Annotated in this window: 50 protein-coding genes and 1 pseudogene (1 of these 51 cut by a window edge); 32 read left to right on the top strand and 19 right to left on the bottom strand. The window is 72.7% G+C overall.

All coding sequences use genetic code 11. The features are described from left to right. The 4 genes from ACRRSS_RS24555 to ACRRSS_RS24540 all read left to right on the top strand — a co-directional run. On the top strand, nt 1-608 hold the end of the coding sequence (locus ACRRSS_RS24555; RefSeq protein WP_435973279.1) for an aspartate aminotransferase family protein. 673 nt of this gene lie to the left of the window's left edge; the window shows 608 of its 1,281 coding nt (coding positions 674-1,281); its start codon lies off the left edge, out of view; it ends in the stop codon at nt 606-608. A gap of 37 nt (nt 609-645) precedes the next feature. Next, nucleotides 646-2,049 carry a dihydropyrimidinase gene (gene hydA, locus ACRRSS_RS24550; protein ID WP_435973278.1) on the top strand — a complete coding sequence of 468 codons (1,404 nt, stop codon included), beginning with the start codon at nt 646-648 and terminating at the stop codon, nt 2,047-2,049. Nucleotides 2,050-2,083: 34 nt separating this feature from the next. Further along, nucleotides 2,084-3,085: a TIGR03842 family LLM class F420-dependent oxidoreductase gene (locus ACRRSS_RS24545; protein WP_351906304.1), complete on the top strand. Its 1,002-nt coding sequence runs from the start codon at nt 2,084-2,086 to the stop codon at nt 3,083-3,085. Nucleotides 3,086-3,200: 115 nt separating this feature from the next. Further along, a complete protein-coding gene (locus ACRRSS_RS24540) occupies nt 3,201-4,730 on the top strand; it encodes an NCS1 family nucleobase:cation symporter-1 (protein WP_435973277.1) in 1,530 nt (509 codons plus the stop codon). Here the strand turns inward: ACRRSS_RS24540 and ACRRSS_RS24535 are convergent. Continuing rightward, the gene (locus ACRRSS_RS24535; protein ID WP_435973276.1) at nt 4,684-5,496 is read right to left on the bottom strand and encodes a serine protease; all 813 of its coding nucleotides are present in this window, start codon (nt 5,494-5,496) and stop codon (nt 4,684-4,686) included. The two genes, ACRRSS_RS24540 and ACRRSS_RS24535, sit on opposite strands and share 47 nt — an antisense overlap. 215 nt (nt 5,497-5,711) lie before the next feature. Further along, complete coding sequence (locus tag ACRRSS_RS24530) at nt 5,712-6,779, bottom strand: lipoate--protein ligase family protein (RefSeq protein ID WP_435973275.1); 1,068 nt, start codon at nt 6,777-6,779, stop codon at nt 5,712-5,714. 112 nt (nt 6,780-6,891) lie between these two features. Here ACRRSS_RS24530 and ACRRSS_RS24525 point away from each other — a divergent pair, with 112 nt between their 5' ends. From ACRRSS_RS24525 to ACRRSS_RS24490, 8 genes are all read left to right on the top strand, one after another. Further along, nucleotides 6,892-7,728, top strand: a complete 837-nt coding sequence (locus ACRRSS_RS24525) for an inositol monophosphatase family protein (RefSeq protein ID WP_435973274.1) — start codon at nt 6,892-6,894, stop codon at nt 7,726-7,728. An 83-nt stretch (nt 7,729-7,811) separates the two neighbouring features. Next, nucleotides 7,812-9,230 carry a phytoene desaturase family protein gene (locus ACRRSS_RS24520; RefSeq protein ID WP_435975416.1) on the top strand — a complete coding sequence of 473 codons (1,419 nt, stop codon included), beginning with the start codon at nt 7,812-7,814 and terminating at the stop codon, nt 9,228-9,230. Nucleotides 9,231-9,239: 9 nt separating this feature from the next. Further along, complete coding sequence (locus ACRRSS_RS24515) at nt 9,240-9,860, top strand: L-threonylcarbamoyladenylate synthase (RefSeq protein WP_435973273.1); 621 nt, start codon at nt 9,240-9,242, stop codon at nt 9,858-9,860. A 143-nt stretch (nt 9,861-10,003) separates the two neighbouring features. After that, nucleotides 10,004-10,765: a metallophosphoesterase gene (locus ACRRSS_RS24510; protein ID WP_435973272.1), complete on the top strand. Its 762-nt coding sequence runs from the start codon at nt 10,004-10,006 to the stop codon at nt 10,763-10,765. A 92-nt stretch (nt 10,766-10,857) separates the two neighbouring features. Then, nucleotides 10,858-12,342, top strand: a complete 1,485-nt coding sequence (locus tag ACRRSS_RS24505) for an AlkA N-terminal domain-containing protein (protein WP_435973271.1) — start codon at nt 10,858-10,860, stop codon at nt 12,340-12,342. A gap of 6 nt (nt 12,343-12,348) precedes the next feature. Then, on the top strand, nt 12,349-12,846 hold the full coding sequence (locus ACRRSS_RS24500; protein ID WP_435973270.1) for a methylated-DNA--[protein]-cysteine S-methyltransferase: 498 nt from the start codon (nt 12,349-12,351) through the stop codon (nt 12,844-12,846). A gap of 52 nt (nt 12,847-12,898) precedes the next feature. Next, nucleotides 12,899-13,102: a DUF2191 domain-containing protein gene (locus ACRRSS_RS24495; RefSeq protein WP_351906274.1), complete on the top strand. Its 204-nt coding sequence runs from the start codon at nt 12,899-12,901 to the stop codon at nt 13,100-13,102. Between the two features lie 220 nt (nt 13,103-13,322). Next, nucleotides 13,323-14,474 carry a glycerate kinase gene (locus tag ACRRSS_RS24490; RefSeq protein ID WP_435973269.1) on the top strand — a complete coding sequence of 384 codons (1,152 nt, stop codon included), beginning with the start codon at nt 13,323-13,325 and terminating at the stop codon, nt 14,472-14,474. Nucleotides 14,475-14,633: 159 nt separating this feature from the next. On the opposite strand, the gene ACRRSS_RS24485 is transcribed toward ACRRSS_RS24490, so the two are convergent. Beyond that, the gene (locus ACRRSS_RS24485) at nt 14,634-15,842 is read right to left on the bottom strand and encodes a PucR family transcriptional regulator (protein ID WP_435973268.1); all 1,209 of its coding nucleotides are present in this window, start codon (nt 15,840-15,842) and stop codon (nt 14,634-14,636) included. Nucleotides 15,843-16,038: 196 nt separating this feature from the next. Here ACRRSS_RS24485 and ACRRSS_RS24480 point away from each other — a divergent pair, with 196 nt between their 5' ends. The 7 genes and pseudogenes from ACRRSS_RS24480 to ACRRSS_RS24450 all read left to right on the top strand — a co-directional run bounded on the left by ACRRSS_RS24480 (nt 16,039) and on the right by ACRRSS_RS24450 (nt 22,114). Continuing rightward, a complete protein-coding gene (locus ACRRSS_RS24480) occupies nt 16,039-16,860 on the top strand; it encodes an ABC transporter ATP-binding protein (RefSeq protein WP_351906263.1) in 822 nt (273 codons plus the stop codon). After that, nucleotides 16,857-17,720 (top strand): ABC transporter ATP-binding protein, encoded by an 864-nt coding sequence (locus tag ACRRSS_RS24475; RefSeq protein ID WP_435973267.1) that lies wholly within the window; start codon nt 16,857-16,859, stop codon nt 17,718-17,720. Before ACRRSS_RS24480 ends, ACRRSS_RS24475 begins: the two co-directional genes overlap by 4 nt. Beyond that, nucleotides 17,717-18,607: a branched-chain amino acid ABC transporter permease gene (locus tag ACRRSS_RS24470; RefSeq protein ID WP_351906259.1), complete on the top strand. Its 891-nt coding sequence runs from the start codon at nt 17,717-17,719 to the stop codon at nt 18,605-18,607. Before ACRRSS_RS24475 ends, ACRRSS_RS24470 begins: the two co-directional genes overlap by 4 nt. Next, on the top strand, nt 18,600-19,772 hold the full coding sequence (locus ACRRSS_RS24465; protein ID WP_435973266.1) for a branched-chain amino acid ABC transporter permease: 1,173 nt from the start codon (nt 18,600-18,602) through the stop codon (nt 19,770-19,772). Before ACRRSS_RS24470 ends, ACRRSS_RS24465 begins: the two co-directional genes overlap by 8 nt. Next, entirely contained in the window at nt 19,769-21,034 is a 1,266-nt protein-coding gene (locus ACRRSS_RS24460) for an ABC transporter substrate-binding protein (protein ID WP_435973265.1), read from the top strand. Before ACRRSS_RS24465 ends, ACRRSS_RS24460 begins: the two co-directional genes overlap by 4 nt. 66 nt (nt 21,035-21,100) lie before the next feature. Continuing rightward, nucleotides 21,101-21,553: pseudogene (locus ACRRSS_RS24455) on the top strand (GNAT family N-acetyltransferase); the annotation flags it as partial. Nucleotides 21,554-21,565: 12 nt separating this feature from the next. Beyond that, nucleotides 21,566-22,114 carry a GNAT family N-acetyltransferase gene (locus tag ACRRSS_RS24450; protein ID WP_435975415.1) on the top strand — a complete coding sequence of 183 codons (549 nt, stop codon included), beginning with the start codon at nt 21,566-21,568 and terminating at the stop codon, nt 22,112-22,114. Nucleotides 22,115-22,202: 88 nt separating this feature from the next. On the opposite strand, the gene pssA is transcribed toward ACRRSS_RS24450, so the two are convergent. The 9 genes from pssA to ACRRSS_RS24405 all read right to left on the bottom strand — a co-directional run bounded on the left by pssA (nt 22,203) and on the right by ACRRSS_RS24405 (nt 33,128). Then, nucleotides 22,203-23,069, bottom strand: coding sequence for a CDP-diacylglycerol--serine O-phosphatidyltransferase (gene pssA, locus ACRRSS_RS24445; RefSeq protein WP_435975414.1), 867 nt, complete (start codon nt 23,067-23,069; stop codon nt 22,203-22,205). Then, entirely contained in the window at nt 23,062-23,718 is a 657-nt protein-coding gene (locus tag ACRRSS_RS24440) for a phosphatidylserine decarboxylase (protein ID WP_030320136.1), read from the bottom strand. Before ACRRSS_RS24440 ends, pssA begins: the two co-directional genes overlap by 8 nt. Before the next feature lie 168 nt (nt 23,719-23,886). Next, nucleotides 23,887-25,092, bottom strand: a complete 1,206-nt coding sequence (locus tag ACRRSS_RS24435; protein ID WP_435973264.1) for an acyl-CoA dehydrogenase family protein — start codon at nt 25,090-25,092, stop codon at nt 23,887-23,889. Between the two features lie 2 nt (nt 25,093-25,094). Further along, the gene (locus tag ACRRSS_RS24430) at nt 25,095-25,619 is read right to left on the bottom strand and encodes a MaoC family dehydratase (RefSeq protein WP_435973263.1); all 525 of its coding nucleotides are present in this window, start codon (nt 25,617-25,619) and stop codon (nt 25,095-25,097) included. A gap of 15 nt (nt 25,620-25,634) precedes the next feature. Continuing rightward, nucleotides 25,635-26,600 carry an HpcH/HpaI aldolase/citrate lyase family protein gene (locus ACRRSS_RS24425; protein ID WP_435973262.1) on the bottom strand — a complete coding sequence of 322 codons (966 nt, stop codon included), beginning with the start codon at nt 26,598-26,600 and terminating at the stop codon, nt 25,635-25,637. After that, entirely contained in the window at nt 26,597-28,618 is a 2,022-nt protein-coding gene (locus tag ACRRSS_RS24420; protein ID WP_435973261.1) for a protein meaA, read from the bottom strand. The genes ACRRSS_RS24425 and ACRRSS_RS24420 overlap by 4 nt, the downstream gene beginning before the upstream one ends. Nucleotides 28,619-28,632: 14 nt before the next feature. Next, on the bottom strand, nt 28,633-29,970 hold the full coding sequence (gene ccrA, locus ACRRSS_RS24415) for a crotonyl-CoA carboxylase/reductase (RefSeq protein WP_435973260.1): 1,338 nt from the start codon (nt 29,968-29,970) through the stop codon (nt 28,633-28,635). A gap of 430 nt (nt 29,971-30,400) precedes the next feature. Further along, the gene (locus ACRRSS_RS24410) at nt 30,401-31,231 is read right to left on the bottom strand and encodes a TetR family transcriptional regulator (RefSeq protein WP_435973259.1); all 831 of its coding nucleotides are present in this window, start codon (nt 31,229-31,231) and stop codon (nt 30,401-30,403) included. Nucleotides 31,232-31,346: 115 nt separating this feature from the next. Next, nucleotides 31,347-33,128, bottom strand: coding sequence for a 3-hydroxyacyl-CoA dehydrogenase family protein (locus ACRRSS_RS24405; protein ID WP_435973258.1), 1,782 nt, complete (start codon nt 33,126-33,128; stop codon nt 31,347-31,349). Between the two features lie 340 nt (nt 33,129-33,468). Between ACRRSS_RS24405 and ACRRSS_RS24400 the strand changes: the two genes are divergently transcribed. Then, nucleotides 33,469-34,071 (top strand): HEAT repeat domain-containing protein, encoded by a 603-nt coding sequence (locus tag ACRRSS_RS24400; RefSeq protein WP_435973257.1) that lies wholly within the window; start codon nt 33,469-33,471, stop codon nt 34,069-34,071. Here the strand turns inward: ACRRSS_RS24400 and ACRRSS_RS24395 are convergent. The 3 genes from ACRRSS_RS24395 to ACRRSS_RS24385 form a co-directional block, all read right to left on the bottom strand. Next, nucleotides 34,042-34,530 carry a RidA family protein gene (locus ACRRSS_RS24395; RefSeq protein ID WP_435973256.1) on the bottom strand — a complete coding sequence of 163 codons (489 nt, stop codon included), beginning with the start codon at nt 34,528-34,530 and terminating at the stop codon, nt 34,042-34,044. The genes ACRRSS_RS24400 and ACRRSS_RS24395 overlap by 30 nt on opposite strands. Before the next feature lie 136 nt (nt 34,531-34,666). Beyond that, nucleotides 34,667-36,271 (bottom strand): alpha/beta hydrolase, encoded by a 1,605-nt coding sequence (locus ACRRSS_RS24390; RefSeq protein WP_435973255.1) that lies wholly within the window; start codon nt 36,269-36,271, stop codon nt 34,667-34,669. A 203-nt stretch (nt 36,272-36,474) separates the two neighbouring features. After that, nucleotides 36,475-37,506 carry an Rv2578c family radical SAM protein gene (locus ACRRSS_RS24385; RefSeq protein WP_435973254.1) on the bottom strand — a complete coding sequence of 344 codons (1,032 nt, stop codon included), beginning with the start codon at nt 37,504-37,506 and terminating at the stop codon, nt 36,475-36,477. Nucleotides 37,507-37,654: 148 nt separating this feature from the next. Here ACRRSS_RS24385 and ACRRSS_RS24380 point away from each other — a divergent pair, with 148 nt between their 5' ends. Beyond that, entirely contained in the window at nt 37,655-38,098 is a 444-nt protein-coding gene (locus ACRRSS_RS24380; protein ID WP_351901340.1) for an SRPBCC family protein, read from the top strand. Between the two features lie 237 nt (nt 38,099-38,335). Continuing rightward, nucleotides 38,336-40,825 (top strand): MFS transporter, encoded by a 2,490-nt coding sequence (locus ACRRSS_RS24375; protein WP_435973253.1) that lies wholly within the window; start codon nt 38,336-38,338, stop codon nt 40,823-40,825. 64 nt (nt 40,826-40,889) lie between these two features. On the opposite strand, the gene ACRRSS_RS24370 is transcribed toward ACRRSS_RS24375, so the two are convergent. Further along, nucleotides 40,890-42,155, bottom strand: a complete 1,266-nt coding sequence (locus ACRRSS_RS24370; protein WP_435973252.1) for a hypothetical protein — start codon at nt 42,153-42,155, stop codon at nt 40,890-40,892. Between the two features lie 173 nt (nt 42,156-42,328). Here ACRRSS_RS24370 and ACRRSS_RS24365 point away from each other — a divergent pair, with 173 nt between their 5' ends. The 6 genes from ACRRSS_RS24365 (at nt 42,329) to ACRRSS_RS24340 (ending at nt 50,302) form a co-directional block, all read left to right on the top strand. Next, nucleotides 42,329-42,739, top strand: a complete 411-nt coding sequence (locus ACRRSS_RS24365) for a hypothetical protein (protein WP_435973251.1) — start codon at nt 42,329-42,331, stop codon at nt 42,737-42,739. A 75-nt stretch (nt 42,740-42,814) separates the two neighbouring features. Continuing rightward, nucleotides 42,815-43,648: a M55 family metallopeptidase gene (locus ACRRSS_RS24360; protein ID WP_351901334.1), complete on the top strand. Its 834-nt coding sequence runs from the start codon at nt 42,815-42,817 to the stop codon at nt 43,646-43,648. Beyond that, nucleotides 43,641-44,975, top strand: coding sequence for a M20/M25/M40 family metallo-hydrolase (locus ACRRSS_RS24355; protein ID WP_435973250.1), 1,335 nt, complete (start codon nt 43,641-43,643; stop codon nt 44,973-44,975). The genes ACRRSS_RS24360 and ACRRSS_RS24355 overlap by 8 nt, the downstream gene beginning before the upstream one ends. Nucleotides 44,976-45,034: 59 nt before the next feature. Beyond that, nucleotides 45,035-47,038, top strand: a complete 2,004-nt coding sequence (locus ACRRSS_RS24350) for a prolyl oligopeptidase family serine peptidase (protein WP_435973249.1) — start codon at nt 45,035-45,037, stop codon at nt 47,036-47,038. Then, nucleotides 47,035-48,114 (top strand): S66 peptidase family protein, encoded by a 1,080-nt coding sequence (locus ACRRSS_RS24345; RefSeq protein WP_435973248.1) that lies wholly within the window; start codon nt 47,035-47,037, stop codon nt 48,112-48,114. Before ACRRSS_RS24350 ends, ACRRSS_RS24345 begins: the two co-directional genes overlap by 4 nt. A gap of 358 nt (nt 48,115-48,472) precedes the next feature. Further along, a complete protein-coding gene (locus tag ACRRSS_RS24340) occupies nt 48,473-50,302 on the top strand; it encodes a CocE/NonD family hydrolase (RefSeq protein WP_435973247.1) in 1,830 nt (609 codons plus the stop codon). Between the two features lie 178 nt (nt 50,303-50,480). On the opposite strand, the gene ACRRSS_RS24335 is transcribed toward ACRRSS_RS24340, so the two are convergent. Further along, the gene (locus ACRRSS_RS24335; RefSeq protein ID WP_435973246.1) at nt 50,481-51,569 is read right to left on the bottom strand and encodes an adenosine deaminase; all 1,089 of its coding nucleotides are present in this window, start codon (nt 51,567-51,569) and stop codon (nt 50,481-50,483) included. 218 nt (nt 51,570-51,787) lie between these two features. Then, nucleotides 51,788-52,570 carry a GntR family transcriptional regulator gene (locus ACRRSS_RS24330; RefSeq protein ID WP_435973245.1) on the bottom strand — a complete coding sequence of 261 codons (783 nt, stop codon included), beginning with the start codon at nt 52,568-52,570 and terminating at the stop codon, nt 51,788-51,790. Nucleotides 52,571-52,747: 177 nt separating this feature from the next. Between ACRRSS_RS24330 and ACRRSS_RS24325 the strand changes: the two genes are divergently transcribed. The 4 genes from ACRRSS_RS24325 to ACRRSS_RS24310 all read left to right on the top strand — a co-directional run bounded on the left by ACRRSS_RS24325 (nt 52,748) and on the right by ACRRSS_RS24310 (nt 56,022). Further along, entirely contained in the window at nt 52,748-52,999 is a 252-nt protein-coding gene (locus tag ACRRSS_RS24325; RefSeq protein ID WP_435973244.1) for a DUF1049 domain-containing protein, read from the top strand. Next, entirely contained in the window at nt 52,996-53,346 is a 351-nt protein-coding gene (locus ACRRSS_RS24320) for a hypothetical protein (RefSeq protein WP_435973243.1), read from the top strand. Before ACRRSS_RS24325 ends, ACRRSS_RS24320 begins: the two co-directional genes overlap by 4 nt. A gap of 311 nt (nt 53,347-53,657) precedes the next feature. Continuing rightward, on the top strand, nt 53,658-55,697 hold the full coding sequence (locus tag ACRRSS_RS24315) for a DUF5107 domain-containing protein (RefSeq protein WP_435973242.1): 2,040 nt from the start codon (nt 53,658-53,660) through the stop codon (nt 55,695-55,697). An 82-nt stretch (nt 55,698-55,779) separates the two neighbouring features. Next, nucleotides 55,780-56,022, top strand: a complete 243-nt coding sequence (locus tag ACRRSS_RS24310) for a hypothetical protein (protein ID WP_435973241.1) — start codon at nt 55,780-55,782, stop codon at nt 56,020-56,022. A gap of 30 nt (nt 56,023-56,052) precedes the next feature. Here the strand turns inward: ACRRSS_RS24310 and ACRRSS_RS24305 are convergent, their stop codons facing one another. Next, entirely contained in the window at nt 56,053-56,898 is an 846-nt protein-coding gene (locus tag ACRRSS_RS24305; protein ID WP_435973240.1) for a methyltransferase domain-containing protein, read from the bottom strand. Between the last annotated feature and the right edge of the window lie 38 nt (nt 56,899-56,936).

The raw sequence follows: 56,936 nt of genomic DNA, 5'->3' as shown, positions 1-56,936 counted from the left end.
TCCGCCGCGTCCTCGACCGGCACGGCATCCTCTGGATCTCCGACGAGGTGCAGACCGGCTGGGGCCGTACCGGCGACAACTTCTGGGGCTGGCAGGCCCACGGGCAGGCCGGACCGCCCGACATCCTCACCTTCGCCAAGGGCATCGGCAACGGCATGTCCGTCGGCGGCGTCGTCGCCCGCGCCGAGATCATGAACACCATCGACGCCAACTCCATCTCCACCTTCGGCGGTTCGCCCGTCACGATGGCCGCCGGGCTCGCCAACCTGTCGTACCTCCTGGAGCACGACCTCCAGGGCAACGCGCGCCGCGTCGGCGGCCTCCTCATCGAGCGGATCAGGGCCGCCTGCGCCGGAGTCCCGGCGGTACGGGAGGTCCGCGGCCGCGGCCTCATGATCGGCATCGAACTCACCGAGCCGGGCACCGACCGGGCGAACCCGGACGCGGCCGCCACCGTCCTGGAAGCCGCCCGGGACAACGGTCTGCTGATCGGCAAGGGCGGCGGCCACAACACCAGCACCCTGCGCGTCGCCCCGCCGCTCTCGCTCACCGTCGCCGAGGCCGAAGAGGGCGCCGCCCTCCTCGAAGCGGCGCTCCGAGCCCTGTAGTCCCGGCAGTTCCCGCTTCCTCACGCAGGAGAGTTCCGTGAGCACCCGTACCGTCATCCGGGGCGGCCTCGTCGTCACCGCCGCCGACGAACTCCATGCCGACGTGCTGATCGAGGACGGCCGCGTGGTCGCGCTCGCGGCCCACGGCTCGGACGTGGCGGCCGGCTGGACCGCCCAGCGGACCATCGACGCCACCGACCGCTACGTGCTGCCCGGCGGCGTCGACGCCCACACCCACATGGAGCTGCCCTTCGGCGGCACCTTCGCCTCCGACACCTTCGAGACCGGCACCCGCGCCGCGGCCTGGGGCGGCACCACCACCATCGTCGACTTCGCCGTGCAGAGCGTCGGCCAGGCCCTGCGCGAAGGGCTCGACGCCTGGTACGCGAAGGCCGACGGCAACTGCTCGATCGACTACGCGTTCCACATGATCCTCTCCGACGTCAACGAGCACACGCTCAAGGAGATGGACAAGCTCGTCCAGGAGGGCATCACCTCCTTCAAGCTCTTCATGGCCTACCCCGGCGTCTTCTACAGCGACGACGGCCGGATCCTGCGCGCCATGCAGCGCTCCGCCGAGAACGGCGGGCTGATCATGATGCACGCCGAGAACGGCATCGCCATCGACGTCCTCGTCGAACAGGCCCTGGCCCGAGGCGAGACCGACCCCCGCTACCACGGCGAGGTCCGCAAGGCCCTCCTGGAGGCCGAGGCCACGCACCGGGCGATCCAGCTCGCCCGGGTCGCCGGGGCGCCGCTCTACGTCGTCCACGTCTCCGCGGAGGAGGCCGTCGCAGAGATCGCCACCGCCCGCGACAAGGGGCTGCCCGTCTTCGGCGAGACCTGCCCGCAGTACCTCTTCCTCTCCACCGACAACCTCGCGGAGCCGGGCTTCGAGGGCGCGAAGTACGTGTGCAGCACCCCGCTGCGGCCGAAGGAGCACCAGGCGGCGCTCTGGCGGGGCCTGCGCACCAACGACCTCCAGGTCGTCTCCACCGACCACTGCCCCTTCTGCTTCACGGGGCAGAAGGACCTCGGCCGTGACGACTTCTCCAAGATCCCCAACGGGCTCCCCGGGGTGGAGAACCGCATGGACCTCCTCCACCAGGCCGTCGTCGACGGGCACATCTCCCGTCGCCGCTGGATCGAGATCGCCTGCGCGACACCGGCCCGGATGTTCGGCCTCTACCCGCAGAAGGGCACGATCGCCCCGGGCTCGGACGCCGACGTCGTCGTCTACGACCCGCACGCCCGCCAGACCCTCTCCGCCGAGACCCACCACATGAACGTCGACTACTCGGCGTACGAGGGGCGGACGGTCACGGGCCAGGTCGAGACGGTCCTCTCGCGCGGCGAACTCGTCATCGACCGGCGGACGTACGTCGGGCACGCGGGGCACGGCACCTTCACCCCCAGGGCCACCTGTCAGTACCTGAACTGAACCGAGCCGTACCGAACGAACCAGGAGGTCCCGCGTGGACTTCGGACTTGTCCTGCAGACCGACCCGCCCGCCTCCCAGGTCGTCGGGCTGATGCGCCGGGCGGAGCGCAACGGCTTCCGCTACGGCTGGACCTTCGACTCCGCCGTGCTGTGGCAGGAACCCTTCGTCGTCTACAGCCAGATCCTGGAGCACACCACCAGGCTCCACGTCGGCCCGATGGTGACGAACCCGGGCACGCGGACGTGGGAGGTGACCGCCTCCACCTTCGCGACCCTGAACGACATGTTCGGCAACCGGACCGTCTGCGGCATCGGCCGCGGCGACTCCGCGATGCGCGTCGCGGGCCGCAGGCCCAACACGCTCGCCCGGCTCGGCGAGGCCATCGACGTCATCCGCGACCTGGCCGAGGGACGCGAGGCCCTCGTCGACGGCAGCCCGGTCCGCATCCCCTGGATCAAGAACGGGAAGCTCCCCGTCTGGATGGCCGCCTACGGCCCCAAGGCGCTCGCCCTCGCCGGGCAGAAGGCCGACGGTTTCATCCTCCAGCTCGCCGACCCCTTCCTCACCGAATGGATGGTCAAGGCCGTCCGGCAGGCCGCCACCGACGCCGGCCGCGACCCCGACGCCCTCACCATCTGCGTCGCCGCGCCCGCCTACGTCGGCGACGACCTGGCGCACGCCCGCGACCAGTGCCGCTGGTTCGGCGGCATGGTCGGCAACCACGTGGCCGACCTGGTGGAGAAGTACGGCGAGCACTCCGGGATGGTGCCGGAGGAGCTCACCGCGTACATCAAGGACCGGCACGGCTACGACTACAGCCACCACGGTCGCTCCGGGAACCCGTCCACCGACTTCGTCCCCGACGAGATCGTCGACCGCTTCTGCCTCCTCGGCCCGGCCGAGGCCCACGTCGAGAAGCTGCGGCGCCTCCGGGACATGGGCGTGGACCAGTTCGCGGTGTACGCGATGCACGACGCGAAGGAGTCCACGATCGACACCTACGGCTCCGAGATCATCCCGGCGCTCCAGGGCTAGTACCCGCAGCCCAGCCCTCGGCCTCCCCACGGCGCCGATACCGCGCGCCGCCTCCGCCGACCCCCTACGCCCCGCACGGCCTCGTTCCCGTCCCCGAACGAAGGGTTCCGCCGTCATGACCACCACCAGACCCGCCGGAAGACCCGTCATATCCGACAGCCGCGTCGAACTCCCGCCGGGCGCGGCCCCCGACGACCCCCGATTCGTCAACGAGGACCTGCTCCCCGTCCCCGTCGCCCGGCGCCGCTGGACCACCTACAACTTCGCCGCCCTCTGGGTCGGCATGGCCCACAACATCCCCTCCTGGCTGCTCGCCTCCGGTCTCGTCGCCCTCGGCATGGACTGGAAGCAGGCGGTCCTCACGATCGCCCTGGCCAACGTGATCGTCCTCCTCCCGATGCTGCTGACCGGCCACGCCGGACCGAAGTACGGCATCCCCTTCCCCGTCCTGGCCCGCGCCTCCTTCGGTCTGCGCGGAGCGAACCTGCCCGCCCTGATCAGGGCCGGCGTCGCCTGCGCCTGGTTCGGCATCCAGACCTGGATCGGCGGCCAGGGCGTCTTCATCCTGCTCGACAAGGTGTTCGGCGGCTGGGCGGAGGCGTCGAGGATCGGCGGCCAGCCCTGGACGCTCTGGCTCTGCTTCGTCCTCTTCTGGGCCCTCGAACTCGCCCTCATCTACCGGGGCATGGAAACCCTGCGCCGCTTCGAGAACTGGGCCGCGCCGTTCGTCATCGTCGGCGCGCTCGTCCTCCTCTGGTGGGTGGCGGCCAAGGCGGGCGGCCTCGGGCCGCTGCTCGACCAGCCGTCGAAGCTCGGCTGGGGCGCCGACTTCTGGCCCGTCTTCTTCCCCGCCCTCATGGGCATGATCGCCTTCTGGGCCACGCTCAGCCTCAACATTCCCGACTTCACCCGCTTCGGCGCCGGCCAGCGCGCCCAGGTCTGGGGCCAGGCCCTCGGCTTGCCCACCACCATGACCCTGTTCGCGCTGCTCTCGGTGCTCGTCACCTCCGGCTCGCAGGCCGTGTACGGGGCGCCCGTCTGGGACCCGGTGGCGCTCGCCGCCAAGACCGACAACGTCTTCGGACTGCTCTTCGCCCTGGTCACGGTGGTCGTGGCGACCCTCTCGGTGAACATCGCGGCCAACGTGGTCTCCCCGGCCTACGACCTCGCCAACCTCGCCCCGAAGCGGATCGACTTCCGTACGGGCGCGCTGATCACCGGCGTCGTCGGCGTGCTGATCATGCCGTGGAAGCTGACCGCCACCCCCGAGCTGTACATCTTCACCTGGCTCGGTCTCGTCGGCGGCCTCCTCGGTACGGTCGCCGGCATCCTGATCGCCGACTACTGGCTCGTCCGCCGCACCGTCCTCGACCTCGAAGGGCTCTACCGCGTCGACGGCCCCTACTGGTACCGGGGCGGCTGGAACCCGGCGGCCGTGCTCGCCTTCCTGGTCGGCGGCGTCCTCGCCGTCGGCGGCTCCCACTCGGCCCCGGGCGCCGGGCCGTTCCCCGAGGACGGTCTCATCCCCGTCCTGAAACCGCTGGCCGACTACGGCTGGGCCGTCGGCCTCGCCGCCTCACTGCTCCTCTACACGGCCCTCATGAGACGCGGGGGAGCCGTCCGGTCGTCCGCTCGATCCAGCTGAGGTAGGAGCGGACACGGGTGTTCACGGCGGGGGTGTCGGTGGCGCACTCCCTGCCGTAGGACACCAGGCCCACGACGTACGGCCGGCCCCCCACCGCCCGGACCAGGGGGCCGCCGGAGTCGTACTGGCAGGTGTCCCGGCCGGGGGCGTACGTGCAGATCTGGGTGGGCGCGACCTGTTCCATGCCCCGGCTCGCGCAGGCCGTGTTGCTCATGGTCCCGAGGGCCACGGTCCGCAGGACGTCCGAGGCGCGGCCGCCGAACGAGGTCGTGCCCCAGCCGGGGACCTCGACCTGTGTGCCGTCCAGGCCGGCGTGCGTGGACGAGGAGGGCAGACCGACCGGCCGGACATCGCGGTTGAGCGCGACCGGCTCGGCCAGTTCGACGAGGGCGATGTCGTTCAGCTGGGTGCCCGGGTCGTAGTCGGGGTGCGGGACGAAGCGGGCCGGTGTCAGCAGGACCGCGTGCGGGCTGTCGGCGCCGGTCGTCAGGTCGTGGTCGCCGAGCAGCACCCCCACCCGCGTGGGGTCGGCGTACGAGCCCGTCAGGCAGTGGGCGGCGGTGAGCACGTACCGGCCGCCGATCAGCGCTCCGCCGCACATCACCCGGCGCTCCACCACGTCCACGAGACCCGCCATGAAGGGGTACTGGTGGGGCCGTGCCTCCTGTCCGCCGACGACCGCCTGCGCGGGCGGCACGATCCCGAGGGGGCACACCGCCAGCACCGCGCCCGCGACCGCCGCCATGAGCTTCCTCGCCCGTCCCACCTGATCTCCGTACCGTCGGTGCCGTGTTCCGGGGGCCGACGGTGTGCGGAGACGTTTCCGCACGTCCGTACCGGCCCGCGTGGGCATCAACGAGACGGGTGGGATGTGGTCACCTGATCATGGGGCCGGACCGGTGACCGGCGCCGTGATCAGCTCTCGGCGTCCGGCGCCCAGCCGGGCACGCGCGCGGCAGCCGCCCCCTCCACGCGGCCGTACTAAGGCACCCGCGCCGTCCACTCCTCCGTGCCGAACTTCGTCTCCGCCAGCTCCTTCGCCCGCGTCAGCTCGTCCTCCGTGACGTGGCCCTCGGACAGTCCGTACCGGCCGCGGAAGGAGGCGATCATCCGCTCGATCACCGCCTCGCGCGGCAGGCCCGTCTGACGCCGCAGCGGGTCCACCCGCTTCTTCGCGCTCTTCGTGCCCTTGTCGGAGAGCTTCTCGCGGCCGATCCGGAGCACCTCCGTCATCTTGTCCGCGTCGATGTCGTACGCCATCGTCACGTGGTGCAGGACCGCCCCCCGGCCCGTCACGATCCGCTTCTGCGCCGCGCCCGCGATCTTGCCCGCGTCCGTGGCGATGTCGTTGAGCGGCTGGTACCAGGCCCGGACGCCCATGGCGCCGAGGGCACCGAGCACCCAGTCGTCGAGGTAGGCGTAGCTGTCGGTGAAGGACAGGCCCTGGACGAGGGCGTCGGGCACGGAGAGCGAGTACGTGATCGTGTTGCCGGGCTCGATGAACATGGCCCCGCCCCCGCTGATCCGGCGCACCACCTGGATGCCGTGCCGCCCGGCCGCCTCCGGGTCGACCTCGTTGCGCAGGGACTGGAAGCTGCCGATGACCACCGCGGGGGCGCCCCACTCCCAGACCCGCAGGGTCGGCGGGCGGCGGCCCGCGGCCACCTCCGCCGTCAGGACCTCGTCGAGCGCCATGTGCAGGGCCGGTGACTGGGGCGGCTCGTGGATCAGCTGCCAGTCGTAGTCGGTCCAGTCCGTGGCGTGGGCCAGGGCGCGTCGGACCGCGACGCCGACGCCCTCCGAGGTCAGCCCGAACATCCGCGTGTCCGGCGGCAGCGCCGCGTCGATCCGCGCCGCGAGCCCGGGGGTGTCCGTGTCGACCGGGGCGCCCTCCAACGCCCGGTCGATCGCCAGGATCGCCTCGTCCGGTTCCAGGAAGAAGTCGCCCGCCACCCGGACGTTCCGCAGGACCCCGTCCTCGGCGTCGAGGTCGACGACCACCAGTTTCCCGCCGGGGACCTTGTACTCACCGTGGTACGCGCCGTGCACGGAACCCTCCCTGCGTGTAAGGGGTGAACTGGGCCAAAGGGTACTCCCCGGGGAAACGGAGGGTGACGAATGCGACGGTCCGGTTGTCAGCGCCCCGTGCTTAGCTGGACACATGACCGATCAGTTCCTTGAGCACGTCCTCGACGGCCGTACGACCGAGGTCGAGGAGGCGGTCCGCAAGGCGGCCGCCGCCGAGATCATGCCGCGCTTCCGGCAGCTGGCCGCCGACGACATCGTCGAGAAGAACGGCCCGCACGACCTGGTCACCGTCGCCGACCGCGAGGCCGAGGCCCACCTCACCGCCTCCCTCACCGCCCTGCTGCCCGGCTCCGTCGTCGTCGGCGAGGAAGCCGTCCACGCCGACCCCGCCGTCTACGAGGCGCTGCGCGGCGACGCCCCCGTCTGGATCGTCGACCCCGTCGACGGCACCCGCCAGTTCGTCCACGGCGACCCCGGCTTCTGCACCCTCGTCGCCCTCGCCCTCCACGGCGAGCTGCTCGCCTCCTGGACCTTCGCGCCCGCCCTCGACGAGTTCGCCGTGGCCGTGCGCGGCCGGGGCGCCACCCTCAACGGGCAGTCGCTGAAGGCCGGTTCGCCCGCCCCGGGCGCGGTCCTCTCCGTCGCCACCTCGCACCCCGACTACACCACCCCGGACCAGAAGAGCGCCCTGCTCGGCCTGGTCACCGACGGCGTCGCCCCCCGGCCCTGCGGCTCCGCCGGACTCGAGTACCTCGCCGTGGCGCGCGGCACGCTCGACGCCACCGCCTTCTCCTGGGAGTACGCCTGGGACCACGCGGCCGGACTGCTCCTGGTCACCGAGGCGGGCGGCGCGCACACGACCCTCGCCGGAGAGCCCTTCCGGATCACCGGGGGGAACGCGCTGCCGTTCACCGCGGCCCGGGACGCGGCGACCGCCGAGCGGATCCGCGCCCTCCTCGGGGGGCAGTGAGGGCGGCCACCCCCACCGGCCTATCCTGAGAACCCTGGCCATCGGCTGACGTGAGGAGTCCGAAGGTGTCGAAGGATACGTCGATGCTCGATGTCGTCGTCGTGGGGGCGGGGCCCAACGGGCTGACCGCCGCCGTCGAACTGGCCCGCCGCGGCTTCTCCGTGGCCGTCTTCGAGGCCAGGTCCACGGTCGGCGGCGGCGCCAGGACCGAGGAACTCACCCTCCCCGGCTTCCGCCACGACCCCTGCTCCGCCGTGCACCCCCTCGGGGCCGGATCGCCCGTCTTCAGGACGATGCCGCTGGACCGGTACGGACTGGAGTGGCTCCACCCCGAACTGCCCATGGCCCACCCCTGGGACGACGGCACCGCGGCCGTCCTCGCCCGCTCCGTCGCCGAGACGGCCGCCTCCTTCGGACCGCGCGACGCCGGGGCGTACCGCAGACTCGTCGCCCCCTTCCTCGGCAAGTGGGACACCCTCGCGCGGGACTTCATGCAGCTGCCGCTCACCGCGCTGCCCAGCGACCCCGTCACCCTCGCCCGCTTCGGCCTCGCCGGACTGCCGCCCTCCACCTGGCTGATGCGCCGCTTCCAGGACGAGAAGGCCCGCGCGCTCTTCGCCGGGCTCGTCGGCCATGTCATCGCCCCGCTGGGCGGCTTCGCCACCGGCGCCGTCGGCCTCGTCTTCGCGCTCGCCGCCCACGCCGGCGGCTGGCCCGTGCCCCGGGGCGGCTCCCAGTCGATCTCCGACGCCCTCACCGCGTACCTCAAGGACCTCGGCGGCGCCGTCCACACCGACTTCGAGGTCAAGCGGCTCGACGACCTGCCGCCCGCCCGCGCCTACGTCTTCGACACCTCGCCCACGGCCCTCGCCCGGATCGCCGGCTTCGGCGGCCACTACGACCACTACCGGTACGGCGCGAGCGCCTTCAAGATCGACTACGCGCTGGACGGTCCCGTGCCCTGGACCGCCGAGGAAGCCCGCCGCGCCGGGACGGTCCAGGTCGGCCCCACCGCCCGGGACATCGACACCGCCCTGCGCCAGGCCTCCTCCGGCACCGCCCCCGACACGCCCTTCCTCATCACCGCCCAGCCCAGCCTCGTCGACCCGACCCGCGCCCCCGAGGGCAAGCACGTGTTCTGGGCGTACGGCCATGTGCCGAACGGCTGGCGGGGCGACCTCACCGAGGCGATCGAGCGTCAGATCGAGCGCTTCGCACCCGGCTTCCGCGACCGCGTCCTGGCCCGCGCCACGGCCGGACCGCCCGAACTCGCCGCCCGCAACGCCAACTACGTCGGCGGGGACATCGCCTGCGGCGCCGCCCGCGGCCTCCAGCTGGTGCTGCGCCCCACCCTCTCCCTCCGCCCCTACGCCACCCCGCACCCGGCGGTCTTCCTCTGCTCCTCCGCCACCCCGCCCGGCCCCGGCGTCCACGGCATGTCCGGGCACAACGCGGCGAAGGCCGTCTGGCGCCGGCTGCGCGCCTCCGCCCGCGAAAATTAGACTGACCCCATGGCGAAGTACTTCGACGTTCACCCCGACAACCCGCAGCCGCGCACCATCGGCGCTCTGGCCGACAGCATCCGGAACGGGGCGCTCGTCGCGTACCCGACCGATTCCTGCTACGCGCTCGGCTCCCGACTCGGCAGCCGGGACGGCATCAGCCGCATCCGGGCCATCCGCGACCTCGACGACCGGCACCACTTCACCCTCATGTGCTCGAACTTCGCCCAGCTGGGCCAGCTCGTGCACATCGACAACGACGTCTTCCGCGCGGTCAAGGCCGCCACCCCCGGCCCGTACACCTTCATCCTCCCGGCGACGAAGGAGGTGCCGCGCCAGCTGCTCCACCCCAAGAAGAAGACGGTCGGCGTCCGCATCCCCGACCACGTCGTCACCCAGGCCCTGCTCGCCGAGCTCGGCGAGCCGCTGCTCTCCAGCACCCTGCTCCTGCCCGACGAGGCGGAACCGCTGACCCAGGGCTGGGAGATCAAGGAGCGGCTCGACCACCAGGTGGACGCGGTGGTCGACTCCGGCGACTGCGGCACCGAACCCACCACCGTCGTCGACTTCTCCAGCGGCGAACCCGAGATCCTGCGCCGCGGCGCCGGCGACACCGCCCGGTTCGAGTAACCGCCCGCACGCCGGCCCGTCCGGTCCGGTGGCCGCCCCGGCGGGGCAGGCCACCGGTCGCGAAGCGGCCCTTACGGTACGGAACATGACCGCCGTACGGTCGGGCGAGCAGCACCCGCCCACCCCGACGGAGGACCGGTCACGTGATCGTCATCGCCCATGTCAGCGACATCCACGTCGACGGGGAACCGCGCAGCGCCGACCGCACGCGCGCCGTCCTGCGGTACCTGGAGGACCTGCCGTACGACCTGGCGGCCGTCCTCGTCACCGGGGACGTCACCGACCACGGGACCCCGGCCCAGTACGCGGTGGCACGTGAGCTGCTGAACTCCCGCCATCCGCTGCTCGTCTGCCCCGGCAACCACGACGACCGCGCCGCCTTCCGCAAGGTCCTCCTCGACGACGGGACGGAGGCGCGCCCGTACGCCCCCGTCAACCAGCTCCTCCGGGGCGAGGGCTTCGTGATCGCCCTCTGCGACTCCTCCGTGCCCGGCGAGCACCACGGCCTCCTGGAGGACGAGACCGTCGAGTGGCTGGAGGAGGTCCTCGACGCCACCCCGCGCGAGGTGCCCGTCCTCGTCGCCTTCCACCACCCGCCCGTCCCGCTGCACACCCCGTACGTGGACGAGATCCGCCAGTTCGGCGAGGAGCGGCTCGCCGCGCTCGCCGATCGCCACCCCCACCTCACCGCCTTCCTCGCGGGCCACGCCCACACCGCCGCCGCCACGACCTTCGCCGGGCGTCCGCTGCTCGTCGCCCCCGGTGTCGTCTCGGCGATCCGCCTCCCCTGGGAGCGCCCGGGGACGGATCCGCACGTCCACCTCGACCAGCCGCCCGCGCTCGCCTTCCACGTCCTGGGGGAGGACGGCAGGCTGACCACCCACTACCGGACGGTCACCGTCTGATCCGAGGACCGGATCGGGGCCCGGGCAGGTCCAGGGACGACCATGTCGTTTTCTCGCCAGCTCCCGAGCCGTCCGTCCCCGATGCTGGACTCATGCACACCGACACCGAGCGCTGCGTACGGGCCGTCCAGTCGAAGGACGCCCGCTTCGACGGCGTGTTCTTCACCGCCGTCCGCACCACCCGGATCTACTGCCGGCCCAGCTGCCCGGTCGTCCCGCCCAAGCCCGAGAACATGGAGTTCCACGCCAGCGCCGCCTCCTGCCAGCGCGCCGGGTTCCGGGCCTGCAAGCGGTGCCGCCCCGACACCAGCCCCGGCTCACCCGAGTGGAACGTCCGCGCCGACGCCGTCGCCCGCGCCGTACGGCTCATCCAGGACGGGGTCGTCGACCGGGAAGGCGTCCCCGGGCTCGCCCGGCGCCTCGGCTGGTCCACCCGCCAGATCGAACGCCAGCTCCTCGCCGAACTGGGCGCCGGGCCCCTCGCCCTGGCCCGCGCCCAGCGCGCCCAGACCGCGAGGGTCCTCATCGAGACCACCCCGATGCCGTTCGGCGAAGTCGCCTTCGCCGCCGGGTTCTCCTCCATCCGCACCTTCAACGACACCGTCCGCGAGGTCTTCGCCCTCACCCCCGGCGAGCTCCGCGCCCGTGCCGCACGCCCGGCCCACGACCGGGTCCCCACCCCCGGGGTGATCAGCCTCCGGCTGCCGTTCCGCACCCCGCTGGAACCCTCCAACCTCTTCGGCCACCTCGCCGCCACCGCCGTCCCCGGCGTGGAGGAGTGGCGCGACGGCGCCTACCGCAGGACCCTCGCCCTGCCGTACGGACACGGCATCGTCGCCCTCGCGCCCCGCCCCGACCACATCGCCTGCCGCCTCTCCCTCACCGACCCCCGCGACCTCACCCACGCGATCAGCCGCTGCCGCCGCCTCCTCGACCTCGACGCCGACCCCGTCGCCGTCGACGAGCGGCTGCGCGCCGATCCGCTGCTCGCGTCGATCGTCGACGCGGCGCCCGGCCGCCGGGTGCCGGGGACCGTCGACCCCGCCGAGTTCGCCGTCCGGGCCGTCCTCGGCCAGCAGGTCTCCACCGCCGCCGCCCGCACCCACGCCGCCCGCCTCGTCACCGCGCACGGCACCCCCGTCGACGACCCCGAGGGCGGCCTCACCCACCTCTTCCCGAGCCCCGGGGCCCTCGCCGCCCTCGACCCCGAGACCCTCGCCCTGCCCCGCAGCCGCCGCACCACCCTCCTCACCCTGGTCGGGGCGCTCGCCGACGGCTCCCTCACCCTCGGTCCCGCCGACGACCGGGAGGAGGCCAGGGTCCGGCTGCTCGCCCTGCCCGGATTCGGCCCCTGGACCACCGAGATCATCGCCATGCGCGCCCTCGGCGACCCCGACGCCTTCCTCCCCGGTGACCTCGGCGTCCGCCGGGCAGCCGAGGGGCTCGGCCTGCCCGGCACCCCGGCCGCGCTCACCGCCCGCGCGGCGCACTGGCGCCCCTGGCGCGCGTACGCCGTCCAGTACCTCTGGGCGACCGACGACCACCCGATCAACCTCCTGCCCAGCGAAGGACACTGAACCGCCATGGCCCCCACCGTCCAGCACACCGTCATGGACAGTCCGTACGAGCCGCTGACCCTCGTCGCCGTCGACGGCGTCCTGAGCCGCGTCCACATGACGGGGCAGCGCCACCGCCCGCCCGAGGAGACCTTCGGCGAACCCGACCCGCGCCCCTTCGGCGAGGCGATCCGACAGCTCGACGCCTACTTCGCGGGGGAACTCACCGAGTTCGACCTCCCCCTGCACCTCGTCGGCACCGACTTCCAGCTCCGGGTCTGGGCCGAGCTGTGCCGCATCCCCTACGGCGAGACCCGGACATACGGCGAACTCGCCGAACTCCTCGGCAACGCCGGCGCCTCCCGCGCCGTGGGCCTCGCCAACGGCAAGAACCCGGTCGGCGTCATCGTCCCCTGCCACCGGGTGGTCGGCGCGGGGGGCGGACTCACCGGATACGGGGGCGGGCTCGACCGCAAACAGCGTCTGCTCGCCTTCGAGTCGGGCCGCGACGGCACCCTCTTCTGAGGGCTCCGGAAGAGCCGTGCGGCGCCCGGCCACCGGGTGTTAGGTTCCCGACATGGCCAAGGTGAACATCGGTCTCGACGCCGAACTCGTCGTGGAAGTCATGGTTCTGGCCGGCATCGGCAACCCCCAGGACGCCGTCGAGGCGGTGGTCCGCGACTACATCGCCCGAGGGCACCGCACGGAGGCACGAGCCGTCAGCCGGGACGAGGCGGTGCGCACCGGAGAGGCCGTCCCGCCGGAGCCCCCGCAGGGCTGAGCACCCCGCCCGCCGCGTCCCCGCCCGCCGCGTCCCCGTCCGCCGTCCGGTCCGTCAGCGTCCGCCCTCGGGGGGTTCGGGGGCCCGTGCGGTCGGTTCCGGACCCGTGCGACCCCACCATGGTGCGACATATGGGTGCATCCGGGGGTGGCACGCCGTCCGGAGGTACGGATAGGGTCGGCCTCGGCGCGACTGCACGTTCGAAAGCAAGGGATGCAAGGTGACGGACGGAGCAGCAACTCAGGTGGCTCACGTGCTCGTGGCTGCCGACAAGTTCAAGGGTTCGCTCACGGCCGTACAGGTCGCGGAGCGGGTCACAGCGGGACTGCGACGGGTCGTCCCGGAGCTCACGGTGGAGACACTGCCCGTCGCGGACGGGGGCGACGGCACCGTCGCGGCCGCCGTCGCGGCCGGATTCGAACGCCGCGAGGTCCAGGTGACGGGCCCCCTCGGCGACCCCGTCACCGCGGCCTACGCGCTCCGTGACACCACCGCGGTCGTCGAGATGGCGGAGGCCTCCGGTCTCCAGCTCCTCCCGCCCGGCGTGTTCGCCCCGCTGACCGCGACCACGTACGGCTCCGGCGAACTCCTCCGCGCTGCGCTCGACGCCGGCGCGACCACCCTCGTCTTCGGCGTCGGCGGCAGCGCCACCACCGACGGCGGCGCCGGCATGCTCGCCGCGCTCGGCGCCCGCTTCCTCGACGCGGACGGCGCCCCCGTGGGCCCCGGCGGCGCGGCCCTCGCCGACCTGGCCACGGCCGACCTCAGCGGCCTCGACACCCGCTTCGCCTCGGTCGACCTGATCCTCGCGAGCGACGTCGACAACCCGCTCACCGGGCCCAAGGGCGCCCCCGCCGTCTACGGCCCGCAGAAGGGCGCCACCCCGGACGACGTCCGCACCCTGGACGCGGCCCTCGCCCACTTCGCCACCGTCCTGGAGAAGGCCGTCGGCCCCAAGGCGGCCGAGGCGGCCGTCGCCCCCGGCGCCGGTGGCGCGGGCGGCATCGGCTACGGCGCGCTCATCCTCGGCGCCAGCTTCCGCCCCGGCATCGAACTGATGCTGGAGGTGCTCGGCTTCGCCCCCGCCCTGGAGCGCGCCACCCTCGTCATCACCGGCGAGGGCTCCCTCGACGAGCAGACCCTCCACGGCAAGGCCCCGGCGGGCGTCGCCGCGGCGGCCCGCGCCGCCGGCAAGGAGGTCGTCGCGGTCTGCGGACGCCTGGCCCTTGCGCCCGAAGCCCTGGGCAGGGCGGGCATCCGCCGCGCCTACCCCCTCACGGCGCTCGAACCCGACCCCGCGAAGTCCATGGCGAACGCGGGCCCGCTCCTGGAGGACACGGCGGCCGCGCTGGCCCGCGACTTCCTGATCTAGGAACCCGTCTCGGGGCCCTCCACCGGGCCCCGAAGCGGGCACCCCTCCGACCGGCGCCTACGGCAGGGACAGCTCCCGCTCCGGCCTGGTCGTCACGACCGGGGGCGGCGAGGTGACGACCGTGCGCCTGGACGCGCGCGACGGGAGCCGCCCGGGCCGTCAGGCCGAACCCCCCGGCGCCGTCAGCCGGAACGCGTCGAGTGCCAGCGTCATCTCCGTCAGGTCCCGCGGCCGCGACAGCGACCGGGACGTCAGTTGTTCGAGCCGCCGCAACCGGTTGAAGACCGTGTTCCGGTGGCAGTACAGCCGTCCCGCCGCCCGTCCAGCCGACCCCTCGCAGTCCAGCCACGCGTCCAGCGTCTCCAGGAGGACGGCCCGGTCAGCCGGGTCCAGTTCGAGCAGGCCCCCCAGGACGTCCGAGACCAGCAGGTTCGCCATCTCCGGCTGGCCCACCACGAGCGCGCCCGCCATCCGCCGGTCGAGCCGTACGATCTCGCGGCTGCCCGGCGGACACGTCCGCAGCGCCAGCTCCGCCAGCCGGCGCGCCCGGCCCAGCTCGGTGAGGCCCACGACCACCGGACTGATCCCGCCGGGACCCGGGCACCGCCCGTCGAGGAGCTCCGACAGCGCGTCCAGACCGGTGTCCCCGGCCAGCGCCACCACCCCCAGCTCGCAGTCGGCGCCCATCCGCCACAGGAACCGCACTCCCTCGCCCTGCACCTGCCGGTGGAACGGCTCGCGCTCCTCCCGCCGGTCGTAGCGCAGCACCACCACCGCGTACCGCCCCAGCTCCGGCAGGTCCAGGCCCGCCGCCGCCCGTGACACCAGCTCGGGTGACCGCCGGCCCTGGAGCAGGGCGTCCAGGAGCGCCTGGAGCTGCTCGTCCGTGCGGCGGCGCAGTTCGAGCTCCGTCGTCCGGTACGCCTCCGACGCCGTGTCCGCCTGCGCGTCCACCGCCGACCAGACCGTCGTCGCCGACTGCATCAGCGCCGCCAGCTGCGCCGTGTCCGTCCCCGCGCCCTCGATCAGCGCGTCCCAGACCAGATGCCCGGCATGCCGGTAGGCGTGCACGACCAGTTCGAGCGGCATGCCCTGCGCGGCACGCCGCCGGCCCATCCCGTCCGCGTGCTCCAGATCCCGCCGGGGCGAGTTCCGCGGCGCCGAGATCATCTCGATCCCGATCCGCATCGCCTCCTGCGCCTCCTGCCAGTGCTGGTCGTACGGCAGGATCCGCCCGTAGGCGGGCTCGTACGCGTGGAGTTCCCTCAGATGCTCGTCCACCAGCTCCGGCACCCGCTCCAGAAGCGCCGTGCACGCCTGAGCGAGCACCTTCCAGTCGTCACCGGTCCGCCTTCTGCGCCGTCCCATGCCCGGAGGATCCACCGCCCCGGCCCCCTCCGCACAGCCCTGACGCGCAGCGTTGTGCGCATGCACAGCCCGTCGGCGCACCCGCTGGTCACCGGCAGCGATTCGGCGGCGGGGCGTGGACGCGCGGTCCGGCGCGGTGTTGTGGTGAGCGCCATCGAACGGCCGGGTAACAAGGACGGCCGGGAAAAGGGGAACCATGGGAGGTACCGCACCCGCCCTTCAGGTGACGGACCTGACGGCGGGATACGGACCGGTACGCGCACTGCGGCAGGTGTCGCTGACCGTACCGGCGGGTGAGGTGGTCACCGTCCTGGGAGGCAACGGGGCCGGGAAGTCGACGCTGCTGCGGGCCGTCTCGCGCACCCTGCGCTTCCACGGCGGCGCCGTGGTCTCCGGGACGGTGAGCCGTGACGGTCGGCCGCTCGACGGGCTGCCGCCCGACCGGGTCGTCGCGGCCGGCGTCTCCCAGGTGCCCGAGGGCCGGCAGGTCTTCGCCCGGATGACGGTCGAGGACAACCTGCGGGCGGGAGCGCTCGGCAGACGCGGCGGCCGGGCGGCGAAGGCCGCCGCCCTGCGCCGGGTCCACGAACTGTTCCCGGTCCTCGCGGAGCGCGCCCGGCAGCAGGCCGGACTGCTCTCCGGCGGCGAGCAGCAGATGCTGGCCGTCGGCCGCGCCCTGATGGCCGCGCCGGGCCTGCTCCTCCTCGACGAGCCCTCCCTCGGTCTGGCCCCGCTGATGGCGGCGCGGATCGCGGACGCGGTCCGGGAGATCAACGCCCAGGGCACGGCCGTGCTCCTCGTCGAGCAGAACGCGGCGCTCGCGCTGCGGCTCGCCTCCCGCGCGTACGTCCTGGAGGTCGGCGAGGTCACCCTGTCCGGTCCGGCCGCCGAACTCGCCGCCTCCGACGAGGTGCGCCGCCGCTATCTGGGCGTGGTCGACGAGGACGCCGCCGCCGACGCGGCCCGCGCCCGTGCCACGCACCCGGTCCTGCCCCGCTGGGAGGAATCCCCCCGATGACACCGCCCCCGCCCCCCGGCGCCGAGCCGGAGAAGTCCGCTCCCGGACCGGAGGAACACGCCCCCGCCCCCGACACCCCCACCCCCGACATCCCCGCCCTCGAAGTCCGTGACCTCACCGTCCGGTTCGCCGGGCTCACCGCCCTCGACGGCGTCGGCTTCACCGTCCGGCCCGGCACCGTGCACGCCCTCATCGGACCCAACGGCGCGGGGAAGTCCACCTGCTTCAACGTGCTCTCCGGCGTCTACAAGGCCACCGAGGGCTCCGTCCGCCTCGGCCCGCACGAGCTGACCGCCCTGCCCCCGCACCGGATCGCGGACCTCGGCGTCGGCCGGATCTTCCAGAACCTGGCCCTGCCGCCCCGCGCCACCGTCGAGGACAGCCTGATGCTCGGCCGCCACCGGCTGACCCGCACCGGCTTCGTCGCCGCCGGGCTGCGGCTCCCCTCCGCCGCGCGCGAGGAGGCGCGCCACCGTGCCAGGGTCCGGGAGATCGCCGCCTTCGTCGGCCTGGAGCCGTACCTCTCGCGGCCGGCGGGCTCCCTCTCGTACGGACAGCAGAAGCTCGCCGAACTGGCCCGCGCGCTCTGCATGGAGCCCAAGCTCCTGCTGCTCGACGAGCCCGTCGCCGGCATGACCGCCGACGAGCGGCGCCGTACCGCCTCGGTCATCGCGGGGGTCCGCGACAGCCTCGGCATCTCGGTCCTCCTCGTCGAGCACGACATGGGCCTGGTGATGCGGCTCGCCGACTCCGTCACCGTCCTCGACTTCGGCCGCCGGATCGCCGACGGGACCCCCGCCGACGTCCAGAACGACCCGGCGGTCGTCCGCGCCTACCTCGGAGAGGAGTCCGCCGCGTGAGCACGTTCGCCGAGTTCCTGATCAACGGCATCTCACTGGGCTCGATCTACGCCCTCATCGCCCTCGGCTTCGTGGTCATCTTCCGCGCCACCGAGGTCGTCAACTTCGCCCACGCCTCCCTCCTCCTGGCCGGCGGCTACGTGACCGCCGTGCTCCACGACGAGATCGGCTTCTGGCCCGCCCTCCTCGCCGGCATCGCCGGCGCGGCGCTGGTCGGCGCGGCCGTCGAGTTCTTCGTGATGCGCCGGCACCGGGGCGCCGACCACAGCGTCCTCGCCATCGTCACCATCGGTGTCGACATCCTGCTCGCCACGGAGCTGACCCGCCGGATCGGCACCGACATCCTCGCCCTGGGCGACCCGTGGGGCGACGCGGTCGTCACCGTCGGACCGGTCACCATCGCGGAGACCCGGATCGCCGCCCTGCTCGCCGCGGCCCTCCTCATCACCGCCTTCCTGCTCGCCTTCCGGTACACCTCCTGGGGCGTCGCCATGCGGGCCGCCGCCGAGAACCAGGAGACCGCCGCCCTCATGGGCATCCGGCTCGGCCGGGTCTCGCTCGGCGCCTGGGCCGTCGCCGGCGGTCTCGCCGCCGTCGCCGCGCTCTTCCTGACGGTCTTCCCGACCCCGGGCCTGGAACGGGCCACCTCGCTGGCCGCGCTCAAGGCCTTCCCCGCCGCCATCCTCGGCGGTCTCGACTCCACCACGGGCGCCCTCGTCGGCGGCCTCCTCGTCGGCGTCACCGAGTCCCTCGCCACCGGCTACCAGGGCGACCTGGCGTTCCTCGGCCGGGGGATCGGCGACCTGGCCCCCTACCTCGTCATGGTGGCGGTGCTCCTGATCCGCCCGGCGGGACTCTTCGGTACGAAGGAGCTGGCGCGTGTCTGAGACCCTCGCCCGGAGCGGCCTCCGGGTCCGCACCCCGGCGCTGTACGGGTGGGCCGCCGCCGGCCTCGTCCTCGTCGTCCTCCCCTTCTACCTGGACCGCTTCTGGCTCCAGGCGGGCCTCTTCGCGATGGCCGCCGCCCTCGGCGCGATCGGCATCAACCTGCTCACCGGCGCCACCGGCCAGCTCTCCATGGGGCACGCCTTCTTCCTCGCCGTCGGCGCCTACGGCTACTGTGCCTTCGCCGGTGACGGCACCGACGGACTCGCCGGGCTCGGCCTTCCCGGCTGGCTCGCCGCCGTCCTCGCGGTGGCGCTCTCGGGCCTGGCGGGCGGGGTGTTCAGCCCCATCGCGGGCCGGCTGCGCGGCGCGTACCTCGGGATCGCCACCCTCGCGCTGATCTTCATCGGCCAGCACGTGCTCTTCAACGCCCACGACCTCACCGGCGGCTACAACGGCCGCGCGGTCCCCCCGCTCTCCCTCTTCGGCCTCACCTTCGACGACAGCGAACTCCTCGTCGCCCAGGTGCCGTTCGGCGCGGTGGAGAAGCTCTGGTACCTGGGGCTCGTGCTGCTCCTCGGCGGGGTGGTCTTCGCCCGCGGAGTCCTCCGGGGCCGCCCCGGGCGGGCGATGAACGCCATCCGCGACCACCGGATCGCCGCCGGGGTGATGGGCATCCCGGTGGCCCGTTACCGCGCCGCCGTCTTCGTCCTCTCCTCCATGTACGCGGGCCTCGCGGGCGTCCTGCTCGCCCTGGTCTTCCAGCGCACGGTGCCGGAGTACTTCGGCATGGCGCTCTCCCTCGAATACCTGGCCATGATCGTCATCGGCGGTCTCGGCTCGGTCGCGGGCGCGGTGGCCGGAGGCGTCTTCGTCTCCCTCCTGCCGCAGCTCCTCAACCGCTACAGCGACGCCCTCCCGCTGGTCTCCGCCCCGGGCACGGGCGGGATCGCACCGGGGGAGGCCTCGCGCTACCTGTACGGCGCCGCCGTCGTCGCGGTGGTGCTGTTCCTGCCCGGAGGCCTGGCCCGCCTGGCGGCCCGGAGGCCCGGAAAACCGGGAGCACCCGGCGGGCCGGGAAGCCCCGGAGAACCCGAGAACCCCCCATCCCACCCCACCCCGTCCCACGCACCCTCGAACACCGAACCCTCAGGAGAGGCACGATGATCCACAGACGACAGGCCGTGCGGGGCCTGGCCGCCGCGCTCGCCGCGCTGGTCGCCCTCACCGCCGCCGGATGCAGCTCCAAGGCCAAGACCGACGACGCCAAGCCGACCGGCGCGGGCGGGGTGAAGACCGGCGAGGGCGTCACCGACAAGACGATCTCGCTCGGCGCGCTCACCGACATGACCGGGGTGTACGCCACCCTCGGCAAGAGCGTCACCCAGGCCCAGCAGCTGTACGTGAAGCAGGTCAACGCCGCCGGCGGGATCTGCGGCCGGCAGCTGGAGCTGACCGTCCGCGACCACGGCTACGACCCGCAGAAGGCGCTCGCCGCCTACACCGAGCTGGAGCCGAAGGTCGTCGGCTACGCCCAGTTCATCGGCTCGCCCTTCGTCGCCGCCGTCAAGCCCCGGGTCGACGGCCAGGACAAGGGCCTCGTCCTCCCGCAGGCCTGGTCCGCCTCGCTGCTCGGCTCCCCGTACATCCGCGTCCTGGGCGCCACGTACGACGTCGAGACGATCAACGCCGTCGACTTCCTGCTCAAGGAGAAGGGGCTGAAGTCGGGCGACAAGCTCGGCCACGTCTACTTCGAGGGCGACTACGGCGAGAACGCGCTCAAGGGCTCGAAGTACGCGGCCGAGAAGGCTGGCCTCAGCGTCGTCGAGCAGAAGATCAAGCCCACCGACAACGACATGTCGGCCCAGGTCGCGGCGCTCAAGCAGGCCGGGGTCAAGGCCATCGTCATCAGCGCGGGCCCCCGCCAGGCCGCCTCCCTCGTGGGAGTCGCCGCAGCCACCGGCCTGAAGGTCCCCGTCGTCGGCAACAACTCCGCCTTCGCGCCGCAGCTGCTCGGCACCCAGGCCGGTCCCGCCCTGGAGAAGATGTACTGGTTCGCCTCTCCGAGCCTCCCCATCGGCGCGGACACCCCGATCGCGAAGAAGCTCGTCGCGGACTACCAGGCCGCCTACCCGGGCGACTCCCTCGACAACGGCATCGTCGCCGGCTGGACCGCGGCGAGCGTCTTCGGCGAGGCCCTGAAGAAGGCCTGCGAGAGCAAGGACCTCACGCGCGACGGCGTCGGCAAGGCGCTCCTGACGCTGACGTCCTACGACGCCGGCTTCGGGATGAGCCACAACCTCGGCGACCCCAAGGCCCCGTCGTCCCGGGAGTCCGTCATCATCCAGCCGGACAAGAAGGTCCCCGGCGGCATGCGCACCGTCCGGCAGCCCTTCGTCGCGGACGCCGCGAAGGCCTACACCCCCTGACCGACCCGCTCGACCCCCTGGGCCGGGTTTCACACGCGCGAAACAACGCGGTGTGAAGCTCGGCCCATGAACGTGATGATCGAGGAGAACCGCTCCCACCCGCGCCTCTCCGACCTGCTGGCCGCCTACCACCTGGTCAACCAGGCGGAGAAGGGCACGCCCGCGGCGGCGGTGGCCGGGCTGCCGGCCGTATACCGCGGCGAGGCCGAGGACCCGGCCGCCGCCTTCACCGCCGACACGGTCCTGCTCGCCACCCCGCCCGGCGACGACGCGCCCGTCGGCTGTGTCGTCCTCAAGGCCCCCCGCGAGGGCCGCGCGCCCGAGATCAAGCGGCTCTGGGTCGCTCCCGAGGCACGCCGCAAGGGGATCGCGAAAGCCCTCATGGCCGAGGCCCTGCGCCGCGCGGAGGCCTCCGGCGCCCCGGCCGTGCGTCTCACCGTCTGGGACCGGCGGGAGGGACCGCTGGCCCTCTACCGGAGCCTCGGCTTCGAGACCGTCGCCTCCTGGGACGAGCGGCCCGGCCTCCTCTGCCTGGAGAAGCCCCTCGCGCGGGCCGCCGACCGCGTCGAGCGGCTCACCCCCGACGAGGTACGCGCCCACGCCCCCGCCGGTCTCGCCGCGCTCCTCGTCGACGCCGTGGACGGTGGTGCCTCCGTCGGCTTCCTGGCGCCCCTGGAGGCCACCGAGGCGGCCGCCTGGTGGTCCCGCGTCGCCGAGGAGACCGAGGAGGGCGTACGGGACGTCTGGGCGGCCCACGGCCCGGACGGGGGCCTGACCGGCGTCGTCACCCTCGTCCGCGCCGGTACGGCCAACGGCCGGCACCGCGGCGAGATCGCCCGCCTCCTGGTGCACCGCTCCGCCCGCGGCCGGGGCCTCGGGTACCGGCTCCTCGCCACGGCCGAGGCCCACGCCGCCGCCACGGGCCTCACCCTGCTCGTCCTGGACACCCAGACGGACAGCCCGGCCGAACGCCTCTACCGGGGAGCGGGCTGGACGGCCGCCGGGACGATCCCGGACTTCGCCGCCGACCCGGCCGGCGTCCCGCGCCCCACGACGCTCTACTACAAGCGCCTCGGCTAGCCCCGGTACGAGCGCCTCGGCCGGCCCCGGGCACGCGGAAGGGCCCCGGAGGCGATGTGCCTCCGGGGCCCTACTCGTACAGCGTGCGCTACGGCAGCTGGGCCGCCCGGGCCTCCCGGCTCTCACGCCGGTTGCCGCGGAAGGTGTTCACCCGACGGGCCGTCGCGAAGAGGGGGATCACGGCGCCCATCACGACCTGGAGCGCGCAGCCCGCCTGGAGCAGGAACTCCCCGCCCGGGGCGTCGAACGCCCAGGCCGCGAGCATGCCCATCGCTCCGACGATCCAGCTGAGCATCGCCACCGCGAGGATGCCCCGCGGCTTGGGGTACTCCACCCGGCTCACCATCAGCCAGGCGACGCCGATGATCGCGAGCAGCGTCGGGATGAACGGCAGCTCGAGGAGCACGATGGAGACCACCGTCAGCGCGCCGAAGGGGCTCGGCATGCCCTGGAACATGCCGTCCTTCATGGTCACGCAGGAGAATCTCGCGAGCCGCAGCACCACCGCGAGGAGCACCACGATCGCGGCCACCGCCGAGACCTTCTGCTGCGCGTCGTCCGCGACCATCCCGTACACGAGCACGAAGTAGGCCGGGGCCAGACCGAAGCTGATGAGGTCCGACAGGTTGTCGAGCTCGGCGCCCATCGGGGACGAGCGCAGCTTGCGCGCCACGATGCCGTCGAAGAGGTCGAAGATCGCCGCGCACAGCATCAGGATCACGGCGGTGGCGGCGCTGTTGCGCGCCATGCCGGTCTCGGTGCTCCCCGTGAGGTGCGGGATGAGGATGCCGGTGGTGGTGAAGTACACCGCCATGAATCCACACGTGGCGTTACCGAGCGTGAGGGCGTCCGCTATGGACAGCCTCAGCGACAACGGCATCTCCTCGGCCTCGTCGGCCGCCTCGTCGTCAGCGCCGCCGACCCAGTCGGCGGCACGTGTGTCGGGATCAATCACGGTCAATGCGAGTCACCCCCGCCGTGGTGGCCTGGCCGACCTCGACGGCGACCTCGACACCCTCGGGGAGGTAGATGTCGACGCGCGAGCCGAAGCGGATCAGACCGATGCGGTCACCCTGCTCGACCTTGGTCCCCTGCGGGATGTACGGCACGATGCGCCGGGCGACGGCGCCGGCGATCTGGACCATCTCGATGTCGCCGAGCTCGGTGTCGAAGTGCCAGACAACGCGCTCGTTGTTCTCGCTCTCCTTGTTGAACGCCGGGACGAACCCGCCGGGAACGTGCTCCACGGACGTCACGGTGCCGGCCAGCGGCGCGCGGTTGACGTGGACGTTCAGCGGGCTCATGAAGATGGCGACCCGGGTCCGTCCGTCCTTCCACGGCATGATGCTCTGCACCACACCGTCGGCGGGGGAGATGACCCGGCCCTGAGCGATCTCGCGCTCGGGATCGCGGAAGAACCACAGCATGCCGGCCGCGAGCGCGGTGGTCGGCACGGCGATGGCCGCGGCCCGCCTCGACTTGCGCGCGCGCACGAGGCTGAGCGCCGCGGTGGCGACGGTCGGCAGGAGCCACGGCGATGCTCCGCGCGCGAGGCGTACGCCCGTGAGGCTGTCGCGGTGTGCAGAGGTTTGGCTGTGGGGCATGGATGACCTTCGTAGCGGATGATGCCGCACTGGCAACGGGGACGGCGGCTTTCCCTCGATGCTATCGGTTGAGGGGCGCAACTGGGTAAGCCAGGAACCGAGTCGACGGCCGGAAGACGAACACGGGGTGTGATCTTCTTCGCGGCCGAACCGACTCAAAGCCGACAATCAACCCTGGAACCGGTACTCCTCGAGCAGTCGACGGCCGATGATCATTTTCTGGATCTCGGCGGTACCTTCACCGATGAGCAGCATCGGCGCCTCCCGGTAGAGACGCTCGATCTCGTACTCCTTCGAGAACCCGTAGCCGCCGTGAATGCGGAAGGCGTCCTCGACGACCTCCTTGCAGTATTCGGAGGCGAGGTACTTCGCCATCCCTGCTTCGAGGTCGTTTCGTTCCCCGGAGTCCTTTTTGCGTGCTGCGTTCACCATCATCGCATGGGCGGCCTCGACCTTGGTAGCCATCTCGGCCAGCTTGAACTGGATCGCCTGGTGCTGGGCGATCGCCTTGCCGAAAGTGTGACGCTGCTGGGCATACGAGACACCGAGCTCAAATGCACGCTGAGCGACACCGCAACCACGGGCCGCCACGTTCACGCGGCCGACCTCCACGCCGTCCATCATTTGGTAAAACCCTCGGCCGGTCTCCCCGCCGAGGACCCGATTGGCCGGAATGCGCAGTCCGTCCATGATGAGCTCGGTGGTGTCGACCCCCTTGTAACCCATCTTGTCGATCTTCCCGGGGATGGTGAGGCCGGGGCGGACCTCTCCGAAGCCCGACTCCTTCTCCACGAGGAAGGTCGTCATCGACTTGTGGGGGGCGGTGCCCTCCGGGTGTCCTTCGTCACTTCGGACGAGAACGGCCACCAGCGTCGACGTGCCGCCGTTCGTCAGCCACATCTTCTGGCCGTTGAGGACGTACTCGTCGCCGTCCTTGACGGCCTTCGAGGTGATCGCCGACACGTCCGAGCCGAGGCCCGGCTCCGACATCGAGAACGCGCCACGCGTCTCGCCGGCCGCCATCCGCGGAAGGAAGTAGTCCTTCTGCTCCTGGGTGCCGTGCTGCTTCAGCATGTACGCCACGATGAAGTGCGTGTTGATGATGCCGGAGACCGACATCCAGCCACGGGCGATCTCCTCCACGCACAGCGCGTAGGTGAGCAGCGACTCGCCCAGGCCCCCGTACTCCTCGGGGATCATCAGGCCGAAGAGGCCGAGCTCCTTGAGCCCGTCGACGATCTGCTGGGGGTACTCGTCGCGGTGCTCCAGCTCGGTGGCGACCGGGATGATCTCCTTGTCGACGAACTCCCGGACGGTCTTCAGGATCTCCTGCTGGACGTCCGTGAGCCCGGCGGTCTGGGCGAGTCGGGCCATGGCTACTTCTCCGTCTTCTTGGCGGGCTCGATGAGCTCCGGGCGGCCGGGCTGCTCGCCGCCGCGCTCCTTGATGTACGTCTCGGTGGGGACCATCACCTTGCGGCGGAAGACGCACACGAGGGTGCCGTCCTGCTTGTAGCCCTTGGTCTCGACGTAGACGATGCCGCGGTCGTTCTTCGACTTCGACGGGGTCTTGTCGAGGACCGTGGTCTCGCCGTAGATCGTGTCGCCGTGGAAGGTCGGCGCCACGTGCCGCAGCGACTCGATCTCCAGGTTGGCGATGGCCTTGCCGGAGACGTCCGGCACGGACATGCCGAGCAGCAGCGAGTAGATGTAGTTGCCGACGACGACGTTCCTGCCGAAGTCCGTCGTGTTCTCGGCGTAGTTCACATCCATGTGCAGCGGATGGTGGTTCATCGTCAGTAGACAGAAGAGGTGGTCGTCGTACTCGGTGACCGTCTTCCCGGGCCAGTGCTTGTAGACGGCACCGATCTCGAACTCTTCGTAGGTACGGCCGAACTGCATCGGGCTCCGTCCTTGTCAGCTAGTGGGGATCTCGAACTTGCCGGTGCGCTGCATGCCGGCGGCGCGGCCCTTGCCGGAGATGACCAGGGCCATCTTGCGGGAGGCCTCGTCGATCATCTCGTCGCCGAGCATCGCGGAGCCCTTCTTCCCACCCGCCTCGGACGTGTAGAAGTCGTACGCGTCGAGGATCAGCTCGGCGTGGTCGTAGTCCTCCTGCGAGGGCGAGAAGATCTCGTTCGCGGCGGCGACCTGGTCCGGGTGCAGCACCCACTTGCCGTCGAAACCGAGGGCGGCGGCGCGCCGCGCGACGGCCTTGTAGCCCTCCTGGTTGCGGATCTGGAGGTACGGGCCGTCGATCGCCTGGAGGTTGTTGGCGCGTGCGGCCATCAGAATGCTCATCAGGATGTGGTGGTACGCGTCCGCCGGGTAACCGGGCGGCTGCTCGCCCACGACCAGCGACTTCATGTTGATGGAGGCCATGAAGTCGGCCGGGCCGAAGATGATCGTCTCGACGCGCTGGGAGGCCTGCGCGATCGCGTTGACGTTGTTCAGGCCCTGGGCGTTCTCGATCTGCGCCTCGATACCGATCTTGCCGACCTCGAAGCCCATCGTCTTCTCGATCTGGGTCAGCAGCAGGTCGAGCGCGACGATCTGCTGCGCGTCCTGGACCTTCGGCAGCATGATGCAGTCGAGGTTCTGGCCGGCGCCCTCGACGACCGTGACGACGTCCCGGTACGTCCAGTGCGTCGTCCAGTCGTTGACGCGGACCACACGGGTCTTGCCGGTCCAGTCGCCCTCGTTGAGGAACTTCACGATGGTGTGCCGGGCCTCGGGCTTGGCCAGCGGGGCGCAGGCGTCCTCCAGGTCCAGGAATACCTGGTCGGCGGCGAGACCCTGGGCCTTCTCGAGGAAGCGCGGGTTGGAGCCGGGGACCGCCAGGCAGGAGCGGCGGGGGCGGAGCCGGTTCACGGGGCTGGTCATGCGGGGACCTCCGTACGTTCAAAGGGGCTGAGCTTGTTGGCTGTGCGGATCTCGTCGACGATACGGCCGATGATCTCCGTGATGCCGAAGTCCTTCGGTGTGAAGACGGCGGCCACACCCGCGCGCTTCAGTTCCGCCGCGTCGGCGTTCGGGATGATCCCGCCGACGATGACCGGCACGTCGTGCGCGCCCGCCTCGCGGAGGCGGTCCAGGACGTCCGGGACCAGCTCGGCGTGCGAGCCGGAGAGGATCGACAGACCCACGCAGTGCACGTCCTCGGCGAGGGCCGCGTTCACGATCTGCTCGGGCGTCAGCCGGATGCCCTGGTAGACCACCTCGAAGCCGGCGTCACGCGCGCGTACGGCGATCTGCTCGGCGCCGTTGGAGTGTCCGTCCAGCCCCGGCTTGCCGACGAGCAGCCGCAGCCGCCCGCAGCCGAGCTCCTCCGCGGTCGCCGCCACCTTCTCCCGGACGAGAGCCAGCGGCGTGCCCGCCTCGGCCGTCACCGCGACCGGGGCCGAGGACACGCCCGTCGGGGCGCGGAACTCGCCGAAGACGTCCCGCAGCGCCCAGGACCACTCCCCGGTCGTGACGCCCGCACGCGCGCACTCCAGGGTGGCGGCGAAGAGGTTGCCGTCACCGGCCGCCGTCGCCTTCAGCTTCGCCAGGGACTCCTGGGCGCGGGTCTCGTCGCGGTTGTCGCGCCACTCGTGGAGGGCGGCGACCACCCGCGCCTCGTTCGCCGGGTCCACCGTCATGATCGCGGTGTCCAGGTCGGCGGTGAGGGGGTTCTCCTCGGTCGCCTGGAAGATGTTGACGCCGATGATCTTCTCGTCGCCGGCCTCGATCCGGGCGCGCCGCTCGGCGTGCGAGGAGACGAGCTGCGACTTGAGGTAGCCGGACTCGACGGCGGCCATCGCGCCACCCATCTCCTGGATCCGCTCGATCTCGGCCAGGCACTCCTCGACGAGCGATTCGACCTTGGCCTCGATGACGTGCGAGCCGGCGAAGATGTCCTCGTACTCCAGGAGGTCGGACTCGTGCGCGAGGACCTGCTGGATGCGGAGCGACCACTGCTGGTCCCAGGGCCGCGGCAGGCCGAGGGCCTCGTTCCAGGCGGGCAGCTGGACGGCGCGCGCGCGGGCGTCCTTGGAGAGGGTGACGGCCAGCATCTCCAGGACGATCCGCTGGACGTTGTTCTCCGGCTGGGCCTCGGTCAGACCGAGCGAGTTGACCTGCACGCCGTAGCGGAACCGGCGCTGCTTGTCGTTCTCGATGCCGTACCGCTCCCGGGTGACCTTGTCCCAGATGCGGCCGAAGGCGCGCATCTTGCACATCTCCTCGATGAAGCGGACGCCCGCGTTCACGAAGAAGGAGATGCGGGCGACGACCTCGCCGAAGCGGTCCGCCGGGACCTGTCCGGAGTCCCGTACCGCGTCGAGCACCGCGATCGCGGTGGACATCGCGTACGAGATCTCCTGGACCGGAGTGGCCCCCGCCTCCTGCAGGTGGTAGCTGCAGATGTTGATCGGGTTCCACTTGGGGATGCTGTTCACCGTGTAGGTGATCATGTCCGTCGTGAGGCGGAGCGAGGGGCCGGGCGGGAAGACGTGCGTCCCGCGCGACAGGTACTCCTTCACGATGTCGTTCTGGGTGGTGCCCTGGAGCCGGGTGACGTCCGCACCCTGCTCCTCGGCGACCACCTGGTAGAGCGCCAGGAGCCACATCGCCGTGGCGTTGATGGTCATCGAGGTGTTCATCTGGTCCAGGGGGATGTCCTGGAACAGCCGCCGCATGTCACCGAGGTGCGAGACGGGGACCCCGACCCGGCCGACCTCGCCGCGGGCGAGGATGTGGTCGGGGTCGTACCCGGTCTGCGTCGGCAGGTCGAACGCGACCGAGAGGCCGGTCTGGCCCTTGGCGAGGTTGCGCCGGTACAGCTCGTTGGACGCCTCGGCGGTCGAGTGACCGGCGTACGTCCGCATGAGCCACGGCCGGTCCTTCTGGCGCTCAGTCATCTATGGTCCCGGGCTCAGATGTTGCGGAAGCGGTTGATGGCGTCGATGTGCTGGGCACGCATCTCGGGGTTGCGCACGCCCAGGCCCTCCTGCGGAGCGAGCGCGAGGACGCCGACCTTGCCCTGGTGCAGGTTGCGGTGGACGTCGTAGGCGGCCTGGCCGGTCTCCTCCAGGGAGTACACCTTGGAGAGCGTCGGGTGGATCTTGCCCTTGGCGATCAGGCGGTTCGCCTCCCACGCCTCGCGGTAGTTGGCGAAGTGCGAGCCGATGATGCGCTTGAGCGACATCCACAGGTAGCGGTTGTCGTACTCGTGCATGTAGCCCGAGGTGGAGGCGCAGGTGGTGATGGTGCCGCCCTTGCGGGTGACGTAGACGCTCGCGCCGAAGGTCTCGCGGCCGGGGTGCTCGAAGACGATGTCGATGTCCTCGCCGCCGGTGAGCTCGCGGATGCGCTTGCCGAAGCGCTTCCACTCCTTCGGGTCCTGGGTGTGCTCGTCCTTCCAGAACTTGTAGCCCTCGGCGTTGCGGTCGATGACCGCCTCGGCGCCCATCGACCGGCAGATGTCGGCCTTCTCCGGGGAGGAGACGACACAGATCGGGTTGGCGCCGCCGGCCAGGGCGAACTGCGTGGCGTACGAGCCGAGCCCGCCGCTCGCGCCCCAGATCAGGACGTTGTCGCCCTGCTTCATGCCGGCGCCGTTGCGGGAGACCAGCTGGCGGTACGCGGTGGAGTTGACGAGACCGGGGGAGGCCGCCTCCTCCCAGCTCAGGTGGTCGGGCTTCGGCATCAGCTGGTTCGACTTGACCAGGGCGATCTCCGCCAGGCCGCCGAAGTTGGTCTCGAAGCCCCAGATGCGCTGCTCGGGGTCGAGCATCGTGTCGTTGTGGCCGTCCGAGGACTCCAGCTCGACCGACAGGCAGTGCGCGACGACCTCGTCGCCGGGCTTCCACGAGTTCACGCCGGGGCCGGTGCGCAGCACGACGCCCGCGAGGTCGGAGCCGATGACGTGGTACGGCAGGTCGTGGCGCTTGCTGAGGTCGCTGAGCCGGCCGTAGCGCTCCAGGAAGCCGAAGGTCGAGACGGGCTCGAAGATCGACGTCCAGACCGAGTTGTAGTTGACCGAGCTGGCCATGACGGCGACCAGGGCCTCGCCCGGGCCGAGCTCGGGCAGCGGCACGTCGTCGAGGTGCAGCGACTTGCGGGGGTCCTTGTCACGGCTGGCGAGTCCGGCGAACATCTCGGCCTCGTCCTTGTGGACGGTGATGCCCCGGTACGACTCGGGGAGCGGGATGTTCGCGAAGTCGGTGGACGTGGCGTCCGACGACTGGATCGCGGCCAGGATTTCCTTCACGGGTTGCCTCCGGCGAAGAGCGTCCGAGGGGAGGACGTCTGAGGGTTACGGCGGGGAGTCTGCTGCTGTGGAGGTGTGCCGTCGGTTCGGCTCGGTGGTGCGGGTGGCGCGGCGCCTGTGGGCGCGGGTTGCCTGTGACGCAGGCGTCCGGGCGCACGAGCCTTTCGGCTTGTGGGGACAGCCGGCGCACGAGGAGACCTCTGCGCGCCGGCCGCCCGGACAACATCAACGTATGGCACGCCGTGTCACCTGACAAGGCACTGCGTGCCAACAATTTCACTCAGATGCAATCTCCTGGTCACAGATGAGCGATGATCGATCGAATGGGCCCCTCACACCGCCCTGAACTGGGAGAACGCACGGTGGGCCGCCCCCGGATCCGGGGGCGGCCCACGTCGTGGAAGGGGCACGCAGGCCCTGGAGAGGCGGCTCAGGCCGTCCCGAGCGCCTGCTGGATCGTCCGCATGACCTCGTCGAGCGGAGCGTCCGTACGGGCCACCGCGACCACCACGTCACCCGTGGTGGAGGCCCGCACGGCCGGAACGGGTTCGGCCTGCGGAGAGGAGGACGAGGAGGGGGCCGGCCGGCCCGCGCCTATCCCCGAGCCGAAGGTCTCCCGGACGATCGCGAAGGCGTGGTCCAGCTGGGACTCCACATCCCCCTGACCACCCGCCCGCAGCCAGCGGCGCAGCACGTGGTTGTGGGCCGTCACGACCGCCGACGCCGCCACCTCGGCGAGCAGCGGGTCGTCGTTGCCGTCGTGGTGATCACGCTCGTCGAAGTGCCCCAGGAGGTACCGGGTGAACAGCCGCTCGTAGCGGGCCACCGAGGCGATCTCCCGCTCCCGCAGGGTCGGCACCTCACGCGTGAGCCGGTAGCGCTCCACGGAGACCGCCGGGGACCCCGCGTACATCTTCATGACTTCCTTGATGCCCCGGCACACCGTGTCCAGCGGGTGCTCGTGCGGAGGCGCCGCGTTCAGCACCGCCTCCGCCCGCACCAGGGTGTCGTCGTGGTCCGGGAAGATCGCCTCTTCCTTGGAGCGGAAGTGACGGAAGAAGGTCCGCCGCGCGACCCCCGCCGTGGCCGCGATCTCGTCGACCGTCGTGGCCTCGTACCCCTTGGTCGCGAAGAGCTCCATCGCGGCCGTGGCGAGCTCCCGGCGCATCTTGAGCCGCTGGGCGGCGGCGCGAGTGCCCGCCGCGCTCTCCGGAGCGTCGGACGGGGACGTGGCACGGGGTGTCTTCGCGGCCTTGGGCATGGTCCGAACGTACTGCATCGGAGGGAGAGTGTGCCCAGGTGGGGGCGGGGAGAACCCCGGGACACCGACGGTGCCCGGGGGACTCAGCAGGCCGCCCCAGCCGGTCGCTCCGGGATCAGCGTCGGGCATATTCGCGGAAGCCGCGCCCCGTCTTGCGGCCCAGGCAGCCCGCCGCCACCAGGTGCTCCAGAAGGGGGGCCGGGGCGAGACCCGGGTCGCGGAACTCGCGGTGCAGGACCTGCTCGATCGCGAGCGAGACGTCCAGGCCGACCACGTCCAGCAGCTCGAACGGCCCCATCGGGTAGCCGCCGCCCAGCTTCATCGCCGCGTCGATGTCGTCCAGGGTCGCGTAGTGCTCCTGGACCATCTTGATCGCGTTGTTCAGGTACGGGAAGAGCAGCGCGTTCACGATGAAGCCGGCGCGGTCGCCGCAGTCCACCGGGTGCTTGCGGATCCTCGTGGTGACCTCGCGCACGGTGGCGTGGACGTCGTCGCCGGTCAGCACCGTACGGACGATCTCGACCAGCTTCATCGCGGGCGCCGGGTTGAAGAAGTGCATCCCGATCACGTCCTGCGGGCGCGAGGTGGCGCGGGCACAGGCCACGACCGGCAGCGAGGAGGTCGTGGTGGCCAGCACCGCGCCCGGCTTGCAGATCTTGTCGAGCCGCGCGAACAGCTCCTGCTTGATCTCCAGGTCCTCGGCGACCGCCTCGACCGCCAGGTCGACCTCGGCGAAGGCGTCGAGCGTGCCCGCCGGGGTGATCAGGGCCAGCGTCGTGTCGCGCGCCTCGCCGGTCATCCGGCCCTTGTCGACCGAGCGGGCCAGCGACTTGGCGATCCGGGCCTTGGCGGTGTCCGCCTTCTCCTGGGAACGGGCGGCGAGGACGACCTCGTACCCGGCCTTGGCGAAGACCTCGGCGATGCCCGAGGCCATGGTGCCCGAACCGGCGACGCCGACCGAGCGGACCTCACGGCCGCCGCCGGCCTCCGCCGCGCCGAGCGGGGTCAGCGCGTCCCGCACCACCTCGCCGGAGCCCGGCGCCTCGTACGTGTAGAAGCCGCGGCCCGACTTGCGGCCGGTCAGACCGGCCTCGCTGAGCTGCTTGAGGATCGGGGCGGGGGCGTGCAGCCGGTCGTGCGAGTCCGCGTACATGGCCTCCAGGACCGTACGGGCCGTGTCGACGCCGATCAGGTCGAGCAGCGCCAGCGGCCCCATGGGAAGGCCACAGCCCAGCCGCATGGCCGCGTCGATGTCCTCGCGGGAGGCGTACTTGGCCTCGTACATGGCGGCGGCCTGGTTCAGGTATCCGAAGAGCAGCCCGTCCGCGATGAAACCGGCCCGGTCGCCGACCGCCACCGGCTCCTTGCCGAGGTCCTGCGCGAGCTGGGTGACGGCGTCGACGGCCCGCGGGTCGGTCAGCACCGAGGAGACCACCTCGACCAGCTTCATGGCCTGGACCGGGGTGAAGAAGTGCAGGCCGAGGACGCGCTCGGGGTGCGCCGAGTCGGCGGCGAGCCGGGTGACGGAGAGCGCGTTCGTCCCGGTGGCCAGGATCGTGCCGGGCCGGACGATCCCGTCCAGGGCCCGGAAGACCTCGTGCTTCGCCTCGTACGACTCGGGCACGACCTCGATCACGAGGTCCGCGTCGGCGGCCGCCTGGAGGTCGGAGAAGGTACGGAAGCGGGCCAGGACGTCCTGCCGCTCCTCCTCGGTGATCCGCTCGCGGGCCACCGCACGGGCGGTGGAGGCCTCCAGGGCGGCGACGGCCTGGGCCGCGGCGGTGTCGCTGATGTCGATGCCGATGACCTCGCGGCCGGCCCGGGCGAGGACGTCGGCGATGCCGGTGCCCATGGTGCCGAGACCGACGACGGCGATGGTGGAGAGAGGGGTGTCCATCAGGGGACTCCAGAGAGGAAGAGTGACGACTGAGGGCAGTGCGAGAGCGGTGCGCGCGGGTGGTGCCGCGGAATTGCACGAAGTGGAAAGTCGCGCGGGAGAACACACGGGAGAAGGCCCGAAAGAAAGGGCGGTGCCCGGTGAAAAGGGGCGACGGACTCTGTCCCGGAGCCACGTCGAACTGCCGAACCGACGAAACGCCCACAACGGCTGCGTCACCAGGCCGTTGTGAGAAGTGCGGGTGGTGTCCCGCTCACCTGAGACTAACCGGCGGGTAACGAGCGCGCCAGTCCCGGGAAGTTGAGAAAATGTGATCTGGATCGCGGATAGGCTCGGATTCATGGAATGCGCCGAGGATCCGGAATTCTGCTCGATGATCGATCGATTGCGGGACGAGATCGAGAATGACTCCGGAGCGGTCCCGACGGCATTCGAACATCTCACGGAAACGGCCGACCCCGAGGAGCTGCACCACGTCCTCACCGCACCCGGCCAGCCCCTCTGGGCCCGCGAGATCGCCGCCTACACCCTCGGCGTCGCCGGCGACCCCCGCGCCTTCGAGGCCCTGGTGCTCTTCCTCAACCACCGCGACCCCGAGCGCTGTGTCACCGCAGCGCACGCCCTGACCCGGCTGGGCGACCCGCGCACCGCCCGCGCGGCCGCCACCCTCGCCACCAACGAACTCCGCGTCGCCTACGCCCTGCTGCCGATCAGGCTGCTCGCCGACCTCCGCGCCCCCGAGTCCGTCCCCGCCCTGATCACCGTCCTCGAACGGCGCCTGCCGGCCGACGACCCCCACTGGCGGGTCGGCCTCGCCTGCGTCGAGGGACTCGGCGCCCTCGGCGACCCCCGGGCCCGCCCCGCGCTGGAGGCCGCGCTCCCGCACCCCCGGCTGGGCGCCGCGGCCGAACGGTCACTGGGACGGCTCGGCACCGCCCACTGACCGGAGGAGGGGGCGGGTGCCGGTGCCGGTCCGGGTGTCCGCACCGGAGTCCTGCCGCTGCTCGGGAACCAGGGCGAACGCCTCGATCTCCACGAGCAGTTCGGGGCGCACGAGCGCCGCCACCTGCACCGCGGAGCTCGCCGGCAGCGGCGCCCCCGCGAAGTGGGCGTCCCGGGCCTCCCGTATCGCGGGCAGATGGGCCACGTCCGTGACGAAGTAGGTCAGCTTCACCACGTCCCCGAACCCGGCGCCCGCCGCGGCGAGACAACGCTCCAGGTTCGCGAAGACCTGACGGGCCTGAGCCACCGCGTCCCCGACCCCGACCACCGCGCCGGAGGCGTCGTACGCGCACTGGCCGGATATCGCGACGAAGCGTCCCGTCCCCCACACGACGTGGCTGTACTGCGGGGTGGGGGCGATGCCCTCGGGAGCGGGGACGTGGGTGAGGTGGCTCGTCATGTCCCACATCCTCGCGCACCGCACTGACAGTGCCCGCGACCCCGGGGTCGCGGGCACTGCCGGAGGGTGCTTTTGCCGTCCGTCCGCCGACCCGGTACGTCGAGTGACGGCGTCGTCCGTCGTCGAGGGGCGTGGGTCAGCGGACGTGGCCGAGGAGCCCGTGCAGGGCGGTCCCGTCCTTCCTGGCGTCCTTCTTCGCGTCCCTCTTCGCGGCCCGGGTCGCGGGCTCCGGCTCCGGGGCCGGGAGCGTGGCGCAGACCGCGTCCACCTCGGCGTCGCCCTCGCCGCGCGGGACCGTCCCCGTGGCGAGGTAGGTGGTCAGGTGCTCGTCCATGCAGGCGTTCCCGCCGAGCGTCACCCCGTGGTTCCCGCCGCCCTCCTCCACGACCAGGCTGGAGCCGCGCATCAGCCGGTGCAGGGCGACCCCACCCTCGTACGGCGTCGCCGCGTCGTCCGTCGCCTGGAGGACGAGGACCGGCGGCACCTGGTCGTTGCTGACGTCCGGCGGGGTCAGCGAGTCCACCGGCCAGAAGGCGCACGGCGCGTTGTACCAGGCGTTGTTCCAGGTGGAGAAGGGCGCCTTCGCGTGGACGTCCCAGCTGTCCTTGCGCCAGACGTTCCAGTCGCGGGGCCAGCCCGCGTCCCGGCACTGCACGGCCGTGTAGACCGAGTAGCCGTTGTCGGCGGCGGCGTCCGCCTCGCCGTACAGCTCGTACGCCTCCTTCAGCGGCTCCGCGTCCGCGTCGTTGACGTACGCGGAGAACGCGCTCGCCAGGCGGGGCCAGTAGCCGTTGTAGTACCCGCCGGGCAGGAAGGTGTCCTCCAGTTCGCCCGGTCCGACCTTCCCGCCGGCCGGGGCGTCGCGCAGCGCGTCGCGCATCCGGTACCAGGCCGCCTCGACCGCCGCCGGGTCGGTGCCCAGCTCGTACACGGCGTCCTGCTCGGCCACCCAGGCCATGAACGCCTTGTGGCGGGTGTCGAAGGCGTAGTCCTGCGCGATGTTGTCCTCGTACCAGACGCCGTGCGGGTTGACGACGGAGTCGAGCGCCATGCGCCGCACCCGGTCCGGGTACAGGCGCGCGTAGACGGCTCCCAGGTAGGTGCCGTACGAGTAGCCGAGGTAGTTGATCTTCGGGGCGCCGAGGGCACGGCGGATGACGTCCAGGTCCCGGGCGGTGCTGACGGTGTCGATGTACGGCAGCACGTCCGCGTACTTCTTGCCGCAGGCCGAGGCGAAGGCCTGCGCCCGCTCGACGGCCGCCCGCTCGTCCGCGGCGCCGCTCGGCACCGAGTCCTGGCGGACCGGCGCGAAGTGGCCGGGCCGGCAGTCGAGCGCGGGCTCGCTCTTGCCGACCCCGCGCGGGTCGAAGCCGATGACGTCGTACTCGGCGGCCACCTTCGCCGGCAGCGAGGCCGCCACGTACCCGGCCATGCCACGGCCGCTGCCACCGGGCCCGCCCGGGTTCACCAGCAGCGGTCCCTGGAAGGTCTTCGCGGTGTGCTGGACCCGGGTGAGGGCGAGCGTGACGGTCCGGCCGGCCGGGTCGTCGTGGTTGAGCGGCACCTTCAGGGTGGCGCACTGGAGCTTCGGGTACGCCTTCGTGGCGCAGTCGGTCCAGGCGAGCGGGAGGAGCGGGCGGGGGGTCGGTTCGCCGGCGCCGGCGGGCGTGGCGGGCAGGACGGTGACCGTCCCGGCGACCAGCGCTCCTGCGGCGATCAGCATTCCTGCGCGTGGAGTCATGGGGCGTTTGTGTCCCGTGCGGGGCGCGGCGGGACCTGTTTCGCCCAGAGTTGACCCGAACAGAGGAGGATCCGACGGCGTGTCAGGCGTGCTGTTGACCCGTCAGGGGGGTTCGTCGGTGTCGGTGTCGGTGTCGGTGTCGGTGTCGGTGTCGGTGTGGGTGTCTGTGTCGGCGTCAGTGACGACGTCCGTCTGTCGACCCGTCAGAGCAGGGTGAGCTGCTCCGGGGCCGTCGCCGCCTCCGGTTCCTCGGGCAGGGGTGTCCGGCGCGTCCCTCCCCGGTGGGCCGGGCCGATACCGAACTCGGCTGCCAGTTCGTGCACCTGACGGGTGATCCGGCGCTGGTACCAGGTCGGCGCGTACGCCCCGTCCCCGTACATCCGCTCGTACCGCCGCACCAGGCCGGGGTGGTGGCGCCGCAGCCACTGCGTGAACCACTCGCGGGCGCCTGGCCGCAGGTGGAGCACGAGCGGGGTGACCGAACTCGCCCCGGCTTCGGCGATCGCGCGCACGGTGTCGCGCAGCTGCTCGGGCCGGTCGCCGAGGAAGGGCACCACCGGGGCCATCAGGACTCCGCAGTCGATGCCGTGCTCGCCGAGTGTGCGCACCACGTCGAGGCGGCGCTGGGGGGAGGGGGTGCCGGGTTCGATCGTGCGCCACAGCTCCTGGTCGGTGAAGCCGACGGAGACGGAGATGCCGACCTCGGTGACCCGGGCGGCCTGGGTGAGCAGCTCGAGGTCGCGCAGGATCAGGGTGCCCTTGGTGAGGATGGAGAAGGGGTTGGCGTGGTCGCGCAGGGCCGTGAGGATGCCCGGCATCAGGCGGTAGCGGCCCTCGGCCCGCTGGTAGCAGTCGACGTTGGTGCCCATCGCGATGTGCGCGCCCTGCCAGCGGGCGGAGGCGAGCTGGCGGGCCAGTACCTCCGGTGCGTTGATCTTGACGACGATCTGGGAGTCGAAGCCGAGTCCGGTGTCGAGGTCGAGATAGCTGTGCGTCCTGCGGGCGAAGCAGTACACGCACGCGTGCGTGCAGCCCCGGTACGGGTTGACCGTCCACTCGAACGGCATCCGTGAGGCGCCCGGCACCCGGTTGAGGATCGAGCGGGCCCGTACCTCGTGGAAGGTGATGCCCCGGAACTCGGGGGTGTCGAAGGTGCGGGTGGTCACCGCGTCCGTTCCGAACAGGGTGATGTCGGCGGGAGCGGCGGGGGTGTCGCCCAGATTGTCCCAGCGCATGGACGCCTCCTCGGTGACTCTGCTTCGGCCGTTCGACCAGAATAGAACACATGTTCCCTTGATCGTCGCAACCCGGATTTCGCGCCCCGGAGCCCACGTGGTTCGCTTGGCCCGCACCCCCTGAGGAACCACGAGCTGGAGGAAGTCAATGGCGCAGGTCGAGGCCACCACGGAACGGATCATCGCCGCGGACGCGGAGACGGTGTTCGACGCGCTGGCCGACTACAGCGGCACGCGCGCGAAGCTGCTCCCCGAGCACTTCAGCGAGTACGAGGTGCGCGAGGGCGGCGACGGCGAGGGCACCCTCGTCCACTGGAAGCTCCAGGCCACCAGCAAGCGCGTCCGCGACTGCCTCCTGGAGGTCACCGAGCCCACCGACGGCCAGCTCGTCGAGAAGGACCGCAACTCCTCCATGGTCACCACCTGGGTCGTGACCCCCGCCGGCGAGGGCAAGTCCCGTGCCGTGGTCACCACGGTCTGGGACGGCGCCACCGGCGTCGGCGGCTTCTTCGAGCGGACCTTCGCACCCAAGGGCCTCGGCCGGATCTACGACGCCGTTCTCGCCAAGCTGGCGGACGAGGTCGAGAAGTAACGCCCGGAGCGTTCACCGATTCGAGTGGATCGCCCGCACCCCCCGTACCGGCGCCGCGTGCGCCGGGGGGCGCGGGCCTTCTCGCAAACACGCTGATGAGCGACCCAAGTGCGCCGTCGCGCGGGCTCGTTCGCCGCCTCGGACGCCACTGACCTCCCGTACCGCCCGACTTGCTCCCGCTTCGCGCCCAATGCGAAGAATGGCGCGGCGCAGACGCGCGACGAGGGGAGCAGATCCGTGGGCGCGATCACGATGGCGAAACACACCGAAGGTGCCGCGGGCGGCGAAGGCACGTCGCCCTCCGAGGGCGCGGAGCCGGCCGCCCCACCCGCCGGCATCGAGCCCCCGCCCCACTCCGGACCGGCCGACCACCTCGATCCCCGGCGCGTCCGGCTCGTCTTCTGCGGCCTGATGCTCGCGCTGCTCCTCGCCGCGCTGGAGCAGATGATCGTCGCCACCGCCCTGCCGAAGATCGTCGGCGAACTCCAGGGCCTCGACCGGATGTCCTGGGCGATCACCGCCTACCTGCTGACCTCCACCATCGGCCTGCCGATCTACGGGAAGCTCGGCGACCTCCTCGGCCGCAAGGGCGTCTTCCTCTTCGCGATCGTCGTCTTCGTCATCGGCTCCGGCCTCGCCGGCTGGTCCCGCAGCATGGACGAACTCATCGCCTTCCGCGCGATCCAGGGCATCGGCGCCGGCGGCCTGATGATCGGCGTCCAGGCGATCATCGCCGACATCGTCCCCGCCCGGGAGCGCGGCCGGTACATGGGCCTGATCGGCGCCGCCTTCGGCCTCGCCTCCGTCGCGGGCCCCCTCCTCGGCGGCTTCTTCACCGACCACGTCTCCTGGCGCTGGTGCTTCTACTTCAACGTGCCCTTCGGGCTCGTCACCCTCGCCGTCGTCGCCGTCGTCCTCAAACTCCCCAAGCCCACGGCACGCGCGCGTTTCGACGTCCTCGGCGCCCTGCTCCTCGCCGCCGCCTCCACCTGCCTGGTCCTGCTCACCAGCTGGGGCGGCACCGAGTACGCCTGGGACTCCCGCGTCGTCCTCGCCCTCGCCTGCGGCGCCGCCGGAACGACCCTGCTCTTCCTCGTCGTCGAGCACGTCGCGCCCGAACCGCTCATCCCGCTCCGGCTGTTCCGCGACCCGGTCTTCACCGTCACCGCGCTCGTCGGCGCCGTCGTCGGCATCGCGCTCTTCGGCGCCGCCAGCTACCTCCCCAGCTTCCTGCAGATGGTCGAGGGGGCCAGCGCCACCGAGTCCGGCCTGCTGATGCTCCCCCTCATGGGCGGCATCGTCCTCGCCTCCGTCGTCTCCGGCCAGCTCATCAGCCGCACCGGGCACTACAAGATCTACCCGGTGGCCGGCGGAGCCCTCTCCGTCCTCGGCATGTGGCTGCTCTCCCGGATGGACATCGACACCCCGCGCCTCCAGCACAGCCTCTGGCAGGCCGTCCTCGGCACCGGCATCGGCCTCGTCATGCCGGTCCTCGTCCTCGCCGTGCAGAACTCCGTGCGCCCCGCCGACCTCGGCACCGCCACCAGCGCCCACAACTACTTCCGCCAGATCGGCGGCAGCGTGGGCGCCGCCGTCTTCGGCACCCTCTTCGCCTCCCGGCTCGACGACGCCCTCGGCGACCGGCTCGCCGGCGTACTGTCCGGCGGCGCGACCTCCCTGCCACCCGCCGAGTCGATCACCCCGCAGACGGTGCACACCCTGCCGCCCGCCGTGCGCGACGCCTACATCCAGGCGTACGCGGACGCGATGCCGCGGATCTTCCTCTACCTCGTGCCGGTCCTCGTGCTCGGCCTCGTCCTCGCCTTCTTCCTCAAGGAGAAACCGCTGGTGTCCCACCACAGCCCCACCACCGAGGCCACCGACGCGGACGGCTTCGGCGGCGTCCAGGCCGTTCCGCACGCCCGCCACGCGGCCCCCGCGCCCCCCGCCTCCGCGGCCCCGCCGCACTCCGGGCTCCCCGTCTGCGGCACCGTTCAGCACCACGACGGCAGCCGCGTCCCCCGGGCCGCCCTCACCCTCATCGACGTCCAGGGGAGGCAGGTCGGCCGCGGTGCCAGCGGCGAGGACGGACGGTACGCGCTGAGCGTCCCCGGCGGCGGCGCGTACGTCCTGATCGCGGCGGCCGGCGGACACCAGCCCCAAGCCGTCTCCGTCACCGTCGGCGACCGGCCGGTCGACCTCGACGTCGTCCTCGGCGGCGCCGGGCGGCTCGCGGGCAGCGTCGTCACCGCCGACGGGACCCCCGTACGGGACGCGGCGGTCACGCTCACCGACGTACGCGGCGAGGTCGTCGCCTCCACCCGCAGCGGGCGCGAGGGCGGGTACGTCATCTCCGAACTGGTCGCGGGCGAGTACACCCTCGCCGCCAGCGCCCCCGCCTTCCGGCCCGCCGCGCTCCCGGTGAGCGTCCAGTCCTCCCGTGAGACCCGCCAGGACATCGAACTGGCCGGCGGCGCGGTGTTGCGCGGCACGGTGCGGGCCGGCGGCGGGCGCCCCGTCGAGGACGCCCGTGTCACCCTGCTCGACGCCGCGGGCAACGTCGTCGACACCCTCACCACCGGGGCCGACGGCACCTTCCGGTTCGTGGACCTGTCCTCCGGCGAGTACACGGTCATCGCCGCCGGCTACCCGCCCGTCGCGACCGTCCTCCAGATGGCCGGCGGAGGCCGCACCGAGCGCGACCTCCAGCTCGGCCACCAGGACTGACCGACCCGCCGCAGGGGGCGGCCGCCCTCGGGACGCGGCCGTCATGGGGAGCGGGACGCGGTCGTCAGGGGGTGGTCGTCGCCTTGCGCAGCGCGCTGATGCAGGTGCCGATCGCCTCCTGAAGGGCTTCGAGGCGCTGGAGCATGTCGGCCTCGTAGATGTCCTCCTCCATCACCTCGTCGAGCGTCAGCTCCTCGAAGACCTTCGTGGCCTTCTGCAGGCTGTTGTAGAACTTCGTCCGCCGCTCCTGCACACGCAGCGCCGGATCCTCCTCGACCGCCTTCGCGACCAGGCCCTTCACCGCGTCGTAGGCCTCGCCGGCCCACTCGCCCGCCTCCTCGGAGTCGTCGAGCTCGTCGAGGAGCGACAGATGCCGCTCCGCCTCGGCGCGCAGCTCGGCCGGCGCCTCCACGGTCTGCCCGGCGGGGGTCTTGATCTGCCCGTTCTCGACGATCTGGCGGACGTACCCGATGCGGTCGGCCGCCTTCGCCTCGCTCGCCACCGCCTTCTTCAGGTCGTCGGTGCGCGCGATGGCGCGGGCCATCTCGGTCTGGAGGGCCGGGTCCTCCCTCATCCGGTCGAGCAGCGCGCCGCGCGCCGCCTCGGCCGTCCCCGGGTCGGCGAGGATCGCGGCCCGCAGCGCCGTCGGGTTCTCGGCGACCTCCAGGGCCTTCGTCGGCCGGATGCCCTCGGCCTCGGCCGCCGCGCTGATCGCCTGGCCGCGCACGGAGGCCGCGCTGTTGCGCGAGGTGTAGTACGACAGCCAGACGTCGGCGTCCGGCAGCTCGATCTCCTCGCCCGGGACGAGCACCTCGAACTGGGGGACGAGACCGTCGTCGGCCGCCATGTCCCAGGCCTTGTAGTACCGCATGACCCGCTCGGGGGAGCACCCCGCGAGCCGGGCGAAGGCCTTCGCGGAGACCTTCGTCGCGGCCGTCCCCTCCGCGGGCTGGCCGCCGGGCCGGACGCTCCGCGCCACCTTCAGCGCGAAGGTCCAGCCGCCGGTCCTGGCGTAGACCCCGAAGTCCAGGGCGTCACGGACGACGACGGGGTCGAGGTCCGCGGCGGGGGCGAGGTCGGCGGGGTCGGCGGGGTCGTCCTCCGCGCCGAGCTCGGCGGCCTCCCGGGCCTCCGGCACGGGACCCGGCTCCGGGGCCGTGTCCGCCGGGGTCGCCGGGGTCTCCGCCTCCGGGGCCGCCTGCGTCTGCGGCTCCGGCTGCTGCACCCAGAACTCGCCCGACGCGTCCGGCCGCTCCCCCGTAGGGGACTGGGGAGCGGCGGGCGCGGGGACGGTGGAGGAGGTGTCGGACGGGTCGAGGGCGATGGTCACCGAGAGCACTCCGGGAAGTCGGGTACGGGAACTGCGGCCGACAGCCTATACGCACCCCTTGGTGAAGTTTCGCCCGATTCGGAAGAACCGGGCACCGGAAAACCGATGGCGCGGCGGGAGGCTGGTGGACAGGATGCCGCCATGACCTGTGGAAACGAGTCCCACCCCGCGCGATGAGCGCACCGTACGAGCGCCCGACGCTCGCACCCTCCCTGTACGCGTACGCCGAGGGCCTGCGCGACTCCGCCCCCGACGCCCCACTGCCCCACGGCGGGCTGCCCCTGCCCGAGAGCGCGCGCCCACCGCGTGATCCGGCCGCCGGCCTCGGTGCCCGCGAGGCGCGCCTCGCCCTCCCCGGCCTCCTCCGTCCCTTCCTGGCGGACCCGGACCCCGAGCGGGCCGCCGTCGGGATGGAGCGCGCGCTCGCCGCGACCCCCGTCCGCGAACAGGCCGTCTTCGCCGCCTTGCCGCCACCCCGGAACCCCTCCCGAGGCGCGGGCCGCGGCCGCCCTCAGCCGTCTGGGGGAGGAGGACCCCAGGGGGTATCCGGAACCGCCGGGGTGATCCGTACGCCGTCCCGGTGAGCGTCAGTGGTCCACTCCAACGACGGTTTTCCACAGGGGTGGTGACGCCGCCGGGCGGCGCGTACGGTGCCAGACATGAAGATCCTCATCAGCGCCGACATGGAGGGCGCGACCGGTGTGACCTGGCCCGCCGACGTCCTGCCCGGCACGCCCCAGTGGGAGCGGTGCCGCGCGATGTTCACCTCGGACGTGAACGCCGCGGCGCTGGGCTTCTTCGACGGCGGCGCCGACGAGGTCCTCGTCAACGAGGCGCACTGGTCCATGCGGAACCTGCTCCTGGAGCGGCTCGACGAGCGGGTCGAGATGCTGACCGGCCGCCACAAGTCCCTCTCCATGGTCGAGGGCGTCCAGCACGGGGACGTCGACGGCATCGCCTTCGTCGGCTACCACACCGGCGCCGGGACCGAGGGCGTCCTGGCACACACCTACCTCGCCAACTCCATCACCGGCGTCTGGCTCGACGGCGAGCGCGCGAGCGAGGGACTGCTCAACGCCCACGTGGTCGCGGAGTACGGCGTTCCCGTCGTCCTCGTCACCGGGGACGACCTCACCTGCGAGGACGCCCTGGGGTACGCGCCGGAGGCGCCCAAGGTCGCCGTCAAGGACTACGTCTCGCGGTACGCGGCCGTGTGCCGGACCCCCGCCAGGACCGCCTCCGACATCCGGGCGGCGGCGAAGACCGGGACCGCGCTCGCCGTGCGCCACGCGCCGGTCCGGGGCGGCCCGTTCACCGTGGAGCTGGAGTTCGACGCCGAGCACCTGGGCGCCGCCGCCACGGTGGTTCCCGGCGTGGCGCGGAGCGGGGAGCGCCGTGTCACGTACACCAGCGAGACCATGTACGAGGCAATCCGCACGTTCAAGGCGGTCACGACCATCGTCTCGGCCGCGGTGGAGGAGCAGTATGGCTGAGGAGGTCCGGAGCCCGGACACGACAGCGCTCGACGAGGTGGTCACCTTCACCTCCGAGCTCATCCGAATCGACACCACGAACCGGGGCGGCGGCGACTGCCGCGAGCGGCCCGCCGCCGAGTACGTCGCCGAGCGGCTCGCCGCCGCCGGGATCGAACCCACCCTCCTGGAGCGGACCCCCGGCCGCACCAACGTCGTGGCGCGCATCCCCGGCACCGACCCCTCGGCCGAGGCGCTCCTCGTCCACGGCCATCTGGACGTGGTGCCCGCCGACCCCGCCGAGTGGACCGTCCACCCCTTCTCCGGGGAGGTCCGCGACGGCGTGGTGTGGGGGCGCGGCGCCGTCGACATGAAGAACATGGACGCGATGGTCCTGGCCGTCGTCCGCTCCTGGGCCCGGCAGGGCGTCCGGCCGCGCCGCGACATCGTCCTCGCCTACACCGCGGACGAGGAGGCCAGCGCCGAGGACGGCTCCGGCTTCCTCGCCGACCGGCACGCCGCGCTCTTCGAGGGGTGTACGGAGGGGATCAGCGAGTCCGGGGCGTTCAGCTTCCATCCGCACCCCGGCACCACGCTCTACCCGATCGCCGCCGGGGAGCGGGGCACCGCCTGGCTCAAGCTGACCGCCCACGGCCGGGCCGGCCACGGCTCCAAGGTGAACACGGCCAACGCCGTCACCCGCCTCGCCGACGCCGTCGCCCGGATCGGCTCGCACACCTGGCCGGTCCGGCTCACCACGACCGTCCGCGCCGCCCTCACCGAACTCGCCGCGCTGCAGGGCCTCGACGTCGACACGAGCGCGCCCGACCTCGACGTCGACCTCCTCCTCGACAAGCTCGGACCCGCCGCCGACTTCGTCCGGCCGACGGTGCGCAACAGCACGAACCCGACGATGCTCGAAGCCGGCTACAAGGTCAACGTGATCCCGGGCCAGGCCGTCGCGTACATCGACGGGCGGACCCTGCCGGGTACCGAGGAGGAGTTCGCCGCGACCATGGACCGGCTCACCGGACCGGACGTGGAGTGGGAGTTCCATCACCGCGAGGTCGCCCTGGAAGCCCCGGTGGACTCGCCGACCTTCGCCAAACTGCGGGCGGCCGTCGAGCGCTTCGACCCCGCGGGGCACGTCGTGCCGTTCACCATGTCCGGCGGCACGGACGCCAAGCAGTTCTCCCGGCTCGGCATCACCGGGTACGGCTTCTCGCCCCTCCGGCTGCCCCCGGACCTCGACTACGGCGCCCTCTTCCACGGCGTCGACGAACGCGTCCCCGTGGACGCCCTGCACTTCGGCGTCCGGGTCCTCGACCACTACCTGAGGTCGGCGTAGGTACGGTGTCGGCGGAGAACGACGACAGTCCGCGCACCACCACGACAGGGGGAGTCGAGATGGCCACGACCACGGCCGCCCACGGCAGTTGGCCGTCACCCGTCGACGCGAGGCTCGCCGCCGCCCACGACGGGCGGCCCGAGTACCTCGGCGCCGTCGACGACGAACTATGGTGGACCGCGCCCCGCCCCGCCGAGGGCGGCCGGCGCGCCCTCGTGCGGCGGCGCGCCGACGGCACGGAGGAGAGCCTCCTGCCCGCCCCGTGGAACGTCCGCAGCCGGGTCGTCGAGTACGGCGGCCGGCCCTGGGCTGCGGTCGCGCGGCCGGCGGGCGGACCGCTCGCCGTGTTCAGCCACTTCCCGGACCAGCGGCTGTACGCGTACGAGCCCGACGCCGCCCCCGGCGCGGAGCCGCGGCCCCTCACCCCCGTCTCCGGGATCGGTGGCGGGCTGCGCTGGGTGGACCCGGTGATCCACCCGGACCGGGGCGAGGTGTGGTGCGTCCTGGAGGAGTTCACCGGACCCGCGCCGACCGATGTGCGCCGCGTGCTCGCCGCCGTACCGCTCGACGGATCGGCCGCCGAGGACCGTACGGCGGTGCGCGAACTCTCCGACGGGCGGCACCGGTTCCTGACCGGCCCCCGACTCTCCCCGGACGGACTGCGGGCAGCCTGGATCGCCTGGGACCACCCCCGGATGCCCTGGGACGGCACCGAGGTCCAGCTCGCCGAAGTCGCCCCGGACGGCACCTTCCGCGGCGCCCGGACGGTCGCGGGCGGGCCCGCCGAGTCGATCCCTCAGATCGAGTGGGACGCGGCGGGACGCCTCCTCCTCGTCAGCGACCGCACCGGCTGGTGGAACCTCTACCGTGCGGAGGTCGCCCCGGACGGACACGTGGGAGAACCGCGCCCGCTCTGCCCCCGCGCCGAGGAGTTCGGCGGACCGCTCTGGAAGATCGGGCTGAACTGGTTCACGCCCCTGGAGAACGGGCTGATCGCCGTCGTCCACGGCAAGGGCACCACGGCCCTCGGCATCCTCGACCCCGAGCGCGGCGCCCTCGTCGACGCCGTCGGGCCCTGGACCGAGTGGGCCGCGACGCTCGCCGCCCACGGCACCCGGGCCGTCGGCCTCGCCGCCGGACCGCACACCTCGTACGAACTCGTCGAACTCGACACCCGCACCGGCCGCACCCGGGTCGTCGGCGCCGCGCACACCGACGCCGTCGACCCCGCCCACCATCCCGAGCCCCACGTCCGTACGTTCACCGGGCCCGGCGGACGGGAGATCCACGCCCAGGTCTACCCGCCGCACCACCCCGGGTTCACCGGGCCCGAGGGCGAACTGCCGCCCTATGTGATCTGGGCCCACGGCGGTCCCACCGGACACGCCCCGCTCGTCCTCGACCTGGAGATCGCCTACTTCACCTCGCGGGGCATCGGGGTCGCCGAGGTCAACTACGGCGGCTCGACCGGATACGGCAGGGAGTACCGGGAGCGACTGCGCGAGCAGTGGGGCGTCGTCGACGTCGAGGACTGCGCGGCCGTCGCCCGGGCGCTCGCCGCCGAGGGCACCGCCGACCCGGCCCGGCTCGCCGTGCGCGGCGGCAGCGCGGGCGGCTGGACGGCCGCGGCCTCCCTCGTCACCACCGACGTGTACGCCTGCGGCACGATCATCTACCCCATCCTCGACCTGCGCGGCTGGGCGACCGACGAGACCCACGACTTCGAGTCCCAGTACCTCCGGGGCCTCGTCGGCTCGATCGACGAGGTGCCCGCCCGCTACGAGGAACGCTCTCCCATCGAGCACGTCGACCGCGTCACCGTCCCCTTCCTGCTCCTCCAGGGGCTCGACGACGTCATCTGCCCGCCCGCGCAGGCCGAGCGCTTCCTCGCCCGCACGGCCGGCCGGGGCGTCCCGCACGCCTACCTGGCCTTCGAGGGCGAAGGCCACGGCTTCCGCAGGGCGGACACGATGGTGCACGCCCTGGAGGCCGAACTCGCCCTGTACGCACGGTCCTTCGGCTTCAGCCGTCCGGACGTGCCCGACCTGGAGTACCGCACATGACCGTGCCCCATCCCGATGCCGACCGCGTGCCCGAGGCAGAGACCGAGGCGGATCGAGTGGACGGCCGTGACGGTCCGTCCACACCTGATCGTGCGCCAGGGCCCGACCGCGCGCCCGGGGCCGGTCCCGCCGCCGGGAGCCCGCCGCGCGTCGGGCCGCTCACCCGGCCCGGCCGGCTGCGGCCCGGGGCGCGGGTCGCCGTCGTCGCGCCCAGCGGGCCCGTGCCAGAGGAGCGCCTCCGCGCGGGGCTCGACATCCTGCGCGGCTGGGGACTCGACCCCGTGGTCGCCCCGCACGTCCTGGACACCCACCCCACCCTCGACCACCTCGCGGGCGTCGACCGGGCCCGCGCCCAGGACTTGACGGAGGCCTGGTGCGACCCCACCGTCTCCGCCGTCATCTGCGCGCGCGGCGGATTCGGGGCGCAGCGGATGGTCGACCTCGTCGACTGGCGGGCGATCAGGGCGGCGGGGCCCAAGGTGTTCGTCGGCTACAGCGACGTCACCGCCCTGCACGAGGCCTTCGCCGTCCGGACCGGGTACGCGACCCTGCACGGTCCGATGGTCGCCGCGGGCACCTTCCTCTCGGACCCGCGCACCCGGGAGTCGCTGCGGGCCACCCTGTTCGAGCCCGAGTCCGTGCGGACGCTCGGCCTGGAGACGGCACGGGCCCTGGTGCCGGGCCGGGCCCGGGGGGTCACGCTCGGCGGCTGCGCCAGCCTCCTCGCCGCCGACCTCGGCACCCCGCACGGCCGGCCCTCGGCCCGCGGGGGGCTGCTGCTCCTGGAGGACGTGGGGGAGGAGCCGTACCGGCTCGACCGCGTCCTCACCCAGCTGGTCCGCTCCGGGTGGCTCGACGGGGTCACAGGCATCGGGCTGGGCTCCTGGGCGGAGTGCGGTCCGTACGAGGAGGTGCGGGCGGTGCTGGCCGACCGGTTGGGCGGACTCGGGGTGCCCGTCGTGGAGGAGATGGGGTTCGGGCACAGCGAGACGGCGCTGACCGTGCCGCTCGGGGTGCCCGGGGTGCTCGACGCGGAGGAGGGCACGCTCACCCTCGACGTACCGGCCCTGCGATGAGCCCCGGATCCGCGCTGTCCCCGAGCTGTCGCCGCACCGAGCCTCGGGCCTGCGGTGTCCCCTAGCTGTCCCCGCACTGAGCCTCGGGCCCGTGCTGAGCCTCGGGCCTGCGGTGTCCCCTAGCTGTCCCCGCACTGAGCCTCGGGCCCGTGCTGGGCCACGGCCCCGCGCCGGGTCGGGCCGGACGGGTCGGGCCGGACGGGTCGTCGGACGTCCTCTTCGCTGAATCTCCGTCAACAACCTTCGCTCGGTGCATTGACGGGACATGACACGTGTCACAGCATGGGCGCTGCCCCGGGTACCTACCAGTCGGTAGGTGCGTGGGTCTCTCGGCGTCGTCCTCAGCGTGGAGGTCTCTGTGTCCCGTGCCGTGCCCCGATCCCGCAAGACCCTCGCGCTCGTGGCCGGTGCGGCCGCGCTCGCCGTGCCCCTGACCCTCGCCGCGCCCGCGACCGCGGACGCCCGAACGGCGAGCGTCGCAGGCGCCGCCGGTGCCGCCGGCACGGGCGCGGCGACCGCCACCGGTGCGTACACCGTCACCCCGCTCCGGTTCACGGTGGACGCGGGGGGCCGGAGTTGCTCGATCGACGCCGACCTCTACCGCCCCGCCGGGGTGGACGCCGCCCACCCCGCTCCCGCGGTCCTCGCCACCAACGGCTTCGGCGGCAGCAAGGCCGACGGCTCCACCGATGCCATCGGCAAGGCCTTCGCGGCCCGCGGCTACGTCGGTCTCGTCTACTCGGGCCTCGGGTTCGGGAAGTCCGGCTGCCTGATCTCCCTCGACGACCCGGAGATCGACGGCCGCGCGGCCGCCCGGCTCGTCGACTTCCTCGCCGGCACCCGGGCCGCCGACGACGGCACCCGCGCCGACTTCGTCACCCGGGACGGCACGGGCGACCCGCGCGTCGGCATGATCGGCGGCTCCTACGGCGGCGCCGTACAGCTCGCCGCCGCCTCCGTCGACCGCCGCGTCGACGCCCTCGTCCCCCTCATCACCTGGAACGACCTCGCGTACTCCCTCGCGCCCAACGCCGCCGACCGTGCCACGCCCGGCGTCTTCAAATGGCAGTGGGCCAACGGCTTCTATTTGATGGGGGAGGGGCAGCCGCTGCTCGTCCCCTCCCTCGATCCCAGCCGGATCAACTCGCTCGGCTGCCTGCACTTCGTCACCGACGCCTGCGACACCGTGCGGCTCCTCAACTCCGGCCGTTTCCCGCAGGCCGAGACCGAGAGGATGCTCGCCTACGCCCGGAGCGTCTCCCCGGTCTCGTACCTGGACCGGGTCACCGCCCCCACCCTGATCGTCCAGGGCCAGGCCGACACCCTCTTCAACCTCAACGAGGCGCGGGCCACCTACGACCGGCTCCGCGAGCGCGGGGTCGACACCCGGATGATCTGGCAGTCCTGGGGCCACAGCGGGGGCCAGAAGCCCGGCGAACTCGACCTGGCCCAGGGCAACCTGGAGAGCAGTTACGTCGGGCAGCGCATCCTCGGCTGGTTCGACCGCCACCTGAGGAAGAACCCGACCGCGGACACCGGCCCGGCGTTCGCCTGGTTCCGCGAGGGGCGGAGCGGCTATGGCACGGCCGACCGTGTCCCGGCGCCCAGCCAGCGGCTGTACCTCTCCGGCGACGGCAAGCTCGTCGACAACCGCGCGAAGGTCGCCGAGGGGTCCCGCCGTTACAGCAACTGGCTCTTCCCGACGAGTCATTCGGAATCCTCGCTCGCCGGAATGATCGGCCTTGCCGACCCCCGGCCGTACGACACCGCCGGCACCCACCTCGGCTGGACCAGCGCCCCGCTCGCCGCCCCCGTCGACCTCGTCGGCGCGCCGAGGGCCACCCTGAAGGTGGTCTCTCCGGCGGCCGAGCGGGTCCAGGACTCCGGCGACGCCGCCGACAAGCTGGTGCTCTTCGCCAAGCTCTACGACGTCGCGCCCGACGGCACCAAGACCCTGGTCAACCGGCTCGTCGCGCCCGTGCGGGTACCGGACGTCACCCGCCCGTTCACCGTCGAACTGCCCGCCGTCGTGCACCGCTACGAGACCGGGCACCGGCTGGAGCTGGTGATCGCGGGCAGCGACACCGCGTACTCCGGCAACCGGGGTATCAAGCCGGTGACCGTCGTCAGCGCCCCCGACAGCACGGGGACGCTCGAACTGCCCTTGGTCCAGGGGCGGGTGGGCTAGGACGGCCAGTCCTTCGGACCGGGCCGGAGGTCGGACCTGGCCGGGCCGGGCCGCACCAGGTCGGACCAGACCGGACCGGGCCGGACCAGGGAGAGGGCCCGCGAGCCCGGCCTGGTCCGTAAGACAGGCCCTGGGCCTGCCCGGCGTCGAATCGCCCGGCAGGCCCGGCCCGTGCGGGTCAGAGCGCCGCGTACCCCGGGCGGACGACCTCGGCGATCAGCCGCTGCCGCTCCGGCAGCGGCAGGAACGCGGCCTCCAGGGCGGCGACCGTGAACTCCTCGAACACCTCGGGGCCGTACCCGAAGGCGTCCACCATGTGCTGGAACTCCTCGCTCATGGTGGTGCCGGAGACCAGCCGGTTGTCGGTGTTGAGCGTGATCCGGAACCCGAGGCGGCGCAGCTCGTCGATCGGGTGCGAGGCGTAGTCCTTCGCGGCGCCCGTCTGGAGGTTGGAGGTCGGGCAGACCTCCAGGGCGATGCGGTTGTCCCGGACGTACGAGGCGAGGCGGCCCAGGGTGCCGTCCTCGGCGATGTCGTCGGTGATCCGCACGCCGTGGCCGATCCGCTCGCTGCCGCAGACCTGCACGGCCTCGTGGATCGACTCCGCGCCGACGGCCTCGCCCGCGTGGATCGTGTAGTGGCAGTTCTCCCGCTTCAGGTGCTGGAAGGCGGGGAGGTGGCGGGCCGGCGGGTTGCCGATCTCGCCGCCGGCGATGTCGAAGCCCGCCACGCCCTTGTCCCGGTGCGCGACCGTGAGCCGCGCGATCTCCAGGGAGCGGTCCGTGTGGCGCATGCCGGTCAGGAGGGTGCGGACGGTGATACGGCCGTCGGCACGGCGCTCGCCCTCGCGGAAGCCGTCGTTGACCGCCTCGACGACCTCGTCGAGGGTCAGCCCGCCTTCGAGGTGCTGCTCGGGGGCGTAGCGGATCTCGGCGTAGACGACACCGTCCGCCGCCAGGTCCTCGGCGCACTCGGCCGCGACGCGCGTGAGCGCCTCGCGGGTCTGCATGACCGCGCAGGTGTGGGCGAAGGTCTCCAGGTAGCGCTCCAGCGAACCGGAGTCGGCGGCGTCCCGGAACCAGACCGCGAGCGCGGCCGGGTCCTCGGTCGGCAGCGCGGTGTAGCCGCACTCCCGCGCCAGCTCGACGATGGTCGCGGGGCGGAGTCCGCCGTCGAGGTGGTCGTGGAGGACGGCCTTGGGCGCCCGGCGTATCCACTCGGAGACGGTGGCGGCGGCAGGCGTGGCAGGGTTGTCAGACAAGTGCATGGCGGGGAAGTGTACGCCACGGGGGAGGGCGGCGCTGTGACGACCCTGACGCGGGTGCTGGACGGGGCGTGACGCGGGGGTAGGACGGGGTGGGGCGGGGTGTGGCGCGGGCGTGGGATGAGTTGTGACGCCCGGACTTCCGGGGCTGGTCCGGGAGGAGTCCGGGCGCGGCACCGCCGGAGGTCGCGGCGACGCGGTGGTCGGTCGCCACGCCGTGTTCAGTGGGACTGGAGCACCGGCAGTGCGGGCGCGCCCGTCGGGAGCATGTGCTTGGCCGCCAGGACCGGGATCTCGCCGACCCGCACCACCTGGGTGACCAGCACGGCGGGGGTGTCCGCCGGGCGGCCCAGCTGCTCCCCGCGCCGCCGCCCGAGCAGCGTCGCCGTGATGCCGCTGTGCGCGCTCAGAGCCGTCTCGCGCGAGGCCCCGACCAGGACCGAGAGCATGGAGACGGCGGACCCGTTCCCGGCGGCCCCCGCCTCCCCCGGAGTGTCGGTCTCCGTCGCCCGCAGAGCCCGTGCGAACTCGGGGTGCACCCGGTCGAGCAGCTCGTCGGCCGCCGCCCACTCGTGGCTCAGGGCGGCCGCCGTACCCTCCCCCGCCAGCACCGACTCCCAGAACCGCAGCTCGGCACGGGCCGGGGCCAGCAGGTGCTGGGTGGTGAAGTCGGTCGGTTCCTCGACCGTCCGCAGGAGGGGGCGCACCCGCAGCGGCGTGCCCGCGCCGATCAGCTCCTCCAGGGGCTGGACGTGCTCGAACCCGCGCCGGGGCGGCCGGTCGTTGACGGTCCGGCCCACCCCGCGCCGTACGGTGAGCAGGCCGTCCTCCTGGAGCAGGAGCAGCGCCTCGCGCAGAGCGGGCCGGCTCACGCCCAGCTCGGCGGCGAGCTTCGGCTCGGAGGGGAGCGTCGAGCCCGGCGGATACGTGCCGTCGTGGACGGCGTCCGCGATCCGTTCGTAGAGCGCCACGACCGGTCGCCGCCGCTGTCCGCTGACCGCCACGGCCACTCCTCGTCTCGTCCCCGCCGGTGTCCGGGACCCACCGTAGCGGCCCACGTTGTCTGACAAGTCACCCGTACGGCTCTCCTCGCCGTCACGGTGGGGCTCCGTCCACCCCATTCTGGTCCCACGGCTGCGGCCGGGTACGGCCGACGGCACGACGGAGGGAGAGGGCCGGGTATGAGTCCCACGGAGACGCCACGGGCATCGGGCGGCGGCGGGTCCCGCCTTGCCGGGTCCTTCACCCCGGGCCGCATCGCGATGGTCGCGGTCGCGATCCTCACCCTGGTCCTCATCTTCGAGAACACCCGGCAGGTCCGGATCAGGATCCTGATCCCCGAGGTGACCATGCCGGTGTACGTGGCCCTGCTCGTCACGGCGCTCCTCGGCGGCGCCTGCGGCTACTACCTCGCCGCCCGGAGTCGGAAGTGAGACGGCGCGCCGTCGTCGGCGCGGGTGCCGTCCTCGCGCTCGCGGCCGTCGCCGTCACGTCGGCGGAGGAGACCGCCGCACCGGACGACGAGGCGTGGACCCGTCCCATGCCGGACTTCCTCGGTCGGGGCCTGTGGCGGGTCTTCACCCGCCTGGACCGCCGTACGCGACTCGACGTCCACGACGTGAGCGGGCGGGACCGGCGGGTTCTCTGGCCGCCGAGATGGCAGGTCTGCACGCAGTACCCGGCGGCGGGCACGGACATCGAGCGCCGGACCACCCTCATGATCGGAGTCGTACGGAAGGGCGAGACCTGCCCGCCCCGCGTCCGTACGGCCCGCCGCTGAGCGGCCGAGCGGCCGGATCGCCCGGCTCCCCGAGCGCGGTCTCCCCCCGGTCCTCCGCCGCCGCGCCCGCCATCTCGTCACCGTCCTCGACGGCGGAGACGACGACCAGACGGTGGTACGAGAAGTGCTGAAGACGACCAGGCGGTACGAGAAGTGCTTCAGCGTCCGGTCGCCCTCCAGAGCCGGGCGCGGCTGCTCGCCGAGGTGGACGGTCCCGCCGGGGATGTCCGGGCGCCCCCGGACCCCGGCCCCGCCGAGCCCGATGTGGAGAACCCCTGGTCAGGACGGCTCCCGCCGTGTTCCATGGGGCGATGACGACCGTACGACGTGCCGTACTGACGCTGCCCGCCGCCCCGTTGGGCCCGGACAACCCCCTCCCCGCACTGCGGGCCCCCGCCGGAGCAGGGGCCCCCACGGTCGACGGCCGGACCCTCGCGGAACTCCCGCGCGACATGGCCCGGGGCATCGGACGGGCCCCCCTGCGCAGCCTGCTGCCCGTACCCGTACGCGACGGCTACGGCCGCGACCGCACCCCCACGGACCTCGACGCGATCGTGATCGAGAACGACCGGCTCCGGGTGACCGTGCTCCCCGGTCTCGGAGGCCGGATCCACTCCCTCCACCACAAGCCCACCGGGCGCGAACTCCTCTACCGCAACCCGGTGCTCCAGCCCGCCGCCTTCGCGCTCAACGGCGCCTGGTTCTCCGGCGGAGTCGAGTGGAACATCGGTGCCACCGGCCACACCACCCTCTCCTGCTCGCCCCTCCACGCGGCGACCGTGCCCGCGCCCGACGGCTCCCCGATGCTCCGGCTCTGGGAGTGGGAGCGGCTGCGGGACCTGCCCTTCCAGGTCGACCTCTGGCTCCCGGAGGACTCCGACTTCCTGTACGTCGGGGTCCGGATCCGCAACCCCCACGAGCGCACCGTCCCCGTCTACTGGTGGTCCAACATCGCCGTCCCCGAGGACCGCCGGGTCCTCGTGCCCGCCGACACCGCCTGGCACCACGGCTACGAGCGGGGCCTGCGGCGCGTCCCCGTACCGGTCACCGAGGACGGCACCGACCGCTCGTACCCGCGCAACGGCGCCCACGCCGCCGACTGGTTCTACGACCTGCCCGAGGGACAGCGCCGCTGGATCGCCGCCCTCGACGCGGACGGCACCGGACTCGTCCAGACCTCCACCGACCCGCTGCGCGGCCGCAAGCTCTTCACCTGGGGCACCGAGCGCGGCGGTCGGCGCTGGCAGGAGTGGCTGACCGAACCCGGCACCCCCGGCTACGCGGAGATACAGGCCGGGCTCGCCCGCACCCAGCTGGAGCACCTGGAACTGGCGGGCGAAGCGGAGTTCAGCTGGCTGGAGGCCTACGGGCCGCTGGCCTCCGACCCCGCCACGACGCTCGGCGACGACTGGACGGCGGCCCGTGCGGACGTCGAGCGGAGCCTCGCCGACGCCCTGCCCCGCGCCGCCGTCGACGCCGCCTACACGGCCTGGCGCGAGCGCGCGGCCGACACCGCCCCGGAGGAGGTCCTCGCGGCCGGCTCCGGCTGGGGCGCCCTCGAAGTCCTGCGCGGGAGCCATGTGCTGCCCGGCACGCCCTTCCCCGCGTCGACGATCGGCCCCGAGCAGGAACCCTGGCGGGAACTGCTGCTCACCGGAGTCCTGCCGGCCCCGGCCGAGGGCGCCGCGCCGGGCCCCCCGCTGGTCGCCGCGCCCTGGCGGGACATGCTGGAGACCGCCCCGGCCGATCCGTCCACCGAGTACCACCTCGGCATCGCCCAGTGGCACGCCGGTGACCGCGCCCAGGCGGTACGGAGCTGGGAGCGGGGACTCAAGGAGGCCACCGTGCGCTGGCCCCTGCTCTACTGCCTGGCCGTCGCCGACCGGGAGGACGGACACCCGGCCCGGGCCGCCGAACGGTTCGTCGACGCCTTCACCGACCACACGGAAGGGACCGGGACCGGGGCCGGGGCCGGGGCCGGGGTCGGGACCGGGGTCGGGACCGGGGTCGGGACTGGGACCAGGGCCGACGCCGCGTGGGAGGAGGCGGTGACGGCCGCGCTCGCGCGCGAGGCGGTGGAGTCGCTGCTCGCCGCCGGTGGCCGGGCGGGGCGGCCGCGGGAGCTGTGGGCGCGCCTTCCGGAAGACCTCCGGGGCAGGGGCGCCTTCCGGCTCCTGGAGATCCGGATGCTCCTCGCCGAAGGGAGGCCCGCCGAGGCCCGCGCCGTCTTCGATGCGGGCTTCGAGGTCGCGGACCTGTCCGAGGGCGCCGAGGTCCTCGGAGAGATCTGGGCGGAGCTCACCGACGAACCCCTCCCGGACGCCTACGAGTTCCGCATGCGTCCGAGCTGAGGTCGGGCGCCGCGCGGGCTGCCGGGAGCCGGACCTCGTCGCTACCCTGGAACGGAGGCGGCGAGGGACGGGGGGTCCGGCGATGGCGGCCTGGGCGACGACGGAGTGCCGGTGCGGCCATCCCCGCTTCCGGCACGGGGAACCCCGGTTCGCCGGCTCCTGCGGCCTCTGCCGGTGCGAGGTGTTCGACCTGCCGCCGCCGGCGCCGGGATACCGGGACCCCGAGCCGACGCCTCCGGAACCGCCCCGCCGCCCCCACCCGGACTGCCCCTACCAGGACCCGGACTGCAACGGGTACCACGGCGACTACTACTACAGCCCGTAGCGGCCCCCCGGGCGGTGGCGCGGGGACGGGTCAGGGCACCCGGCACAGGATCTCGCCGTGCGGGACCATGAACCACGCGTCCTCGCGCGTCCCCCACTCCCGCCAGGCCTCGGCGACCGCCGCCAGCTCGGCGGCGGTCGCGTGGCCGCCGGACACCGCCAGGTCCGCGTAGCCGGAGCCGGTCGTACGGTCCGCCCACAGGCCGCTCCACCAGGCCCGTTCCTCAGGAGTGGCGAAACACCAGGTGCCGGCCGTCGTCGTGATGTCGGTGAAGCCGGCCCGCCGGGCCCAGGAGAACAGCCGTCGGCCCGCGTCCGGTTCGCCGCCGTTGGCGCGGGCGACCCGGTGGTACAGGTCCAGCCAGCCGTCCAGCGCGGGCCGTTCGGGATACCAGGCGAAGGCCCCGTAGTCGCTGTCGCGGACCGCCACGACACCGCCGGGGCGGCAGACCCGCCGCATCTCGCGCAGCGCCCGGACCGGGTCGCCGACGTGCTGGAGCACCTGGTGGGCGTGGACGACGTCGAAGGAGTCGTCGGGGAAGTCCAGGGCGTGCACGTCCGCGACGGCGAACCCGACGTTCTCCAGGCCGCGTTCGGCCGCCACCGCGCGTGCCTTCGCCAGGACGTCCTCGGCCGCGTCGACCGCGGTCATCCGGCCGGGCGCCACCAGGGCGGCCAGGTCGGCGGTGATCGTGCCGGGCCCGCATCCCACGTCCAGGACGTCCAGGCCCGCGGAGAGCGAGGGCAGCAGGTAGGCCGCGGAGTTGGCGGCCGTCCGCCAGCTGTGCGAGCGCAGGACCGACTCGTGGTGGCCGTGGGTGTAGACGGCGGTCTCGTGGGCCGCGCCGGGTGCGGACGGGGCGGAGGCGTGCGTCATGGAAGCGACTCCCTCGGTGTGGGTGCGTGCCCACCACC

This window comes from Streptomyces sp. Qhu_M48, assembly GCF_051305195.1.
In the GTDB taxonomy this organism is placed as follows: domain Bacteria; phylum Actinomycetota; class Actinomycetes; order Streptomycetales; family Streptomycetaceae; genus Streptomyces.
Note: the sequence above shows the minus strand (reverse complement) of the source record. Positions and strands in the feature narration are given on the sequence as shown.

Excerpts from the sequence above, each read along its gene's own strand:
- ACRRSS_RS24540 (WP_435973277.1), top strand. The coding sequence starts at position 3,201 with ATGACCACCACCAGACCCGCCGGAAGACCCGTCATATCCGACAGCCGC.
- ACRRSS_RS24525 (WP_435973274.1), top strand. The coding sequence starts at position 6,892 with ATGACCGATCAGTTCCTTGAGCACGTCCTCGACGGCCGTACGACCGAG.
- ACRRSS_RS24520 (WP_435975416.1), top strand. The coding sequence starts at position 7,812 with ATGCTCGATGTCGTCGTCGTGGGGGCGGGGCCCAACGGGCTGACCGCC.
- ACRRSS_RS24515 (WP_435973273.1), top strand. The coding sequence starts at position 9,240 with ATGGCGAAGTACTTCGACGTTCACCCCGACAACCCGCAGCCGCGCACC.
- ACRRSS_RS24505 (WP_435973271.1), top strand. The coding sequence starts at position 10,858 with ATGCACACCGACACCGAGCGCTGCGTACGGGCCGTCCAGTCGAAGGAC.
- ACRRSS_RS24500 (WP_435973270.1), top strand. The coding sequence starts at position 12,349 with ATGGCCCCCACCGTCCAGCACACCGTCATGGACAGTCCGTACGAGCCG.
- ACRRSS_RS24495 (WP_351906274.1), top strand. The coding sequence starts at position 12,899 with ATGGCCAAGGTGAACATCGGTCTCGACGCCGAACTCGTCGTGGAAGTC.
- ACRRSS_RS24485 (WP_435973268.1), bottom strand. The coding sequence starts at position 15,842 with ATGGGACGGCGCAGAAGGCGGACCGGTGACGACTGGAAGGTGCTCGCT.
- ACRRSS_RS24480 (WP_351906263.1), top strand. The coding sequence starts at position 16,039 with ATGGGAGGTACCGCACCCGCCCTTCAGGTGACGGACCTGACGGCGGGA.
- ACRRSS_RS24475 (WP_435973267.1), top strand. The coding sequence starts at position 16,857 with ATGACACCGCCCCCGCCCCCCGGCGCCGAGCCGGAGAAGTCCGCTCCC.
- ACRRSS_RS24460 (WP_435973265.1), top strand. The coding sequence starts at position 19,769 with ATGATCCACAGACGACAGGCCGTGCGGGGCCTGGCCGCCGCGCTCGCC.
- ACRRSS_RS24440 (WP_030320136.1), bottom strand. The coding sequence starts at position 23,718 with ATGCCCCACAGCCAAACCTCTGCACACCGCGACAGCCTCACGGGCGTA.
- ACRRSS_RS24435 (WP_435973264.1), bottom strand. The coding sequence starts at position 25,092 with ATGGCCCGACTCGCCCAGACCGCCGGGCTCACGGACGTCCAGCAGGAG.
- ACRRSS_RS24430 (WP_435973263.1), bottom strand. The coding sequence starts at position 25,619 with ATGCAGTTCGGCCGTACCTACGAAGAGTTCGAGATCGGTGCCGTCTAC.
- ACRRSS_RS24425 (WP_435973262.1), bottom strand. The coding sequence starts at position 26,600 with ATGACCAGCCCCGTGAACCGGCTCCGCCCCCGCCGCTCCTGCCTGGCG.
- ACRRSS_RS24420 (WP_435973261.1), bottom strand. The coding sequence starts at position 28,618 with ATGACTGAGCGCCAGAAGGACCGGCCGTGGCTCATGCGGACGTACGCC.
- ACRRSS_RS24410 (WP_435973259.1), bottom strand. The coding sequence starts at position 31,231 with ATGCCCAAGGCCGCGAAGACACCCCGTGCCACGTCCCCGTCCGACGCT.
- ACRRSS_RS24405 (WP_435973258.1), bottom strand. The coding sequence starts at position 33,128 with ATGGACACCCCTCTCTCCACCATCGCCGTCGTCGGTCTCGGCACCATG.
- ACRRSS_RS24400 (WP_435973257.1), top strand. The coding sequence starts at position 33,469 with ATGGAATGCGCCGAGGATCCGGAATTCTGCTCGATGATCGATCGATTG.
- ACRRSS_RS24395 (WP_435973256.1), bottom strand. The coding sequence starts at position 34,530 with ATGACGAGCCACCTCACCCACGTCCCCGCTCCCGAGGGCATCGCCCCC.
- ACRRSS_RS24390 (WP_435973255.1), bottom strand. The coding sequence starts at position 36,271 with ATGACTCCACGCGCAGGAATGCTGATCGCCGCAGGAGCGCTGGTCGCC.
- ACRRSS_RS24385 (WP_435973254.1), bottom strand. The coding sequence starts at position 37,506 with ATGCGCTGGGACAATCTGGGCGACACCCCCGCCGCTCCCGCCGACATC.
- ACRRSS_RS24380 (WP_351901340.1), top strand. The coding sequence starts at position 37,655 with ATGGCGCAGGTCGAGGCCACCACGGAACGGATCATCGCCGCGGACGCG.
- ACRRSS_RS24365 (WP_435973251.1), top strand. The coding sequence starts at position 42,329 with ATGAGCGCACCGTACGAGCGCCCGACGCTCGCACCCTCCCTGTACGCG.
- ACRRSS_RS24360 (WP_351901334.1), top strand. The coding sequence starts at position 42,815 with ATGAAGATCCTCATCAGCGCCGACATGGAGGGCGCGACCGGTGTGACC.
- ACRRSS_RS24355 (WP_435973250.1), top strand. The coding sequence starts at position 43,641 with ATGGCTGAGGAGGTCCGGAGCCCGGACACGACAGCGCTCGACGAGGTG.
- ACRRSS_RS24350 (WP_435973249.1), top strand. The coding sequence starts at position 45,035 with ATGGCCACGACCACGGCCGCCCACGGCAGTTGGCCGTCACCCGTCGAC.
- ACRRSS_RS24345 (WP_435973248.1), top strand. The coding sequence starts at position 47,035 with ATGACCGTGCCCCATCCCGATGCCGACCGCGTGCCCGAGGCAGAGACC.
- ACRRSS_RS24335 (WP_435973246.1), bottom strand. The coding sequence starts at position 51,569 with ATGCACTTGTCTGACAACCCTGCCACGCCTGCCGCCGCCACCGTCTCC.
- ACRRSS_RS24325 (WP_435973244.1), top strand. The coding sequence starts at position 52,748 with ATGAGTCCCACGGAGACGCCACGGGCATCGGGCGGCGGCGGGTCCCGC.
- ACRRSS_RS24315 (WP_435973242.1), top strand. The coding sequence starts at position 53,658 with ATGACGACCGTACGACGTGCCGTACTGACGCTGCCCGCCGCCCCGTTG.
- ACRRSS_RS24310 (WP_435973241.1), top strand. The coding sequence starts at position 55,780 with ATGGCGGCCTGGGCGACGACGGAGTGCCGGTGCGGCCATCCCCGCTTC.
- ACRRSS_RS24305 (WP_435973240.1), bottom strand. The coding sequence starts at position 56,898 with ATGACGCACGCCTCCGCCCCGTCCGCACCCGGCGCGGCCCACGAGACC.